49 protein-coding genes (2 of these 49 cut by a window edge) are annotated in these 57146 nt (G+C 62.8%); 20 read left to right on the forward strand and 29 right to left on the reverse strand.

Features of this window, described 5'->3' with window-relative positions; all coding sequences use genetic code 11:
* The 6 genes from JAB8_RS06350 to JAB8_RS06375 form a co-directional block, all read right to left on the reverse strand.
* Positions 1 to 376 carry the beginning of a branched-chain amino acid ABC transporter permease gene (locus JAB8_RS06350; RefSeq protein WP_070218920.1) on the reverse strand. 605 nt of this gene lie to the left of the window's left edge, so 376 of the gene's 981 nt are visible here — the first part of the coding sequence; the start codon lies at positions 374 to 376; the stop codon falls past the left edge of the window.
* Between the two features lie 31 nt (positions 377 to 407).
* Positions 408 to 1292, reverse strand: a complete 885-nt coding sequence (locus JAB8_RS06355; RefSeq protein WP_070288905.1) for a branched-chain amino acid ABC transporter permease — start codon at positions 1290 to 1292, stop codon at positions 408 to 410.
* A gap of 161 nt (positions 1293 to 1453) precedes the next feature.
* Positions 1454 to 2656 carry an ABC transporter substrate-binding protein gene (locus JAB8_RS06360; protein ID WP_070288906.1) on the reverse strand — a complete coding sequence of 401 codons (1203 nt, stop codon included), beginning with the start codon at positions 2654 to 2656 and terminating at the stop codon, positions 1454 to 1456.
* Positions 2657 to 2726: 70 nt separating this feature from the next.
* A complete protein-coding gene (locus tag JAB8_RS06365) occupies positions 2727 to 3455 on the reverse strand; it encodes an ABC transporter ATP-binding protein (RefSeq protein ID WP_070288907.1) in 729 nt (242 codons plus the stop codon).
* Positions 3455 to 4225 carry an ABC transporter ATP-binding protein gene (locus JAB8_RS06370; RefSeq protein ID WP_035823437.1) on the reverse strand — a complete coding sequence of 257 codons (771 nt, stop codon included), beginning with the start codon at positions 4223 to 4225 and terminating at the stop codon, positions 3455 to 3457. The genes JAB8_RS06365 and JAB8_RS06370 overlap by 1 nt, the downstream gene beginning before the upstream one ends.
* Positions 4226 to 4358: 133 nt before the next feature.
* Complete coding sequence (locus JAB8_RS06375; RefSeq protein WP_070288908.1) at positions 4359 to 5984, reverse strand: GMC family oxidoreductase N-terminal domain-containing protein; 1626 nt, start codon at positions 5982 to 5984, stop codon at positions 4359 to 4361.
* 1456 nt (positions 5985 to 7440) lie between these two features.
* On the opposite strand from JAB8_RS06375, the gene JAB8_RS06380 reads away from it, so the two are divergent.
* On the forward strand, positions 7441 to 8217 hold the full coding sequence (locus JAB8_RS06380) for a 5'-methylthioadenosine/adenosylhomocysteine nucleosidase (protein ID WP_070288909.1): 777 nt from the start codon (positions 7441 to 7443) through the stop codon (positions 8215 to 8217).
* Between the two features lie 75 nt (positions 8218 to 8292).
* Here the strand turns inward: JAB8_RS06380 and putA are convergent, their stop codons facing one another.
* Complete coding sequence (putA, locus tag JAB8_RS06385) at positions 8293 to 11946, reverse strand: trifunctional transcriptional regulator/proline dehydrogenase/L-glutamate gamma-semialdehyde dehydrogenase (RefSeq protein WP_070288910.1); 3654 nt, start codon at positions 11944 to 11946, stop codon at positions 8293 to 8295.
* Between the two features lie 207 nt (positions 11947 to 12153).
* Here putA and JAB8_RS06390 point away from each other — a divergent pair, with 207 nt between their 5' ends.
* Both JAB8_RS06390 and JAB8_RS06395 read left to right on the forward strand, forming a co-directional pair.
* Entirely contained in the window at positions 12154 to 12609 is a 456-nt protein-coding gene (locus JAB8_RS06390; RefSeq protein ID WP_010393827.1) for an Lrp/AsnC ligand binding domain-containing protein, read from the forward strand.
* A 205-nt stretch (positions 12610 to 12814) separates the two neighbouring features.
* On the forward strand, positions 12815 to 14374 hold the full coding sequence (locus tag JAB8_RS06395; protein WP_070288911.1) for a methyl-accepting chemotaxis protein: 1560 nt from the start codon (positions 12815 to 12817) through the stop codon (positions 14372 to 14374).
* A 46-nt stretch (positions 14375 to 14420) separates the two neighbouring features.
* Here the strand turns inward: JAB8_RS06395 and JAB8_RS06400 are convergent, their stop codons facing one another.
* On the reverse strand, positions 14421 to 15401 hold the full coding sequence (locus JAB8_RS06400; protein WP_034783859.1) for a LysR family transcriptional regulator: 981 nt from the start codon (positions 15399 to 15401) through the stop codon (positions 14421 to 14423).
* Between the two features lie 205 nt (positions 15402 to 15606).
* On the opposite strand from JAB8_RS06400, the gene JAB8_RS06405 reads away from it, so the two are divergent.
* The gene (locus JAB8_RS06405) at positions 15607 to 15912 is read left to right on the forward strand and encodes a hypothetical protein (protein ID WP_070218913.1); all 306 of its coding nucleotides are present in this window, start codon (positions 15607 to 15609) and stop codon (positions 15910 to 15912) included.
* 65 nt (positions 15913 to 15977) lie between these two features.
* On the opposite strand, the gene JAB8_RS06410 is transcribed toward JAB8_RS06405, so the two are convergent.
* From JAB8_RS06410 to JAB8_RS06430, 5 genes are all read right to left on the reverse strand, one after another.
* Positions 15978 to 16586 (reverse strand): chalcone isomerase family protein, encoded by a 609-nt coding sequence (locus JAB8_RS06410; protein WP_070288912.1) that lies wholly within the window; start codon positions 16584 to 16586, stop codon positions 15978 to 15980.
* A 108-nt stretch (positions 16587 to 16694) separates the two neighbouring features.
* Entirely contained in the window at positions 16695 to 16961 is a 267-nt protein-coding gene (locus JAB8_RS06415) for a YfhL family 4Fe-4S dicluster ferredoxin (protein ID WP_070218911.1), read from the reverse strand.
* Positions 16962 to 16975: 14 nt separating this feature from the next.
* A complete protein-coding gene (gene coaD / locus JAB8_RS06420) occupies positions 16976 to 17473 on the reverse strand; it encodes a pantetheine-phosphate adenylyltransferase (RefSeq protein ID WP_034752633.1) in 498 nt (165 codons plus the stop codon).
* A 112-nt stretch (positions 17474 to 17585) separates the two neighbouring features.
* Positions 17586 to 18245, reverse strand: a complete 660-nt coding sequence (gene rsmD, locus JAB8_RS06425) for a 16S rRNA (guanine(966)-N(2))-methyltransferase RsmD (protein WP_070288913.1) — start codon at positions 18243 to 18245, stop codon at positions 17586 to 17588.
* Positions 18246 to 18314: 69 nt separating this feature from the next.
* Positions 18315 to 19220 (reverse strand): DUF6279 family lipoprotein, encoded by a 906-nt coding sequence (locus tag JAB8_RS06430; RefSeq protein ID WP_175445161.1) that lies wholly within the window; start codon positions 19218 to 19220, stop codon positions 18315 to 18317.
* 26 nt (positions 19221 to 19246) lie between these two features.
* Here JAB8_RS06430 and glmU point away from each other — a divergent pair, with 26 nt between their 5' ends.
* Entirely contained in the window at positions 19247 to 20623 is a 1377-nt protein-coding gene (glmU, locus tag JAB8_RS06435) for a bifunctional UDP-N-acetylglucosamine diphosphorylase/glucosamine-1-phosphate N-acetyltransferase GlmU (RefSeq protein ID WP_070288914.1), read from the forward strand.
* A 652-nt stretch (positions 20624 to 21275) separates the two neighbouring features.
* On the opposite strand, the gene JAB8_RS06440 is transcribed toward glmU, so the two are convergent.
* Positions 21276 to 21749 carry an Lrp/AsnC family transcriptional regulator gene (locus JAB8_RS06440; protein ID WP_070217697.1) on the reverse strand — a complete coding sequence of 158 codons (474 nt, stop codon included), beginning with the start codon at positions 21747 to 21749 and terminating at the stop codon, positions 21276 to 21278.
* A 161-nt stretch (positions 21750 to 21910) separates the two neighbouring features.
* On the opposite strand from JAB8_RS06440, the gene glmS reads away from it, so the two are divergent.
* Both glmS and JAB8_RS06450 read left to right on the forward strand, forming a co-directional pair.
* A complete protein-coding gene (gene glmS, locus JAB8_RS06445) occupies positions 21911 to 23740 on the forward strand; it encodes a glutamine--fructose-6-phosphate transaminase (isomerizing) (RefSeq protein WP_070288915.1) in 1830 nt (609 codons plus the stop codon).
* 179 nt (positions 23741 to 23919) lie between these two features.
* Positions 23920 to 25038 (forward strand): serine hydrolase domain-containing protein, encoded by a 1119-nt coding sequence (locus tag JAB8_RS06450; protein ID WP_217494202.1) that lies wholly within the window; start codon positions 23920 to 23922, stop codon positions 25036 to 25038.
* A gap of 27 nt (positions 25039 to 25065) precedes the next feature.
* Here JAB8_RS06450 and JAB8_RS06455 read toward each other — a convergent pair whose 3' ends face one another.
* Complete coding sequence (locus JAB8_RS06455) at positions 25066 to 25965, reverse strand: LysR family transcriptional regulator (RefSeq protein WP_070288916.1); 900 nt, start codon at positions 25963 to 25965, stop codon at positions 25066 to 25068.
* Between the two features lie 127 nt (positions 25966 to 26092).
* Here JAB8_RS06455 and msuE point away from each other — a divergent pair, with 127 nt between their 5' ends.
* From msuE to JAB8_RS06470, 3 genes are all read left to right on the forward strand, one after another.
* The gene (gene msuE, locus JAB8_RS06460) at positions 26093 to 26674 is read left to right on the forward strand and encodes an FMN reductase (protein ID WP_070288917.1); all 582 of its coding nucleotides are present in this window, start codon (positions 26093 to 26095) and stop codon (positions 26672 to 26674) included.
* 70 nt (positions 26675 to 26744) lie between these two features.
* The gene (locus JAB8_RS06465) at positions 26745 to 27725 is read left to right on the forward strand and encodes a DUF1852 domain-containing protein (protein ID WP_070288918.1); all 981 of its coding nucleotides are present in this window, start codon (positions 26745 to 26747) and stop codon (positions 27723 to 27725) included.
* Positions 27726 to 27748: 23 nt separating this feature from the next.
* Positions 27749 to 28774: a methionine synthase gene (locus JAB8_RS06470; RefSeq protein WP_070288919.1), complete on the forward strand. Its 1026-nt coding sequence runs from the start codon at positions 27749 to 27751 to the stop codon at positions 28772 to 28774.
* A gap of 262 nt (positions 28775 to 29036) precedes the next feature.
* Here the strand turns inward: JAB8_RS06470 and JAB8_RS06475 are convergent, their stop codons facing one another.
* The 4 genes from JAB8_RS06475 to JAB8_RS06490 are packed head-to-tail and all read right to left on the reverse strand — an operon-like array spanning position 29037 to position 35080.
* Positions 29037 to 31745, reverse strand: coding sequence for a bpX6 domain-containing protein (locus JAB8_RS06475; protein ID WP_139142962.1), 2709 nt, complete (start codon positions 31743 to 31745; stop codon positions 29037 to 29039).
* Positions 31735 to 33546, reverse strand: coding sequence for a hypothetical protein (locus tag JAB8_RS06480; protein WP_070288921.1), 1812 nt, complete (start codon positions 33544 to 33546; stop codon positions 31735 to 31737). Before JAB8_RS06480 ends, JAB8_RS06475 begins: the two co-directional genes overlap by 11 nt.
* On the reverse strand, positions 33543 to 33959 hold the full coding sequence (locus JAB8_RS06485; protein ID WP_070288922.1) for a hypothetical protein: 417 nt from the start codon (positions 33957 to 33959) through the stop codon (positions 33543 to 33545). The genes JAB8_RS06480 and JAB8_RS06485 overlap by 4 nt, the downstream gene beginning before the upstream one ends.
* The gene (locus JAB8_RS06490; protein ID WP_070288923.1) at positions 33959 to 35080 is read right to left on the reverse strand and encodes an AAA family ATPase; all 1122 of its coding nucleotides are present in this window, start codon (positions 35078 to 35080) and stop codon (positions 33959 to 33961) included. The genes JAB8_RS06485 and JAB8_RS06490 overlap by 1 nt, the downstream gene beginning before the upstream one ends.
* A 371-nt stretch (positions 35081 to 35451) precedes the next feature.
* Between JAB8_RS06490 and JAB8_RS06495 the strand changes: the two genes are divergently transcribed.
* Entirely contained in the window at positions 35452 to 37917 is a 2466-nt protein-coding gene (locus JAB8_RS06495; protein ID WP_254679461.1) for a DUF3772 domain-containing protein, read from the forward strand.
* 9 nt (positions 37918 to 37926) lie between these two features.
* Here the strand turns inward: JAB8_RS06495 and JAB8_RS06500 are convergent, their stop codons facing one another.
* Entirely contained in the window at positions 37927 to 38415 is a 489-nt protein-coding gene (locus JAB8_RS06500) for a DUF2938 domain-containing protein (RefSeq protein WP_070288924.1), read from the reverse strand.
* A 63-nt stretch (positions 38416 to 38478) separates the two neighbouring features.
* On the opposite strand from JAB8_RS06500, the gene JAB8_RS06505 reads away from it, so the two are divergent.
* The 4 genes from JAB8_RS06505 (at position 38479) to JAB8_RS06520 (ending at position 42499) form a co-directional block, all read left to right on the forward strand.
* A complete protein-coding gene (locus JAB8_RS06505; RefSeq protein WP_070288925.1) occupies positions 38479 to 39123 on the forward strand; it encodes a metalloregulator ArsR/SmtB family transcription factor in 645 nt (214 codons plus the stop codon).
* Positions 39120 to 39635, forward strand: a complete 516-nt coding sequence (locus JAB8_RS06510) for a ClbS/DfsB family four-helix bundle protein (protein WP_275527878.1) — start codon at positions 39120 to 39122, stop codon at positions 39633 to 39635. The genes JAB8_RS06505 and JAB8_RS06510 overlap by 4 nt, the downstream gene beginning before the upstream one ends.
* Positions 39636 to 39731: 96 nt before the next feature.
* Complete coding sequence (locus JAB8_RS06515) at positions 39732 to 41447, forward strand: NAD+ synthase (RefSeq protein ID WP_070288926.1); 1716 nt, start codon at positions 39732 to 39734, stop codon at positions 41445 to 41447.
* Positions 41444 to 42499: a bifunctional nicotinamide-nucleotide adenylyltransferase/Nudix hydroxylase gene (locus JAB8_RS06520; protein ID WP_070288927.1), complete on the forward strand. Its 1056-nt coding sequence runs from the start codon at positions 41444 to 41446 to the stop codon at positions 42497 to 42499. Before JAB8_RS06515 ends, JAB8_RS06520 begins: the two co-directional genes overlap by 4 nt.
* Before the next feature lie 22 nt (positions 42500 to 42521).
* Here JAB8_RS06520 and JAB8_RS06525 read toward each other — a convergent pair whose 3' ends face one another.
* Positions 42522 to 43355, reverse strand: coding sequence for a hypothetical protein (locus tag JAB8_RS06525; protein ID WP_070288928.1), 834 nt, complete (start codon positions 43353 to 43355; stop codon positions 42522 to 42524).
* 115 nt (positions 43356 to 43470) lie between these two features.
* Positions 43471 to 44373 carry a LysR family transcriptional regulator gene (locus tag JAB8_RS06530; protein ID WP_070223312.1) on the reverse strand — a complete coding sequence of 301 codons (903 nt, stop codon included), beginning with the start codon at positions 44371 to 44373 and terminating at the stop codon, positions 43471 to 43473.
* A gap of 123 nt (positions 44374 to 44496) precedes the next feature.
* Between JAB8_RS06530 and JAB8_RS06535 the strand changes: the two genes are divergently transcribed.
* The 3 genes from JAB8_RS06535 (at position 44497) to JAB8_RS06545 (ending at position 46782) form a co-directional block, all read left to right on the forward strand.
* Positions 44497 to 45918: an MFS transporter gene (locus tag JAB8_RS06535; protein WP_070288929.1), complete on the forward strand. Its 1422-nt coding sequence runs from the start codon at positions 44497 to 44499 to the stop codon at positions 45916 to 45918.
* A complete protein-coding gene (locus tag JAB8_RS06540) occupies positions 45915 to 46325 on the forward strand; it encodes a DUF4440 domain-containing protein (protein ID WP_070288930.1) in 411 nt (136 codons plus the stop codon). Before JAB8_RS06535 ends, JAB8_RS06540 begins: the two co-directional genes overlap by 4 nt.
* Before the next feature lie 112 nt (positions 46326 to 46437).
* The gene (locus JAB8_RS06545) at positions 46438 to 46782 is read left to right on the forward strand and encodes a hypothetical protein (RefSeq protein WP_070288931.1); all 345 of its coding nucleotides are present in this window, start codon (positions 46438 to 46440) and stop codon (positions 46780 to 46782) included.
* Between the two features lie 25 nt (positions 46783 to 46807).
* Here the strand turns inward: JAB8_RS06545 and JAB8_RS06550 are convergent, their stop codons facing one another.
* The 5 genes from JAB8_RS06550 to JAB8_RS06570 form a co-directional block, all read right to left on the reverse strand.
* A complete protein-coding gene (locus JAB8_RS06550) occupies positions 46808 to 47383 on the reverse strand; it encodes a DUF1349 domain-containing protein (protein WP_070288932.1) in 576 nt (191 codons plus the stop codon).
* A 25-nt stretch (positions 47384 to 47408) separates the two neighbouring features.
* Positions 47409 to 48797 (reverse strand): TolC family protein, encoded by a 1389-nt coding sequence (locus JAB8_RS06555; protein WP_070288933.1) that lies wholly within the window; start codon positions 48795 to 48797, stop codon positions 47409 to 47411.
* On the reverse strand, positions 48794 to 51886 hold the full coding sequence (locus tag JAB8_RS06560) for a MexW/MexI family multidrug efflux RND transporter permease subunit (RefSeq protein ID WP_070223300.1): 3093 nt from the start codon (positions 51884 to 51886) through the stop codon (positions 48794 to 48796). Before JAB8_RS06560 ends, JAB8_RS06555 begins: the two co-directional genes overlap by 4 nt.
* A gap of 10 nt (positions 51887 to 51896) precedes the next feature.
* On the reverse strand, positions 51897 to 52997 hold the full coding sequence (locus JAB8_RS06565; RefSeq protein ID WP_070288934.1) for an efflux RND transporter periplasmic adaptor subunit: 1101 nt from the start codon (positions 52995 to 52997) through the stop codon (positions 51897 to 51899).
* 83 nt (positions 52998 to 53080) lie between these two features.
* Positions 53081 to 53563: a DUF2165 family protein gene (locus JAB8_RS06570; protein WP_070288935.1), complete on the reverse strand. Its 483-nt coding sequence runs from the start codon at positions 53561 to 53563 to the stop codon at positions 53081 to 53083.
* A 125-nt stretch (positions 53564 to 53688) separates the two neighbouring features.
* Between JAB8_RS06570 and JAB8_RS06575 the strand changes: the two genes are divergently transcribed.
* Positions 53689 to 54348, forward strand: a complete 660-nt coding sequence (locus tag JAB8_RS06575) for a MarR family transcriptional regulator (protein ID WP_070223362.1) — start codon at positions 53689 to 53691, stop codon at positions 54346 to 54348.
* On the opposite strand, the gene JAB8_RS06580 is transcribed toward JAB8_RS06575, so the two are convergent.
* The gene (locus tag JAB8_RS06580) at positions 54345 to 55610 is read right to left on the reverse strand and encodes an MFS transporter (protein ID WP_070288936.1); all 1266 of its coding nucleotides are present in this window, start codon (positions 55608 to 55610) and stop codon (positions 54345 to 54347) included. The genes JAB8_RS06575 and JAB8_RS06580 overlap by 4 nt on opposite strands.
* Before the next feature lie 112 nt (positions 55611 to 55722).
* Between JAB8_RS06580 and JAB8_RS06585 the strand changes: the two genes are divergently transcribed.
* The gene (locus JAB8_RS06585) at positions 55723 to 56622 is read left to right on the forward strand and encodes a LysR substrate-binding domain-containing protein (protein ID WP_070223293.1); all 900 of its coding nucleotides are present in this window, start codon (positions 55723 to 55725) and stop codon (positions 56620 to 56622) included.
* Here the strand turns inward: JAB8_RS06585 and JAB8_RS06590 are convergent.
* Positions 56619 to 57146 carry the 3' portion of an SDR family oxidoreductase gene (locus JAB8_RS06590; RefSeq protein ID WP_070288937.1) on the reverse strand. 225 nt of this gene lie beyond the right edge of the window, so 528 of the gene's 753 nt are visible here — the last part of the coding sequence; its start codon lies beyond the right edge, outside the window; the stop codon is at positions 56619 to 56621. The two genes, JAB8_RS06585 and JAB8_RS06590, sit on opposite strands and share 4 nt — an antisense overlap.

Below are 57146 nucleotides of genomic sequence, written 5' to 3' on the forward strand. Positions count from 1 at the left end.
TGAACGGCAGGCGCAAGGCCAGGAAGTACACCATCTGCGCCAGCGCCAGGGTGATCATCGTAAAGTAGATGCCCTGGCGGCGGATCGCCAGGCCGCCGATCACGAGGCCCAGCAAGGCGCCCGTGGCGACGCCGGCCAGCAAGCCCAGTTCCGTCGGCCAGCCCCAGGTGCGCAGCGCATAGCCGGTGACATAGCCGGCGCCGCCGAAGAAAGCCGCGTGGCCGAACGACAGCAAACCCGTGTAGCCGATCAACAAGTTGAAAGCGCAGGCAAACAGGGCAAAGCACAGCAACTTCATCAGGAAGACGGGATAGCCGTAAAACGGGGCCGCCAACGCCAGCAGCAGGGCAATGGCGTAGCCTACATTCTTATTCATCGTGGTAGCTCCAATACATGACTGATGAGGATTACTTTTCTTTGCCGAACAGGCCGGCGGGACGCAGCAGCAGCACGATGACCATCACCACGAACACCACGGTGGCCGAGCCTTCCGGGTAGAACACGCGGGTCAGGCCCTCGATCACGCCCAGGCCCAGGCCCGTCAGGATGGAACCCATGATGGAACCCATGCCGCCGATCACCACCACGGCAAATACGACGATGATCAGGTTCGAGCCCATCAGCGGCGAAACCTGGATGATCGGCGCCGCCAGCACGCCGGCGAAACCGGCCAGCGCCACGCCGAAGCCGAAGGTCAAGGTCACCATCAGCGGCACGTTGATGCCGAACGCCTCCACCAGTTTCGGGTTTTCCGTGCCGGCCCGCAGGTAGGCGCCGAGCTTGGTTTTCTCGATGACGAACCAGGTGGCCAGGCAGACGGAGAGCGAGGCGATCACCACCCAGGCGCGGTAGTTCGGCAAGATCATGAAGCCGAGGTCCGTCGCGCCGGCCAGCGCCTCGGGCACGGCATACGGCTGACCCGAGACGCCATAGAACGAGCGAAACACACCCTCCATGATCAGGGTGATGCCAAAGGTCAGCAGCAAGCCATACAGGTGGTCGAGTTTGTACAGCCAGCGCAGCATGGTTTTTTCGATCAGGATGCCGACCAGGCCGACGAGGATCGGGGCGATGACCAGCATGGCCCAGTAATTGATGTCGAAATAGCTGAGGCCCATCCAGGCCAGGAAGGCGCCCATCATGTACATGGCGCCGTGCGAGAAATTAATAACGTTGAGCAAGCCGAAGATGACGGCCAGACCGAGGGACAACATGGCATAGAACGAGCCGTTGACGAGACCCAGCAGCAGCTGGCTCATCATCGCTTGTAATGGAACGCCGAAAATTTCCATGGCATCACAGTATAAAAAGCACCGCCGGGTAGCGGTGTGGTATCAAGGGAAACGCGCCACCGCAAACGGGTGCGGCGGCGCAAGGCGAACCCTGCGAGCGAAGCGCATGCAGGACGGAGCGCCCGCGCGGCGGCGGGCAGTCCGTGGAGGTTGCTACTGCGTTACTTCCACAACGAACACTTCGATTCAGCCTTGGTCACATATGCTTGCGCACCGGGCACGGTGGCGACCACCTTGTAGTAATCCCATGGGTATTTCGACTCGGATGGCTTTTTGACTTCCATCAAATACATATCGTGCACCATGCGGCCATCGGGACGTACTTCGCCATTCTGGGTGAACATGTCGTTGATCTTGGTCTTTTTCAGGTAGGCCATGACCTTGTCCGTATCATCCGTGCCGACGGCCTTGACGGCTTTCAGGTAGTTCGCCGCGGCCGAATAGTCGGCCGCCTGCAGCATCGACGGCTCCTTCTTCATCTTGGCGAAATAGCGTTTCGACCAGGCGCGCGTTTCAGGATTCAAGTCCCAGTACCAGCCATCGGTCAGGTACATGCCCTGCGTCAGGTTCAGGCCCAGCGAATGGATGTCGTTGATGAAGATCAGCAAGCCGGCCAGTTTCATCGATTTCGTCAGGCCGAACTCGTTGGCCGCCTTGATGCTGTTGATGGCGTCGCCACCCGCATTGGCCAGACCGAGGATCTGCGGTTTGGCCGCTTGCGCCTGCAGCAGGAAGGACGAGAAATCCGAGGCGCCCAGCGGATGCTTGACGCTGCCCAGCACCTTGCCGCCGGCCGCCTTGACGACCTCGGCCGTGTCTTTTTCCAGCGAATGGCCAAACGCATAGTCGGCCGTCATGAAATACCAGTTCTTGCCGCCCTGCTTGACGATGGTGCCGCCCGTGCCGCGCGCCAGCGCCACTGTGTCGTAGGCGTAATGCACGGTGTACGGCGTGCACTCTTCATTCGTCAGGCGCGAGGAGCCGGCACCGATGGCAATGAAGATTTTTTTCTTTTCAGCCGCGACCTTGGCCATGGCCAGGCTGGCGCCGGAATTGGTGCCGCCGATCAGCATGTCGACGCCCTGCTGGTCGAACCATTCGCGTGCCTTCGAGGCGGCGATGTCGGCCTTGTTTTGATGGTCGGCGGAAATGAATTCCACCTTTTTGCCGGCCAGTACCACGCCGGCATCGGCGATCGCCATCTTGATGGCTTCCGCGCCACCGAGGCCGTCGACGTCGGAATACACGCCTGACATGTCGGAAATAAAACCGATCTTGATGGTATCGCCCGATACCTGGGCGTGCGCGGCGGCGGAAAAGCCCAGGGCGCAAAGAGTGGCAATGGCGATAGCGTTACGTTTCATAGTGTCTCCGTTGGGATTATTGTTTGCTATTTAAACGATTGCTCGACGACGATACGGAACTACATGGGCATTACACGCCAAGCAGCTCGGTCAATACCGGCATCTTGGCTTCCAGTTCGGATGCAGCAAAGGTCTCGACGATCTGACCGTGCTCCATCACATAAAACCGGTCCGCCAGCGGCGCGGCAAACCGGAAATTCTGTTCCACCATGACGATGGTGTAGCCCTTTTCCTTCAGGGTGGTAATCATGCGCGCCAGACCCTGCACGATGACGGGCGCCAGGCCCTCGGAAATTTCATCGAGCAGCAGCAAACGGGCGCCCGTGCGCAGGATGCGCGCCACGGCCAGCATCTGCTGCTCCCCGCCCGACAGGCGCGTGCCCTGGCTGTGGCGGCGCTCCTGCAAGTTCGGGAACATGGCGTAGATTTCCTCCACCGACATGCCCTTCTCGCCGCTGGCCAGGGTCGGCGGCAGCAGCAGGTTTTCCTCGGTCGACAGCGACGAGAAAATGCCGCGCTCTTCGGGACAATACCCGATGCCCAAGTGGGCGATTTTGTGCGTGGCCAAACCTATCGCTTCGCTGCCATTGACTTTGATAGAGCCCGTGCGTGCGCCCGTCAGCCCCATGATGGCGCGCAAGGTGGTCGTGCGGCCGGCGCCATTGCGGCCCAGCAAAGTCACCACTTCGCCCTGCTCCACTTTCAGATTGACGTCGTGCAGGATGTGCGATTCGCCATACCAGGTGTGCAGTTGCGAAATTTCCAGCGCGGGTGCGCCGCCATTTACTTGTGTCGCCATCAATGCGCCCCTTCCAGTTCGGCGTGGGTGGTGCCCATGTAGGCTTCCATCACTTGCGGATTGCGCGACACTTCCGCGTAACTGCCTTCGGCCAGCATGGCGCCGCGCTGCAGGACGGAAATCTTGTCGCAGATGCCAGAGACCACGCTCATATTGTGTTCCACCATCAAAATCGTGCGGCCAGCCGACACTTTTTTGATCAGCTCGGTGACGCGGTGCACGTCTTCATGGCCCATGCCTTGCGTCGGTTCATCGAGCAGCATCATTTCCGGCTCCATCGCCAGGGTGGTGGCGATTTCCAGCGCCCGCTTGCGTCCGTAGGGCATGTCGACCGTGATGGTGTCGGCAAACTCCGTCAGGTCGACTTCGGCCAGCAAGGCCATGGCACGGTCGTTGAGCTGGTTCAAGGCGCGTTCGCTTTGCCAGAAATGGAACGAGGTACCGAGCTGGCGCTGCAAGCCGATGCGCACATTCTGCAGCACGGACAGATGGGGGAAGACGGCGGAAATCTGGAAGGAACGGATCACGCCCATGCGCGCGATCTGGGCCGGTTTGGCGGCCGTGATATCTTTCCCATTGAACAGGATCTGTCCGGATGTGGGGACCAGGAATTTGGTGAGCAAGTTGAAACACGTGGTCTTGCCGGCGCCGTTAGGACCGATCAAGGCGTGGATATGGCCCCGCTCTACCTTCAGGTTCACCTCGCTCACAGCGGTGAAACCCTTGAATTCCTTGGTCAAATTTCTTGTTTCCAAGATTACGTTTGACATCGTGTCTCCTAGTTGTACTTTTTGTACTACTTAGTCATTTTTATAATACACAACTTAAATTTAACGCACAATACAGTATAACTACGGGGATTTTTCGCCAGCCCGAATGGCGCAAACTCGCACGCTTGCCCCGCTATTTCCAGGCCGCATGTATCATTTGCGCCGCTTTTTCCGCGATCATCACGGTGGGCGAGTTCGTGTTACCAGAAGTAATATACGGCATGATCGAGGCATCGACGACACGTAAACCATCTACGCCGATCACGCGCAAGGAGCTGTCGACCACGCTAGAGGCCTCGCTGGCCAGACCCATGCGGCAGGTGCCCACCGGGTGGAAGATGGTGGTGCCGATCTGGCTGGCCGCCTGCGCCAACTCCTCCTGGCTCTGGAATTGCACGCCCGGCTTGTATTCTTCGGGAGCGAATTTTTTCAGGGCCGGCGCGGCGGCGATGGCCCGCGTCAGGCGCAAGGCGTCGGCCGCCACGGCGCGGTCCTGCTCGGTACTCAGGTAATTGGGCACGATCTTCGGCGCCGCATAGCTGTCGGCGCTGGCGATGTGCACATGGCCGCGCGAAGTCGGGCGCAGATTACAGACGCTGGCCGTAAACGCGGGAAACGCGTGCAAGGGTTCGCCGAATTTGTCCAAGGACAAGGGTTGCACGTGGTATTGCAGGTTCGGCGTGGCTTGCCGCGGATCGGACTTGGCGAACGCGCCCAGCTGCGATGGCGCCATCGACATGGGCCCGCTCTGGAACAACGCATATTGCAAGCCGATCTGCATTTTTCCGACGATATTGCTGGCCATCACATTCAAGGTCTTGACGCCCTGCACCTTGTACACCATGCGCAGCTGCAGATGGTCTTGCAAATTGCCGCCCACGCCAGGCGAGTCCAACACGGGCGTGATGCCGTGTTCGCGCAGCAAGGCGGCCGGGCCGATGCCGGACAATTGCAGCAATTGGGGCGAACCGATGGCACCCGCCGTCAGCAAGGTTTCTCGTTTGGCCATCGCCTGCCACTGCGTGCCGCCGCCCGTAAACACGATGCCCGTGCAGCGCGGTCCCGACTCCGAAGCTTCAATCAATAGACGTTCCACGTGGCAGCCCGTCATGATGGTCAGGTTCGGGCGGCGCGCGGCCGGTTTCAAGAACGCTTTCGAGGTATTCCAGCGGATGCCGCGGCGTTGATTGACGTCGAAATATGCGCTGCCGCTATTGTCGCCGCCATTGAAATCGCTGGTTTTCGGGATGCCCACCTGCTGCGCCGCGTCGCGGAACGCATTCAAAATATCCCACGACAGGCGCTGTTTTTCCACGCGCCACTCGCCACCGACGCCATGGTTTTCCGATGCGCCGCCGTAATAATCCTCGCTTTGTTTAAACAGCGGCAAGACCTTGTCCCAGCGCCAGGAGGCGTCGTCCGTCAGGTCCGCCCAGTGATCGTAATCGCCGGCCTGGCCCCGCATGTAGATCATGCCGTTGATGGACGAGCTGCCGCCCAGCACTTTGCCGCGCGGATAGATCAGGCTGCGCCCGCCCAGGCCCGCGTCCGCCTGCGTGGAATACAGCCAGTCCGTGCGGGGATTGCCGATGCAATGCAGATAGCCGACGGGGATGTGGATCCACACGTAATCGTCCTTGCCGCCCGCTTCCACGAGCAAAACGTTGGCATCCTTGTCGCGCGTGAGCCGGTTGGCCAGCACGCAACCTGCCGTGCCGCCGCCCACGATGATGTAGTCGTATTCGCCTGCCGATTCCAATGAAGCTCCTTTCGGTATGCCATCAAGCTGTCGCGCGGCGTGTCTCCCCACCGCGTCCCTTTACCAGAGTCTGTCTTTCTTCATGCATGCATGGCTGCTGAGCCGCCTTGAGATTACCACCAGTGCCGGGCCAGGGCGACATTAATCGTGGCCAGCGATATGGGCGAGCGTCACGCTAAGCTCAAAAACAAGGCCGCCAAGCTGTGGATAACCGTATGGATATCCACAGGTACGATATGTGAGTAAACGAAAATTTTTTTGGACGCCTTTTTTTATCCCAAAACCATCCCCGGCAGATACAACCCTTACTCAGCGTTTATCCGTACGCCAAGCGATTGTTTACAAGGACAAATCAGGACTTATCCACAGAAGATGTCGCCGTTAACTACTATTACTATTCTTGTATACGATCTTGTTAAGGTAAACCGGACAACGCGCACTTTGTTTGCCCTTTCCTTCGGGAAGATTCACAAACCTGTCTTCAAAAAAAAAACGGCGAGCTGCTTTCACTGACAAAAAAAAATCGCGCCAACAACTGAGCAACGAAAACCGGCACGGCCGGCATCACGCGCACTGCACTGCCAAACCGTTTTGCAAAATGGAAACGTCAACCGTCCTGGCCAGGTATTCGGCCAAGAGACGGTGCGATGTCGAAAAGAGGGGGTATTTGAGACGATTGTGGATAAGTCACTTGATATCCACAGGATGACTTGTGAGTAAACACGAAGTTATGCGCAGGCCCGCATTTTATACAATTTTGCTCCTCGCGGGATACAGCGATTATGCACGCTTTATTTTGCGCGTAAACGGTTGATCCTGTTGAAAAAAAGTGACTTATCCACAGAAAAAAACGCGTTTACTATTACTATTATTTTTATATATAGCTCTATTGTAAAACGACAAAAAAAAGCGGAAGTCCGGGGATATTTCCAAAAAGCATGCAAAAACCGTCAAAAAAAAAGCCAACGGCAACAGTGCTACCCACTGCCAAACCGTCTTCCAGGAAGTACCTGGATGCCGATGTTCGTGAAAGAACAGCGTTCATGATCGCTCAGCTTCAATTGCCAGACAGGAGTCAGTACACACAAATCCCGTCAAACATGTCACTGCAGCAAGAAAAAACGCGATTTTTGCTTGCCGGTGTGGATAAGTGCCTGCATATCCACAGGATGAGATGTGGGAAAAGTCGATCTTTGTCCACAAGCCAATTTTTATCCCAAACAAGTCCTCGCTGGATACAATGCTTGTGCGCCTACTTTTTTGTGCGCTAAGTTGATGATTTTTCGATGGTATACCGACTTATCCACAAAAAAATGGCCGTTTACTATCACTACTATTTTTATGTATACATCTTTATTTAAAACACAGAGACAAACGCGTACGGTGGAAAAGTCACCGAAACGGCTGTTTTCACCCTGTAAACCGTTTTGCAATCTCAAAAACCTGTAAAAACAGCATGAATTCACACAAAAAAATGCGTTTAGGCATCATCAGTGCCTTGCACGAAGAACAGCAGGGGCTGGTAGAAGCCATGCAAGGCCCCCAGAGGCGTTCGCACGGCATGCGTGACTACACCCTGGGAACCCTGTGGAATATCGACGCTGTGTGCGTCCTGTCGCGTCTGGGCAAGGTTGCCGCTGCCATGACAGCTTCTATCCTTGTGGAAAAGTACGGAGTTACCCACATCGTCTTCACCGGCGTGGCCGGCAGTGGGGATAAACACGTGAAAGTGGGCGACATCGTGGTGGCCGAATCGCTGCTGCAGCATGATATGGACGCCCGACCTTTGTTTCCCCGCTTCGAAGTGCCGCTGACGGGACTGCAGCGCTTCGCCACGGATCTGGAACTGAGCACGCAACTGGCAGCTGCCGCGGAAGATTTCCTGCGTGACGATGTTTCCAGCGTGCTCAAGGCGGCCGATATCGCGGCATTTGGCTTGCAGCACGCCAAAGTACACCGCGGCCTGATCGCCAGCGGCGACCAGTTCATCGGCAGCGCCGCGCATATCAACCAGCTGAAAGCGGATATCCCTGACTTGCTGGCCGTCGAAATGGAAGGCGCCGCCGTGGCGCAAGTGTGTTTTGAACTCGGTGTGCCGTTTACGGTCATGCGCACCATTTCCGACAACGCCAACGAAGAGGCGGCCGTCGACTTCATGCGTTTCGTGCAATCCGTCGCTTCGCCGTATGCGTTTGCGGTGATTCAGCAGCTATGCCAGCGCCTGGCTGGCTGATGTTTCAGCTAGCGTGCATAAAAAAAGGGCAGAACCACTGGTTCTGCCCTTCCTTGTTAACTACCTGTTTAAAATTTAGACACTTAACATCATTAGACTCGCGTTACCACCGGCCGCCGTCGTATTCACGCACAGCGCCCGCTCAGCGACCAGGCGCCACAGGGGGATGGCACCGTCTTGCGTGGTGGCGATGGTGGCCACCAGGGCCCCTTCCCGTGCCGCCAGCAGCGGTTTGAGCTGGCCATCGAGGCTAGGCTCGATCATGGCGATCTGGAAATCCTGCTTGACCGACTCGAGGCTGCTGACGATCTGGATGCGGTCCTTCAGCGCGGCCGGCAAATCACCCGGGATCAGCTCCGGCGCTTGCGCCAGCACCAGGGCCTGGTTGCCGGTGGCCAGGACGGCCGCCAGCTGGTTCATCAAGGTGCCGGACGTGGCCGCCGCGCACAGAATAGTGCCCCGTGCGGCAAAACTCAGGGTATTGCGCTCGCCTGTCGGGCCTGGCAAGACGGTGGTGCTGCCCAGCAAGGTGGTGCGCGCATAGTCCTGCGCCAGCTGCTGTACCTTGTCGTGGCCATGCATCTTCGCCCACACGGTCAGCGCGTCGAGCGCGGGCGGCGCCTGGCGCTGGTGCTGCGCGCCGGCCGGCGCATTGCGCTGCAGGCGTTTCAGATACAGGGGGCCACCGGCTTTCGGTCCCGTGCCCGATTTGCCTTCGCCGCCGAACGGTTGCACGCCGACGACGGCGCCAACGATGTTACGGTTCACATAAATATTGCCCACGTGCGCGCGCTGGGTGATGAAAGCGATGGTTTCATCGATGCGCGTATGGATGCCCAGGGTCAAGCCGTAACCGCTGTCGTTGATCGATTGCACCAGTTGCGGCAGTTCGGCCCGCTTGTAGCGGATCACGTGCAGCACGGGGCCGAAGACTTCCTGCGTCAATTGCGCCAGCGACTTGATTTCCAGCACGGTCGGGGCAACGAACGTGCCTTTGACGGTCGGCAAATCGAGCGAATAATGGTCGATGGCCATGGTTTTCATCTTGTTGATGTGCGCCAGCAAGTTACCTTGCGCTTCCGCATCGATGACGGGACCGATATCGGTCGCCAGGCGGTCAGGATTGCCAACGCGCAATTCCTGCATGGCACCTTTCAGCATATGGATGGTCTTGTCGGCGATTTCCGTTTGCAGGAACAGCACGCGCAAGGCCGAGCAGCGCTGGCCGGCGCTGTCGAAAGCGGACGACATCACGTCCTGCACCACCTGTTCCGGCAAGGCCGACGAATCGACGATCAGCGCGTTCTGGCCGCCCGTTTCGGCGATCAGGGGAATGTCGATGCCTTCGGCCACGGCGCGCGCGGCCAAGTTGCGGTTGATCAATTGCGCCACTTCCGTCGAGCCCGTGAAAATCACGCCTTTCACGCGCGCGTCGTTGCACAGGCCGGCGCCAACCACTTCTCCGCTGCCGGGCAAGAATTGCAGTGCGCCGCGCGGCACGCCCGCCGCATGCAGCAATTGCACGGCGCGGTGGGCGATCAGCGGCGTTTGCTCGGCCGGCTTGGCCAGCACCACGTTGCCGGCGGCAAGCGCGGCCGCCAGCTGGCCCGTAAAGATGGCCAGCGGGAAGTTCCACGGGCTGATGCAGGTGACGGGACCGAGCGCCAGGGTGTTTGGCGCATGTTCCACCTGCGCCGCGTAATAGCGCAGGAAGTCGACGGCTTCGCGGATTTCCGCGATCGCGTTCGGCAGCGACTTGCCCGCTTCGCGCACGGCCAGGGCCATCAGCTCAATATGGTGTTCCTCGAACAGGTCGGCGGCGCGCAGCAACGCTTGCGCGCGGACCGACGGTTCCGTCATTTGCCAATCCATGGCATACGCGCTGGCGCTGGCCAGCGCCGTTTCCACGTCGGCCGGGCCGGCTTCCATGACCTTGCCCACGACATCGTCGTGCTGGGCCGGATTGTGGATGACTTGCATCGGCGTATTTAGGCTGACGGCGCCATCGATCAGCGGCGCCGCCTGCCATGTCTGCTGCTGCGCCAGGCCGGTGGCCAGGGTGCGCAAGGTGTCTTCATTCGACAGGTCCAGGCCGGCCGAGTTTCTGCGCTCGCTGCCAAACATGTCCAGCGGCAGCGGAATCGACGGGTGCGGCAAGCCGCCCTGCAGGCGTGCCTGTTCCAGCGGATCGCGGATCAGACTATCGATGGCCACGCTTTCGTCGACGATCTGGTTGACGAACGATGAGTTGGCGCCGTTTTCCAGCAGGCGGCGCACCAGGTAGGCCAGCAGGGTTTCATGCGAGCCGACGGGGGCGTAGATGCGGCACGGCTTGTCGAGATTGTCGGGGCCGACGACCTGGTCGTACAGGGTTTCGCCCATGCCGTGCAGGCACTGGAATTCATAATCGGTGATGCCGTCGCGTTTTGCCCAGGTATAGATGGTCGACAGGGTTTGCGCGTTGTGCGTGGCAAATTGCGGGTAGATCAGGCTGCTGGCAGCCAGCAGTTTTTGCGCACACACGAGGTAAGAGACATCCGTGTAGACCTTGCGCGTGTAGACGGGATAGCCTTCCTGGCCGTCAACCTGCGCGCGCTTGACTTCCGCATCCCAGTACGCGCCCTTGACCAGGCGCACCATGAACTTGCGGCCGCTGCGGTGCGCCAGGTCGATCAGGAAATCGATGGCGAACGGGCAGCGCTTTTGATACGCCTGCACCACGTAGCCGATGCCGTCGAAGCCGGCCAGGTCCGCATCGAACGCCAGTGCTTCCATCAGGTCCAGCGACAATTCCAGGCGATCCGTTTCTTCCGCATCGATATTGAAGCCGATGTTGTACTGTTTTGCCAGCAACAGCAGCGCTTTGACCTTCGGCAGCAATTCTTCCATGACGCGGGCGCGCTGGGCGCGGCTGTAGCGCGCGTGCAGGGCCGACAGTTTCACGGAAATGCCGGGGCCATTGCGGATGCCGCGCCCGTTCGACGCCTTGCCGATGGCGTGGATCGCCGTTTCGTACGAGGCGTAGTAGTTGGCCGCGTCGGCTTGCGTCAGGGCCGCCTCGCCCAGCATGTCGTACGAGTAGCGGTAGCCGCGCGTTTCATTCTCGCGGCTGTTTTTCAACGCTTCCTCGATGGTCTGGCCCGTGACGAACTGGTTGCCCAGCATGCGCATGGCCAGGTCGACGCCCTTGCGGATCAGCGGTTCGCCGCCTTTGGCGATGAGCTTGGTCATGGCCGAACCGAGGCCCGATTCGCTGCTGGTACTGACCAGTTTGCCCGTAATCAGCAAGCCCCAGGTGGCCGCGTTGACGAACAGCGACGGCGATTCGCCCAGGTGCTTCTTCCAGTCGCCCTTGCTGATTTTGTCGGCGATCAAACGGTCGGCCGTTTGACTGTCGGGTATACGCAACAGCGCTTCAGCCAGACACATCAATGCAACACCCTCTTCCGACGATAGCGAGAACTCGTGCATCAGTGCATCGACACCGGACGCGCGTGTGCGTTTTTGGCGCACGTTCGAGACCAGGCGGTGCGCCAGCGCTTGTCCTTCGGCGGTCGTTTCGGTGCTGCTGGGGCGCACTTGTTGCAACAGCCACTGCACGGCGGAAACCTCATCGCGCCTATAGGCGGCAGTGATGGCGGCGCGTTGGGGTGTCGCTTCGGGCAGGATTTCTGCCTGGAACGCAGCAAAAGGAATCGGGGTAAAAGCCGAGGGGCCTGCAGGGTGCATAAGTGCTCTTTACAAGGAAAAAAGGGACGAAAACTGACGTAATTCTTGCTCTTTTTTGGTGCAAAAAAATACAGAAAGTCGGACGTTAAGATGATTCGATTGTAAAGGGGATTCTTATGGATTAATTCTGGTAATACAGGGGACTAGCAATAGATAGTTTTTGATGCGACAATTTAACCAAATAATATTAATTTGGGGGTGATAGGAATGCTGGACAAGATCAGTAAGAAAATCTTGATGGAATTGCAGAGCGATGGACGCATCAGCAATGTGGAGCTGGCCGCGCGCGTGAACCTGTCGCCGGCCGCCTGCCTGGAGCGCGTGCGCAAGCTGCACGAATCCGGTTACATCATGGGCTATACGGCCCAGTTGAACCCGCAGCTGCTCGACGTGTCGCTGCTGGTGTTCATCGAAGTGGTGCTCGATCGCACGACGCCGGAAGTGTTCGACGCCTTCAAGCATAGCGTACAAATCATTCCAGAGGTACTGGAATGTCATATGGTGGCCGGCGGTTTCGATTACCTGGTCAAGGCGCGCGTCAAGGACATGGCCGCCTACCGCGAATTCCTGGGCAAGACGCTGTTGCAGAAAGGTGTGCGGGAAACCCACACTTATGCCGTCATGGAAGAGGTCAAAAACACCACCAAATTGCCAATTAAGTGACCTTGGTGTAGCCGCCCCACTTTTCTGATTGAGCTATCGGAACAAATGTTGTAGGGTAGAACCACAATTCTGCTATCCGGTAGCCGCCTGAAACGCCGCATAGACGTGACGTTCAGGGTGCAAGGCGGGCAATCGTGCCCACCCGCATACGGTTACAGCACGTCCCCTCAACGGGGGCGTGACGGGTTTGCGCAGCGGGGGACAAATGAAGCAGTTGCAGCATCAGCTGGTGCGTTTCTTTGTATTCACGATCCTGGCCATGGCCGTGGCCTGTTGCCTGGCCTATCTGCTGCTGCTCTCGGGCGGCGACCATCCGTATCTGATCGCCTGCGTGGCCGCCGCCATCGGCGCCGCGCTGCTGGCGTTCGCCGGCCGTCCGCGCGGCGAGCCGAGCTTGCACGAGTTCGCCGACACGGTGGGCAACGCCATCGACGCCATCATGATCGGCGCGGCGGAAACCTCGTATTTTGTCGATTCCGTCAAACAGAAGGTGGAACTCGACGTGCGCACGGCCAGCGACATCGCCGACAGTTCCGGACAGAACGCGGCGATGACGGAAAAGATCGCCGCGAATGCGGAACGGGCCGCCAAGGTGGCCGCCGGTGTGCGTGTGGAAAGCGTGGCGGCGCGCGCCGAAGTGGACCAGGGCTTGCGCCGCATCAATCATGCACGCGAGGAAGCGCAAGGGGCCTCCAGCAACATGCTGAGCTTGCAGGAAAAATCCAAACGCATCACCGGCTTTACGGAAGCCATTTCCGATATTTCCGCGCGCACCAACTTGCTGGCGCTGAACGCCGCCATCGAAGCGGCGCGCGCCGGCGAGCACGGGCGCGGTTTTGCCGTGGTGGCCGGCGAAGTGCGGCAACTGGCGCAGCGCACCAAGGAAGCGTCCGATGAAATCAGCGTGATGGTGCGTGAAATCAATGAACAGGCGGAAAAAGCCGCACGTGGCATGAGTTCGCTGGCGACCGGTGTCACAGAAGCGGCGCGCAATGTGGAAAGCGTGCATGCCTCGCTCAGCCATATCGAGGAATCGTCGGGCGAGTCCGAGGACGAGATCGGGCAAATCGCCCGCGCCTCGCGCGAACACGTCGACACGACGCAGCTGATCGCCGACGCCATCCTGCAAATCCGCGACAGCATGTTGTCGACGAATGCGGAATTGCCGCGCGCCACGCAGTCGGCCATGGCCCTGGCCGAGCGGGCCGAAGTGATCGCCGGCGCGCTGGGCGAATCGAGCGTGGCGACGCCGCACGACGAGATCCGCGAGGCGGCCCAGCGCGCCGCGCGCGAAGTGGGCAAACTGTTCGAGCAGGCGATCGCCTCGGGGCGCATCACGCGCGAAGCCCTGTTCGACCGCCACTACCGCCCCATCCCGAACACCAATCCGCCCAAGCACAACACCAAGTTCGATGCCTTTACGGACAAGGTGCTGCCCGACCTGCAGGAAGGCGTGCTGGCCGCATTACCCCATCTGGCGTATGCGGGCGCCGTCGACAACAATGGCTATTTTCCAACGCATAACAAGAAGTTTTCCCAGCCGCTGACGGGCGACTACGCCACCGATATCGTGAATAACCGCACCAAGCGCATCTTCAGCGACCGCACGGGCAAGCGCTGCGGCAGCAACACCAAGCCCTTCCTGTTGCAGACCTATAAACGCGACACGGGCGAAGTCATGCACGATTTATCCGTGCCGATTCACGTCGAGGGCAAGCACTGGGGCGGTTTCAGAATCGGTTATCGGTCCAGCAATCACGCATAAAAAAAACGCCTGAGACATCAGGCGTTTTTTTTGTTACGTACAGGTGTTATTCGACGTGCGGCTTGGGCGCCACGCCGCCGCCGGCCGCCGTGGCCGTGCGCAGGGTGGGCGTGTTCATGCTTTCCAGGTGATTGCGCAGCCATTTGTGGGCGGGGCTGCGGGCGTCGCGTTCGTGCCACAGCATGTCCAGGTGGACGGCCGGCAGGGTCAACGGCAAATCCTTGTACAGCAGAGACTCCGTCATGCCCGTCGAGGCGATCAGATGGCGCGGCAAGACCGTGATCAGGTCGGAATTGGCGACGACGCGCCCGGCCGTGAAGAACTGGTTGACCGTCAACAAAATGCGCCGTTCGCGGTGGATCTGCGACAGCGCCTCGTCGATCAAGCCATGCGCGCGGCCGGAAAAGCTCACCAGTAAATGGTTGGCCGCGCAATAGTTATCCAGGGTCAATTCCTTGTCGGCCAGCGGATGGCCGCGCCGCATCACGCATACATATTTGCCGGAATACAGGCGCTCGTGGCGAATGGGCGAACCCGTCTCGCTCGACAATTGCGCCGCCACGCCCGGAAAGAAGCCCACGGCCAGGTCGATATCGCCGCGCAGCAACATCGGGCGCGGTTCGCGCGTGGTCAGCGGCATCATGCGCACGTTGACACCAGGCGCTTCGCGTTCGATCGAGCGCATCAATGAAGGCAGCCAGAACGCGGCCGTCGCGTCGGCCATGGCCATGCGGAAGGTGGCGTGGGTCTTCGACACGTCGAAAGTTTCCGGCGTGACAGCCGCTTCCAGGCTGGCCAGGGCCGAGCGTACGGACGGCCACAGCGCTTCGGCGCGGGGCGTGGGTTTCACGCCATACGCCGTGCGGATCAGCAATTCGTCACCGAGGCTCTCGCGCAGGCGTTTGATGGCGTTCGATACCGCCGGCTGCGTCATCGCCAGGTGGCCCGCTGCGCGCGTCAGGTTTTGTTCCGTCATGACGGCGTCGAAAACACGCAGCAAGTTCAGATCCAGCGTCAGAAAACTCATGGAAAGCCCAAGATAAAAGTTGAATTGATTACTTAAAATTGATTACTTAGGAGTGTAAACCGCGCCGGGCACGAATATTTTCACTCGTTAAAAAATATTACAGTTTCCATTCACGATTCATATAATTGGTATCAAGAAATGGAATTAGATTTATATGTTGCACTGCACTATAGTACTGGCAAATTCTATAATGCACTGGAACAGTATGTCTACCTTCGCCTCCGCCCTGTACGCAGTATCCGCACCCGTGCTGGAGATTTCCCTGCTGAACGCCCTGCAACTCGTGCTGGTGATCGTTGCCGTGGGCGCCTTCGCCCTGCTGTTCAAGCCATTGCTGGTGGGCATTGCCCGCGCCATGGTGCTGGTGGTGCGTCCCAAGCTGAGCCGCGAAGAGCGTTTGGCGCGCCAGCAGATGCGCGAAGCGCAAGCCTTGCAGCGTACCTTGGGCAAGATGGATGGCGTGTCGCCAAGCAACGCCGCCGAATTGCGCGCCCTGTCGACGCGCGCCTGAGCGATCAACTGTTGCAAATGATAAGCCGGCCTGCGCCGGCTTTTTTTACGCCCGCCGCCAGCCGATTACGCCACGTCGCCCAGCAAATGCGCGCGTAACACCGTGTCGGCCGGATGGGCGCCGATCCAGATTTTCAGCAGCGCATTGTAAAAAGCCAGGTCCGGCACCATGTCGCCCACCTGTTTGCCGTTCAGCTTGCACAAGGTCCCCTCTTCCGGCAGCCAGTCCACGGTGAGGATGTCGCCCTTTTTCAGCCCGGGCACCGTTTCGAACATGGCGCCGAACTGCATCGTCTGGCTCAGCAGGCGCGTGCGGTCGGCCTGGTCGGAACTGCGCTTCAAGCCCTGCATGAACGCTTGTCCCAGCTCGTCGGAAGTGATGTCGCGCAGCATGACGATTTCCAGGCGGCGCGGCCCGGGCAGTGCCAGGATGTCGGACAGCTGGGTTTTCTTTTCCGGCAGGTACAGCGCAATCGTGTAGACCTTGAAGATGACCTTGTAGCGCACGCCGGCGCCGTTGAGTTTTAATTCGCGGCTGGCCAGCTGCACCGTGTCGTCCAGCTTGACGCCGCCCACCTCGACGGCCAGCGCAGGTTGCGCCAGGGCGGCGCACAGGCCCGCGCACAGGCAGGCGGCGGCCAGGGAGCGGCCCCAACGGGATGTGCGTATTTGCATCTTCTGCCTCCGTAGAGAAACATGTGCTGTGGATAAGTCCGCACAAGCACACAGTGTAGAACAGTTGGCAGAAGCTGGCGCCACGCAGAAGTGGCGAGGAAGAAATGCTTAGGGTTTGGCGGCAGGCAGTTCCGCCTGCAGGCGTTCGTACTTGGCCATCAATTGCTCCGGGCTTTCGCGCCAGGCGGGATTGAAGGGGATGCAGCTGACAGGGCACACTTGCTGGCATTGCGGCTCGTCAAAGTGCCCCACGCATTCAGTGCACTTGTTGGGATCGATTTCGTAGATTTCCGCGCCCATGTAGATCGCGTCATTCGGGCACTCGGGCTCGCAAATGTCGCAATTGATGCATTCGTCGGTGATCAGTAATGCCATGATTTCACTCTTACTTATTGCGATGAGGCAGCGTTGGCGGCAATCTTGTTTTGCAGCCAGCGGTTCACCGAGGGGAAGACAAACTTGGAGACGTCGCCGCCCAGCGCCGCGATTTCGCGCACGATGGTGCCCGAAATGAACTGGTACTGGTCGGATGGCGTCAGGAACATGGTTTCGACATCGGGCAGCAGGTAGCGGTTCATGCCCGCCATCTGGAATTCGTATTCGAAGTCGGAGACGGCGCGCAAGCCGCGCACGATGACCCGCGCTTCATGCTTGCGCACGAAATCCTTGAGCAGGCCGGAAAAGCTTTCCACTTGCACATTCGGATAGTGACCGAGCACTTCGTTGGCGATTTCCAGGCGTTCGTCGAGCGAGAAAAACGGCTGCTTGTTCTTGCTGTCGGCCACACCGACGATCAGCTTGTCAAACAGACCCGATGCGCGGCGCACCAAATCTTCATGACCGCGCGTGAGCGGATCGAATGTTCCTGGATAAACGGCTACAACCATTGCGGCTCCCTGATGATGCACCAATATAGACGCGCATTATGCCTGAAATTGGTGACTACCTTGGTGCTGCGCCTCGGGCCAGGGAGCTTTTTTGCCTCATTTATAGGCAGATTCAGGCAGTTGCCGACACTTTGTTGTAAGTTAGCAAATGATAATAAACGGTGCCCGCCTTGTCGGCGCGGATGACTTCCCACGGCGCCATCCACTCGGGCTTTTCCAGTGCGCTGGCTTCATCGAAGACCAGCGGCAAGCCCGATTCCGCGTACACAATGCCGCCTTCCTTGAGCAGGTTGGCGCACATCGGCAACACTTTCGCCAGGAAATCCTGCTGGTAAGGCGGATCGAGGAAGATCAGGTCGTAACGCTGGCCGCGCGCTGCCAGGCCTTGCGCCGTCAGCAGGGCGTCGCCGCGCAGCAATTGCACATTGTCGGCGCGCAATTTCGTCTTGTTTTCTTCCAGCTGGCGGATCACGGGCGTATGCGTATCGACCATGGTGACGGATGCCGCGCCGCGGCTGGCCGCTTCGAAGCCCAGTGCGCCGCTGCCGGCGAACAGGTCCAGCACCTGGGCGTTGGCCCAGTCGCCGTCGCGCAAGTGGTTGATCCAGTTGAACACGGTTTCGCGCACGCGGTCCGGTGTCGGGCGCAAGCCCAGTGCCTGCAAAACAGGCAGCACGGAGCGCTTCCACTGGCCGCCGATGATGCGCACCTGGTTCGGTGGCGGCGCGTGGTGGACGGGGACTTTGGCGGGTTTCTTGATCTTTTTTTGCATGTGGATTTCTTCAATTCGATGGCGGCCACTATAGCATATGGCCCCATCCCCCCTGCTGGCGCTGGCTGTCTATTTGGCTTGCGTGGCCAGGGAATTGAAATCGTCGATCCAGCCCTGCATGCGCTTGACGGCATGGGCTTTTTGCGCCGGTGTGGCGATCTTGATCACCGTCATGACCATCTGCGCCGTGCTGCTTTCGTAGGCGTCAAAAAAGGCCTTGCGCTCCGAGTGTTCCAGGCGCTCGAAACTGTCCTTGATCAGGGTCGTGATCAAGGCTGCGGCCGCTTCCTTGCCGAGTTTTTCTTGGTGGACTTTCTTGACCAGGGTCAACACATTCTGCTGGCGCCGCATGCGTTCGTCGAGCCAGATCTCATTGTTCAGCGGACGCGCGTCGGACGCCTTGCGGATGATGGCTTCCTGCTCGCTGCTGAAGCTGCCGAACCACAGTTCGAATTGCTCCATGGCTTTCTTGTAGCGCAGTTTTTGGCGCTTGTCCTGGTCGCCGCTCAGGTATTTCTTGCGGTAATCGTCATTGTTCGACTTGAACTTCTTTTCCATCTGCGCGATCTGCTCGGGCTTGAGCGAGCGCGCCAGGTCGGCCAGCTCGGGCGCCGCCTTCAGCAGCAGCGCCTGGGTGCGCTGCTTGATCTCGCTATAGTCGGCCATCAGGTCTGCCTGCGTGATATTGCCTTGCAGCTGTTTCTGGCCCGTGCGCAGGATTTCCACGTAATCCTTCAATTGCGTCTTGCGGTGCCAGTCGAACAGCTTGTCGATGTCTTCGCGCACCCAGCCCTTCTGGTCGCGGTCGAGGTCGACATACGCGTTCAGCCACCAGTACAGCACGGTATCGCCGTTGTTGTAGGCCAGGCGCAAGCCGCTGCAGCCGGCCATGACGACGAGCATGATGGCCAGCACGGCATAAGTAAACCGCTGGAAGGACGTGGAAGACGGGGCCTGCGTGTTAAACTTTTTCATATTCTTAACTTATAAAATTACGGTCTATGAACGTTGTCATTCTCGCTGCCGGTATGGGCAAACGCATGCAGTCGGCACTGCCCAAGGTATTGCACCCGTTGGCGGGCAAGCCGCTGTTGTCGCACGTCATCGACACGGCGCGCGTCCTGGCGCCGTCCCGATTATGCGTGATTTACGGCCATGGGGGCGCAGCGGTGCTGAAGTTGCTGGACGGCTACAAGACCAAGCAAGACCTGGCGATCGACGCGGCGGAACAAACGCAGCAGCTGGGCACCGGTCATGCCGTTCAGCAAGCGGTGGCGTTGCTGGATGACAGCGTGCCCACCCTGATCCTGTACGGCGACGTGCCGCTGACCAGCGCCGCTTCCCTGCAGCAACTGGTGCAGGCGGCCGGCAAGGACAAGCTGGCCATTTTGACCGTGGAACAGGACGATCCCTTCGGCCTGGGCCGCATCGTGCGCGAGCACGGCGCCATCGTGCGCATCGTCGAGGAAAAAGATGCCACGCCAGACGAGCGCGCCATCCGCGAGATCAACAGCGGCATCATGGTCGCGCCCACCGTGCAGCTGAAGCAATGGCTGTCGGCCTTGTCGAATGACAATGCCCAAGGGGAATACTATCTGACCGATATCGTTGCCCAGGCCGTCGCCGACGGCGTGGCAGTCACCTCGGCCCACCCGGCGGCCGTGTGGGAAGTGGCGGGCGTCAACAGCAAGGTGCAGCTGGCCCAGCTGGAGCGCATCCACCAGAACAATATCGCGCAAGCCTTGCTCGAGCGCGGCGTGACCTTGCTGGACCCGGCCCGCATCGACGTGCGCGGCGAACTCATTTGCGGCCGCGATGTCACCATCGACGTCGGCTGCGTATTTGAAGGCCGCGTGGAACTGGGCGACGGCGTGCGCGTGGGCGCCAACAACGTCATCATCAATGCCACCGTGGCCGCCGGCGCGCACATCAAGCCCTTCTGTCATCTCGAGGATGCCGTCGTCGGCGCCGCTTCCATCATCGGCCCTTACGCGCGCCTGCGCCCGGGCACGGTTCTGGCGGAAGACGTGCACATCGGCAACTTCGTCGAAGTGAAAAACAGCCAGGTCGCCGCGCACAGCAAGGCCAACCACCTGGCCTACATCGGCGACGCCACCATCGGTTCGAAGGTCAACATCGGCGCCGGCACGATCACCTGCAACTATGATGGCGTGAACAAGTTCCGCACGGTGATTGAAGACGACGCCTTCATTGGCAGCGACAGCCAGCTGATCGCGCCCGTCACCGTCGGCAAGGGCGCCACCCTGGGCGCCGGCACGACCTTGTCGAAAGATGCGCCGGCCGGCAAGCTGACGGTCTCGCGCGCGCGGCAGGTGACCATCGACGGCTGGACGCGTCCCGTGAAAATCCCCAAGTAAGCGATATCGCCCTCACCCGGCATGACGCCGCCAGCCTGTCCGGGTTGGCGGCGTTTTTTTTCGCCTGTGGATAATCCTGTGGAAAGCTGGCTGGTAACCCGGGATAAGTCGCAGCTTTATTTCCATCAAGTATTTCTGCTGTATTTTGGTGTGTGGATAAACATGTGAACAAGCAGGCGGACAAGTGATGGATAAGCCCGGTATAAGCTGCGTATAAATGGTGAAAAACCTGTGGGAAAGATGGGATAAGTTATCTGGCGAAGTTTGGTGCCCCAGCAGACACGCTCGTCTCGCAGACGACGAAAGTAGCCTCAGATTTTTGCCTGCCCGGATTGTGGATAAGCTTGTGCGTAATTGGCGAATAAGTCATGAATAACTTATAAGTCATTGTATTGCAAGGATATTTAAGACAAATTTGTAAAGCCTTGCTGTGGGTAAAGCTGTGCAAAAGCCTGTGATTAAAGCGTGGGCAAACGCTGGATAAGCCGGGATAAGTTTTATCCGGGAACTGATGTCTATTTATTGAAAGGCCTCATGCGCGGCTGGATGGCGGCGGCCGTGGAAATCCGTGATGTTCATACTGTGGATAAACTTGTGCATAAGTGGGCAGAAAGGCTGGGATAAGCGGGGATAACTTCTCTGCCCGCCGGCTTCACACAGCGATGCGCGTCTCGAACTTGCTGCGAAACGTGGAAAAATAGCTTTTCACGTTGCGCACATTCGCGTGCGCGGCAAACAGGCGGTGCGCCAGCGCGTGGTAGGCGGGCATGTCGGCCACCTGCACCATCAGCACGAAGTCGGGCCCGGGCGAGACGCGGTAGCATTGCAGCACGGCGGGCTCGTCCGCCACGAGTTGCTCGAATTCGGCCATGCGTTCCGCTGCCTGCACGTCGAGCGTGATTTCCACGATGGCCGTCAGGCGCGCGCCCACCAGCTGCGGCGCGACGATGGCCACTTGCCGCTCGATGACGCCGCTTTCCCGCAAATGCTTGACCCGCCGCAAACATGTGGGCGCCGAGACGTGTACGGCTTGCGCCAGCTCGCTGTTGGTTTGCGACGCATCAATTTGCAAGGCATTCAGGATGCGACGATCGATTTCATCGAGGGTAATATTGTGCTCGCTCATGATTTTGATGAATTGGAAAATATATCGAGTATAAATGAAATAATATTTCACAGTGAAATAGTCATGAAATATTCGGTCAAAAATATACGGATTTAGAAAGCATATTTCACGCACTCTGCATTAGCATGCGTGCATTGATTAAATTTTAGACAGAGGTTTCCATGTGCGGCATCGTCGGCGCGGTAGCGCAACGTAATATCACTCCCATTCTGGTCGAAGGCTTGAAGCGCCTGGAATACCGTGGCTACGATTCCTGCGGCATCGCCCTGCATGCGGATGGCCGGCTGCAGCGTTCGCGTTCCACCGCGCGTGTGGCCGAGCTGGAAAAGCAGATCGCCGAAGAAGGCTTGAGCGGTTTTACGGGCATCGCCCACACGCGCTGGGCCACGCATGGCGCCCCGGTCTCCTTCAATGCCCACCCGCACTTTTCCCCAACGGAAGAGAACGCCCGCGTGGCGCTGGTGCATAACGGCATCATCGAAAACCATGACGAACTGCGCGCCGAACTGACGGCCCTCGGTTACGTCTTCCAGAGCCAGACGGACACGGAAGTGATCGCCCACCTGGTCGAGCACATGTATAACGGCGACCTGTTCGAGACCGTGCAGCAGGCTGTCAAACGCCTCGACGGCGCGTACGCGATCGCCGTGTTCTGCCGCGACGAACCGCACCGCGTGGTCGCCGCGCGCCAGGGCTCGCCCCTGATCGTCGGCCTGGGCAACGGTGAAAACTTCGTCGCGTCGGACGCCATGGCGCTGGCCGGCACGACGGACCAGATCATCTACCTGGAAGAAGGCGACGTGGTCGACCTGCAATTGTCGCGCTGCTGGATCGTCGACGTCGACGGCAAGCCCGTCGAGCGCGAAGTGAAAACCGTGCACGCCCACACGGGCGCGGCCGAGCTGGGCCCGTACCGCCACTACATGCAGAAGGAAATCTTCGAGCAGCCGCGCGCCATCGGCGACACGCTCGAAGGCGTGACGGGCATCATGCCGGAACTGTTCGGCGATGACGCGTATAAAATCTTCAAGCAGATCGACCGCGTGCTGATCCTCGCCTGCGGCACCAGCTCGTATGCGGGCATGACGGCCAAGTACTGGATCGAGTCGATCGCCAAGGTGCCCGTCAGCGTGGAAGTGGCCAGCGAATACCGCTACCGCGACAGCGTGCCGCATCCGAACACCCTGGTCGTGACCATTTCGCAAAGCGGCGAAACGGCCGACACCCTGGCCGCCCTGAAACATGCGCGCAGCCTGGGCATGCAGCACACCCTGACCATCTGCAACGTGGCCACCAGCGCCATGGTGCGCGAATGCGCGCTGGCCTACATCACGCGCGCCGGCGTGGAAGTGGGCGTGGCGTCGACCAAGGCGTTTACGACGCAGCTGGCCGGCCTGTTCCTGCTGACCCTGTGCCTGGCGCAAGTCAACGGTCACCTGTCCGAAGAGCAGGAAGCGGCGCACCTGAAAGCCATGCGCCACCTGCCCGTCGCCATCGCGTCCGTGCTGGCGCTCGAGCCGCAGATCATCGCCTGGTCCGAAGAATTCGCCCGCAAGGAAAACGCCCTCTTCCTGGGCCGCGGCATGCACTACCCGATCGCCCTGGAAGGCGCGTTAAAGCTGAAGGAAATCTCGTACATCCACGCCGAAGCGTATCCGGCAGGTGAACTGAAGCACGGCCCGCTGGCCCTGGTGACGAATGAAATGCCCGTCGTTACCATCGCGCCCAACGACGCCCTGATCGAAAAGCTCAAATCGAACATGCAGGAAGTACGCGCCCGCGGCGGCCAGCTGTACGTCTTCGCCGACGTGGACTCGCGCATCAGCTCCGGCGAAGGCCTGCACGTCATCCGCCTGCCCGAGCACTACGGCGATCTGTCGCCGATCCTGCACGTGGTCGCGCTGCAATTGCTGGCCTACCACACGGCGCTGGCGCGGGGCACGGATGTGGACAAGCCAAGGAATCTGGCAAAGTCGGTGACGGTGGAGTAAGCCTGGCGGGGGCCGCCCCGGGCCACCAGGAATAGAAAGAAAACGCCGCCTCCGGGTGGCGTTTTCTTTTAGTCTGGAAAAGCCATGCGCGTGACTTTTTTCTGCCGCCGCTGAATCCATTGTGCGAGAATGCCCATCCCCCTTCGATGGTGCGCATGATGACCAAACTCGCCGCAATCATGACTGGAATGACACTCGTGCTGGCAGCTTGCAAGCCCGCAGCCACGGCACCTGCGCACGACATTCCTGCGGCCATGCGCCAGACCGCGACCGCCCTGCTGCAGTCGCCATTGCTGCACGCGACCTCGATTGCTGTCGTGTATCGCGGCAAGGAATTCATGCTGCATCAAGGCGAGCTGGAGACTGGCAAAGCCAATCCGCCGAACGATACGACGCTGTATGAAATCGGCTCGGTCAGCAAGACTTTTGCCGGCCTGCTGCTGGCGAATGCCGTGCTCGACGGAAAGGCGGCGCTCGACGATCCCATACAAACGTACCTGCCGGCCGCCTACCCGAACCTGCAGTCGCAGGGGCAGCCCATACGCTTGCGCCATTTGGTCACGCACACGAGCAATATGCCGGGCATGCTGCCCTTGCAGGTGAACACGGTCCTGAAGGATTTCACGGCACATGCTACGCCGGCAAAGCTCAATGCCGCCTATGCCAACTACGGACAACGGCAATTCTGGCAGGACTTGCACACCGTCAGCATCAAGGGGCCGCTCGGCAAGGACTACGCCTATTCCAGCGCCGGTACCGAACTCGTGGCGCACACGCTCGAAACAATCTATGGCATGCCCTATGACGTCCTGCTCACGCAATGGCTCGCGCGCGAAGCGGGCATGCAGGATACCAGGCTGAGCATCACCGCCGCGGATGCCGGCCGGCTGGCGCCGGGCTACCACAGCGACAATCCCGTCATCACCACGCCGATGCCGCAACTGCCCTGGGGGGCGGCAGGCAACCTGAAGTCGACGATGCCGGACATGGCGAAATACCTGCGCCTGCAATTGAGCGCCCATCCTGCCGTCGTTGAATCGCACAAGCCTTTGGCGCGCTTTCAGGACGACTTCAGCATCGGCTATTTCTGGAACATCGGCAGCAATCGCCAGCTGGGCACGCATTATGTCCACCATGGCGGTGTGCCCCGTGCGCAAAGCTACGCCTACGTCGTTCCCAAATATCAGCTTGGCGTCTTCATCATCACCAATCAGAGCGGCGACGCTACGGCCGGCGCCATGGAAAGCGCGCTGGCGCATATGTTCGACACCGTGGAAGCCATGGAAGGCGCGCGGTAGCCGGCCCCAGTGAACACGCGCGCGTGCTTAGCTTCCCGGCGCAACGACAGGCTGGCGCGCCAGTGCGATGAAGGCGCGCACGTAGTCGATGGCGGTGTCCGTCTCGCGTGCGCCCAGGAAGATCTGCTTGGCGATGCCGCGCGCGCCCAGGCGCACGGGCACCACGTCCATCTTGGCCGCGTATTCCTCGACCAGCCAGCGCGGCAGGGCGGCTACGCCGCGGCCGCTGGCCACCATCTGCAGCATGATGTCGGTCGTTTCGATGGCTTTGTGGCGCTTGGGCGTGACACCGGCCGGCAAGAGGAATTGATTGTAAATATCCAGGCGCTCGATGTCGACGGGGTAGCTGATGAGCACTTCCTGCGTCAGTTGCCGGGGCTGCACATATGCCGCTGAAGCGAGTGCATGGCCCTTGGCCACGACGAGCACCTGCTCGTAGTCGAACACGGGTTCGAAGGCCAGCCCCGGCTTGTACAGCGGGTCGGGCGTGACCAGCAGGTCGATTTCGTAGCCGAACAGCGCGCCGATGCCGCCGAACTGGAACTTCTGCTTGACGTCCACATCCACGTCGGGCCAGGCGGTCAGATACGGCGACACCACTTTGAGCAGCCACTGGTAGCAAGGGTGGCATTCCATGCCGATGCGCAGCGCGCCGCGCTCGCCCTGCGCGAACTGGCCCAGGCGCTCTTCGGCCAGGTCCAGTTGCGGCAGTACCCGGTTCGCCACCGCCAGCAGATACTGGCCGGCCTGCGTCAGGCGCAAATTTCTCCCTTCGCGCAGCCAGACGTCGGTGCCCAGTTGCTGTTCCAGCTTCTTCATGCTGTGGCTCAGGGCCGACTGGGTCAGGTGCAGCACGCCTGCGGCGGCCGTCAACGAGCCCTGTTTTTCGACCTGCTGGACGATGCTGAGGTGGATGCGTTCAAGCATTGGAATGAGCCATATTCATGGATGTATGAAATATGACCATTATACTTCATCGATTTCCCCCGCTATCATCCACTTCCCTGTTGCCGGCGTTCTTCGCCTTCGCGCATCCATCCCTATGAAAGCAACCATGACACGTCCATTGCGTATAGTCGCCGTTTCCGGCGGGCTGCAACGCCCTTCCAAGGCGGCAGCCCTGGCCGAGCACCTGATGGACCTGATCGCCGACGAAGTGCTGTGCGAACAACGGCTGGTCGAACTGGGTCAGCTGGCACCGCAGCTGGCCGGCGCCGTCTGGCGCTCGCAGCTGCCCGAGACGGTGGAGCGGGAACTTGCGGCGGTCGAGCAAGCGGACATCGTGGTGGTGGCAACCCCGGTCTATCGCGGCGCCTACACGGGACTGTTCAAGCACTTCTTCGACTTCATTCACCAGGATGCCTTGATCGACAAGCCCGTTTTGCTGGCGGCCACCGGCGGCAGCGAGCGCCATGCCCTGATGATCGACCACCAGTTGCGGCCGCTGTTCAGTTTTTTCCAGGCACGCACCTTGCCGCTGGGCATCTATGCGACCGACAAGGATTTCCTCGACTACCGTCTGCAGGACGAGGCGCTGCTCCAGCGGGCCGCACTGGCGGTGCAACGGGCCTTGCCCGTGATCGCATTGACGCGCCATGCGAGACCTGCCACGACGCAAGAGCTGGCCGCAGCCTGAGACGCATCACCGCGGGTACCAAGCAAGCAACACATTCATCTTTTCGCAGAATTCAGGACAGCAGATCACCATGAGCAACGACTTTGTATTCAGCATTAAAAGCATTGTTTTCGATGAAAACTATCACCCATCGGACACTACGCGCCTGACGACCAACTTTGCCAATCTGGCCAGGGGAAAGAGCCGCCAGGAGAACTTGCGCAACACCCTGAAAATGATCGACAGCCGCTTCAACAGCCTGGCGCACTGGGACAACCCGAACGCTGACCGCTACTCGGTCGAGCTCGAAATCATTTCCGTCGAGCTGAATATCGATGTCAAAGGCGGCAATATCCCGTTGATCGAGATATTGAAGCCGAATATCCTGGATAAAAAAACCGGACAACGCATCGACGGCATTGCGGGGAATAACTTCTCCTCTTACGTGCGCGATTACGACTTCAGCGTGGTGCTGCCAGAGCACAACAATAATCAATCCGCATTCAGTGCACCCGATGATTTCGGCGATTTTCATGGCAAGCTGTTCAAGCACTTTGTCAGATCCGATGCTTATCAAGAGCGTTTCAGCAAGCCGCCGGTCATTTGCCTCAGCGCTTCGAGCAGCAAGACCTATCAGCGCACGGAAAACCAGCACCCCATCCTGGGCGTCGAGTATCAGCAAAACGAGTTCTCCTCGACGGATGCCTATTTCGAAAAAATGGGCATGCAGGTGCGCTATTTCATGCCGCCAAACAGCGCCGCGCCACTGGCTTTCTATTTTATCGGCGACCTGCTGGCCGACTACAGCAATCTTGAACTGATCGCCACCATCAGCACGATGGAAACCTTTCAAAAGATTTACCGGCCCGAAATTTACAACGCCAATGCCGCGGCGGGGAAATGCTATCAGCCCAGCCTGAAGAATCAGGATTATTCGTTGACGCAAATTGTCTATGACCGGGAAGAGCGCAGCCAGCTGGCTGTCAAGCAGGGCAAATATACGGAAGAGCACTTCATCAAGCCGTACAAGCATGTTCTTGAACAATGGGCTGCCGCCACGCTCGCTGATTAATCCCAATACACGAAATCACCATCATGAAAAAATTATTGCCTACTTCCACTGCCGGCAGCTTGCCCAAACCTTCCTGGCTGGCGCAGCCTGAAAAGCTGTGGTCGCCGTGGAAATTACAGGACGAGGAATTGATTGAGGGAAAACAGGATGCCTTGCGTTTGTCGCTGCAGGAACAGCAGCAGGCAGGCATCGATATCGTCAGTGATGGCGAGCAGACCCGCCAGCATTTTGTCACCACGTTTATCGAGCATCTGAGCGGCGTCGATTTCGACAAACGCGAGACCGTCCGCATTCGTGACCGCTACGATGCGAGCGTGCCGACCGTCGTGGGCGCCGTGAGCCGCACCAAGCCGGTGTTTGTGGACGACGCCAGATTTTTACGCCAGCAAACCACGCAGCCGATCAAATGGGCGCTTCCAGGTCCGATGACGATGATCGATACGCTGTATGACAGCCACTATAAAAGCCGCGAAAAACTGGCCTGGGAATTCGCCAAGATCCTCAATCAGGAAGCGCGGGAACTGGAGGCGGCCGGCGTCGACATCATCCAGTTTGACGAACCCGCCTTCAATGTGTTCTTCGATGAAGTGAACGATTGGGGCATCGCCACCCTGGAGCGGGCGATCGAAGGGCTCAAATGCGAAACGGCCGTGCATATTTGCTATGGTTACGGCATCAAGGCCAATACGGACTGGAAAAATACGCTGGGGTCCGAGTGGCGTCAATATGAGGAATCGTTCCCCAAGCTGCAGCAGTCGAATATCGACATCATCTCGCTGGAATGCCATAACTCGCGCGTGCCCATCGACCTGATTGAACTCATACGCGGCAAAAAAGTGATGGTCGGCGCCATCGACGTGGCCAGCAATACTATTGAAACGCCGGAAGAAGTGGCCAACACCCTGCGCAAGGCGCTGCGCTTTGTCGATGCTGACAAGCTCTACCCGAGCACCAACTGCGGCATGGCGCCCCTGGCGCGTGGCGTGGCAAGAGGCAAACTCAATGCGCTCAGCGCCGGTGCGGCAATCATCCGCGGAGAACTCGCCTAAGTAACCCCCAATAAATTATTGTGATTTCTGACTTCCATAACCGGCGCTCTGCGGCGTTGCCCGCTGCTAGCAGTGCTCGCACTGCGTCGCAGCGGGCGCCTTGCATAGCATCCGGTTCTGTTCGTCATAAATTCGCAATAATTTCCTGAGGATTACGTAGCAGGAGGTGAAATACGGTCCCGGTGCGTCTTCCGGGGCGACGCACCGATTCCTTTCCCGACATCCCCAATATGTTCGGGTATCCGATTGACCCGGCACGCGTCTACGCCAGCGTCAAGGTGTGCACCTGGCTGTTTTCGCAGTCGATATCGATCAGCCGGCCCGCGTCGTCGCACAGCAGGATGTGGCCGTCATTGACATGCACACGTGCCGCATCGCATTCGTCCAGCCGCAATTGGGCCAGGACGGTTCCCGTTCCGCCATCGGCCACCAGGCATTCCATGGGGCTGTCGTCGTCGAGGTGGCTGCGCACCATCAGCAAGCCTGCCGCCTGGGTCACCTCGGGAACCGAGGCAATCGCCTGCAACGGTAGCGTCAAGGGCGCAGTGGCGCCGCCGTGATGCACTTGCAGGTAGCGAGGCCCGTCATCCCCCATGATGCAGACCAGGGTGGGCGCATCGCGCGCGCTATGCGGCAGCAGCGCCAGCACTGGATCGCGTGGATGCGGGAAGCTGTCGCGCTGCAGCAGGCGGCGCGCGGGCAATTGATAGCGCCATTGCTGGATGCCTTCTGCCGTCGCCAGCAGCAAGGTCTGTACGCCAGGCTCTTCCTGGAAGGCGACCACCCGCCCTGGCAAGTCGGCCACTTGCCAGCTCACCGCCAACTGATCCTTGCTGCTGTCGATGGCGACGAGGCGGTTGTCGATCACCGCGTTCCAGATCAGGCCGTCATAGTTGTCGGCCCAGAAGCGCAGTGGCTGGATGATCCAGTCCGACACTTTGCGCGCGATCAAGTCGATGCGGCTGACGCGCCACATGCTGTCGCGCTGCACCAGCGCCAGCGCACGCTGGCCGCCGGCCGCCATCACCAGCCGCGTCGCCGGCACTGGGAACTGCGCCAGTTGCCGGCCATGCCGGTCGATGCGCACCACGCCGCCCTCGCCCAGCGCCAGCAGGTAATGGCCGTCCGGCAGGCGCCGGGCATCATGGATCGTCAACAGGCCGCGTTCGGCCAGATGCACCCGCAGCGGCTTGCGGCGCTTGCGCAGCTCCTGGGGCGGCACCATGGCAGGCAGGGTCAATGCCGACAGATCGGCCCGCAGGACGGCGCCGTCGGACAGTGACAGCAGCTTGGTCATTGCCTTCTTGTCGAATGCGATACGTTCGCCCATGCGGTCGGCCAGCAAGGGGTGCATGAGTTCCGCCGCCACGCGTCGGGTGGCGGGCGAATGCAGCGACAGCGCCAGCAATTCGGTGCCCAGGCACATGCGCTGCTGCGCGCCTTCGTCGCTGTCGTCGTCGAGCAGCTGCAGCACGGCCGCTTCGCTGTCGGCCAGGCTGGCTGGCAGCAAGGCCAGCTTTTTGAGGAGGGCACGCATGCCCAGCACGCCCCCCGTGCGCTCGCCTTCCAGCAGCCATGCCAGCGCCTTGTCCTGCTGCTCCGGCAATGGCCAGATGGCTTCCGCCGCTTCGCTCAGCTGGCCGCGCATGGCCAGATCCTCGGCCCATAGCAAGCGCATCTCCGGTGCCTGCGGACTCTTGCGCCGTTCCAGCAACTGGACCGCCGCGGCAAACGCTTGGCCGAGCCGGGCCAGCTTCACCGCCCGTTCGACGTCGCCTGCCATGCACCACAGGCGCACGGCGACTTCCGGCGCCAGCTCCATGGTTTCCGCCAGCTGCGCGGCTTGCTTGATGCGGCCCTTTTTCTCCAGATAGTCGACTGCCTCGCTACCGCACTTGAGCAGTTCCGCCAGCACGTAGGTGGCTTCGTCGATCTTGCCTTCACGATCGAGCCGCTCAAAGGTGGCGCGGTAGGTCGCGCGCAAGTATTGCTCCAGCTCGCCGCCGAGGCTGATCGAGCTGCTCGCCTGGCCGGGGCCGGAAATTTCCAGGCTGGTGCGCGGGCGCGGCGTGCCGAAGGCGGGACGGCGCGCTGGCGACAGGGTGTCGAGCGGGATCGCATGGCGCAGGGCTTCTTTCATGTCGCCCTGTTCCAGCAGCTGCATCATCTTGCGCAGATAAGCGGCCTGGCGCCAGCCGATCACCGTGGAGGCGCGCGTCATGATCGCCAGCCGGGTCGCCAGCGCGGCCAGGCGCTGCTGCAGCGCCGATGGCGGTCGCTGTTGCCGGCCGCTGTCCGCCTGCGCGGATGCGGCCTGCTTGCCGCCGCCGAACAGCTTGATCAAGCCCAGCGGTATGGCGCCCAGCAGGACGGCCGCCACGCCCGTCACCGCCAGCGCGATGCCGGCGCCGCGCCGCATGGCCTTGGCGCCGTGCTGCGCCTTGTCCATCTGGCGTAGAAACGCTTCGCGTTTGTCGCTGGGCGGTGCCAGCGCGCCTGCGAAGATGTCGCGCACGGGCAGCGTTTCCAGCAAGGCCGCAGTTGCCGCAGCCGCAGCGGCTGGCGGCGGGCGCAATGGCGCATGCAGGGGAATCGCGCGCAGATCGAGCCAGGCGGCCGGGTCGATACGCGGCGCCGCCGCAAGGCTGATCAGCTGCGCCTGCGCCGCGCGCACCAGCCAGATGCCGGACGGAGGCGTGACCGCCCGTTCGTCCGCCGCCAGTGGCGCGCTGCTGAGGATGCCCGCCTGTTCGCACAGCGGCAAGCCGTCCAGCGCGGCGCACTGGCCGTAGCGCGGCGTCGCCAGCAACAACAGGAAACCATCGTGCACCCGGTGCAGTCGCGCGCCCGGCGCCCAGTGCCGCAGCACGCGGCGGCGCACCTCGGCCTCGCCCAGCAGGGCCAGGTCGAACCACAGCGCATGCACCAGCTGCATGCCGTCATACAGGGGGCGGCGTATCTTATGACTCATCAATGTCTCGATCGCAGGAAATTTGCAACAGCGGCTGCTCGTCATCGATATGGCGCACGACGAGGGTGCTGCTCTTGGCCGTGATCCAGGCGATGCGCGCGCTGGCAGGATCCATGCTGGCTTGCTGTATCGCTTCGGGTGACGTGGCCAGCGTGTAGCGCAGATGGCCGACCCGCAATTCGATGCGGTAGCGGCCCGGATGCAGCACCACCAGGCCGGGCTTGGGGTGTTTTTCGCTGATGGCCACGCCCAGCACGGCGGCGTTGTCGTCGATGTCCATCGCTTCGCCCATGGCGTGGCTGCCGACCCACCAGCGGCTCGGGCCGGTTTTGAGCGCCAGCAGGTTGCCGCTGTGCCCGGCGTGCTCGCCTTTCAAGGCGCCATGCAGCAGCCTGCTGCCTTGTTGCGCGATCCGTTGCATCTTGTACGGGGTCGCATTCTGGCGATGCCAGTGATACAGCTGCACGCCGTCGCCATCGGCGCAGCCGATATACAGCGAGTCGCCCAGCTGGTCAGCGCCGATCACATTGTCGAGCACAGCCCGGAAGGAAACCGTGGACGCCACCTTGTGCGATGCCGCCGGAGCCGCCTGCCAGCAAACCAGCCGTCTTTTGGTATCGAGTACAACGACATGTTCGTAGCAATTGACGTTGTGGTTGGCCAGCAGATAGAACGTCTGCAACCATCGTCCCATGCCGGGCGGCGCATGGAATTGTTCCAGCGGCGGCCGGTCGCACATGATCGGTTTGCTGGAAAACAGGGGACCGGGAAAGTTGTGAAAACCCAGCGTGCCGCCGGCCGAGGTAATACAGGACAGCGCCGGCTTGAACACGCCGGCTGCCAGGATGGCGCCATGCTTCGGCGCGGAGATGATGCGCGGCTTGCCGGGTTTGACGGACGCCGACTGGGGCACGTGATAGACGATGGCGCCGCCATTGAGTTGCGGCGCGCACACGAGATTGCCGCCGCTGGCGAAGCGCGGCGCCTGTGCGCGTGACGGTTGGTGGCCGTGGTGATGGATCACGCCCGCTGGCGCGCGCGGCGCAAACGGTTTTCGCAGCAGGCGCACGCCTGTCGGCGCGTCGGGCAATTCCAGTTGCACCGTGCGGTAGTCATGCCGCTGCCGCAGGCTGACATTCAGATGGTTGCCGCAGAGGGCGCGGCGAATCGCCACCCGCTCACGCGCCTGCCTGGGCGCCTCGTCGGCAACGCCGATCAGCCAGCAGTCGGCCAGGTCGCCGCCAAGCCTGGTTTGCCACTGCTCGCGCGCGTTGGTGGGCGCTGCGTGCAGGGTGCGCGACTGGATCAGCTTGCGCAAGCCTTCTTTTTTCGTGTCTTCGGACAGGATACCGGGCAGCTGCCAGATGCCCCAGCTGAACCGGGCGCCAGCCTGCTGCGCGCGGCGCGCCAGCAGGATGAACAGCGCCAAATGTGCGAGACGCGGCTCGCCCAGCTGGGATGGCCCCGCGTCGAACAGCACCACGCTGTGCAGCGAGCGCTGGTGTACCGCCGGCTCGGGGCCGTTGAACAGCAGCTCGCCACTGGCGGCGCGGCGCAGGAATTCATCCGGCTCGGCATCGGCATACACCCATTGCGTCATCAGCAGGCGCTCGTACTGGCCGCGACGCACGATGTTGCCGATACCGGCCGGATCGGCACCGCGCTCCAGGGTGGCGGTACTGAGTTTGCCGACCAGCGGATGCAGGCGCAGCAGCAGTGCGCCGACGGCGGGCGCCAGGTCGGGCGGAAACAGCGTGAGCCATGGTGCCCACGGCTCGAGTGCGGTTGGCAGCGAGGTCATGCCAACTCCTGGGCCAGCCAGTCCAGCAAGGATGGTGTCAGTGTCTGGGCCGCAGCCAGCGGGAGCAGCAGCTCCGGCGCGGGCCACAGCAGTACCGGGCTGCTGCCGGCCCGTTCGATCAGATTGGTTTGCACCAGGTCTGCCGGCAGCGCCGGCTCCAGATGCGTGGGCGTCCACAGATTCGGGGCTTGCGGATGCGGGGCGCAGTAGCGCGCGCCGTCCACCCATGGCAATGCATCGTTCGCGCCCAGCAGCACCATCAGGTCACGCGTCGCCACCACCGACAAGGCCAGCAACTGGCTGGCAGTGCAGGTGCGCAGGCGCGCCAGCAGCACGGGGGCCAGCGTCGCTGGCGCCACCATGCCGGCCGGCGCCAGCGCGGTGACGCGCGTTTGCCATGCCATCACCGGCATCAGACTGTGCTCGCCGCGGCGATCAACTGCTGGCGGCGCTGCGCCAGTTGCTCGGGTAGTTGCGCGGCATCAAAGTTGGCGTCGATTTCGCGCAGCAGCGCTTCGATGCGCGGGCGGGTATCACCAGCGCCGCTGTTCGCCAATAGCAGGTCGGCGCTTTCGGCCAGGCGCGCCAGCCGCGCCATCGGCTGCTGGGCGGCCTGCTCGACCACCGCGTGCAGCAGTGGATGGCTGGCTTCCGCCAGCAGTTCGCGCAGGATTTCGCGCGCGCTGAGCTGGCCTGCCGCCGTCGGTATCACGTACAGCAGCGGCCACAGGTCGGCGCGGGTGGCCGCCTTGCGGCCGGCCAGCACGGCCGCCGCCGCGATCAGCTGCTGGGCCTTGACGATGCGGCGGTCCGACAGTTGTACCTGGGCCTGGCGCAGCAGGCGGATCGCCTGTGCCAGCGCCAGCCGCACGCCCTCCATGTCGACCTGCGGCACGGCCTGGTTCAGCACGTCGAGGCTGGACAGGTCGAGCATAGCCGTCACCTGGTGCTGGCCGGCAGCCCAACCGCCTGCCAGCAGATCCTCCAGACGGTTGTCGGGCACCGGCTCGACAAACACGTGTAGCAGGAAGCGGTCGGCGAACGCTGCCAGGCCCTCATCCTCGGGTAGCGCGTTGGCGGCGCCGACACAGACCCGCAGCGGGCACTCAATGCGCGTATGGCCGCGCCGGAACTGGCGTTCGTTCAGCAGTCCCAGCAAGGTATTGAGGATGGCGGTCGAGCCAAGGAAAACTTCGTCGAGGAAGGCGATTTCCGCTTCAGGCAGCATGCCGGCGATATCGGTTTCCACCTGGCCCACGCGCAGTTTGCTCAGGTTGACGGGGCCGAACAGCTCGGATGGCTCCGTGAAACGGCCCAGCAGATATTCGAAATACTGTCCGCCAAGGCTCTGCGCCACGCGCCGTACCACAGCGCTCTTCGCCGTGCCGGGGGGACCAATCACCAGCAAATGTTCCCTTGCCACGGCCGCCAGGATCATCAGTTCGGCCAGTTGTTCGCGATCGACCAGGCCTGCGGTGGCCTCACGAATGGCGGCTCGTAAATGCTGCGCGGCTTGATTCAAAGGCAATGTCATGGGTGCTCGCGTTGATATAGAGAATAATTTAATATTTTAACAAGAAGCTGATATGTTGTCTTGTGGAAATTTTTTGTAAACATCAAGACCATTGCGGTCCCCTGGCCGCCGCTTTTGCGGGCCGCCGGACGGGCATGATACGGGATGGAAATGGCGCCCTGCGGCCGCTGGCTGGCACGGGCTTGCTCTTGCCGCACGAAAATATCCGTCAGCGATCGCAGGAGTGCGCTAGTCTGTCGATGTTTGCCGTACAGTTCAGCAACTCCCGTACTACCCGTCGTTTCCGGCCCCCTGCAGAGGCATTTCACAGCCGCGCACGCCGGTGCGATGCCGTCTTGATACCACTTGTCTCACCTGGCCCATAGGACCGCATGATTTCATTCCGTACCCCCCACTGTTTGTCCGCGCGCCCGCGCTGGCGCGGCTGGCTGCTGCCGCTGCTATTGAGCCTGCTCCTGGCTTGTTCCTTATCCACACCTGCCGCCTGGGCGCAACCCGTCGATGACGCCGCCACGGCCGACCAGCGCCTCGACGGCTTGCGCAAGCAGATTACAACCATCCAGAAGGCGCTCGATGGCGAGGCGGAACTCGATGACGCGACCCTGTCGCAGATGCGCGCCGATGCGCTGGCGGCCAGCGCCGAGGCCGACAAGGTGGCCGATGCGCTCGTGCCTACGCTGTCGAGCGTGCAGGCGCGGCTGGCCGAGCTGGGCAAGCCGGCGGCGGGCACGAAAGACGCCCCCGACGTGGCGGCCCAGCGCAGCCAGCTGGACCGCACCAGCAGCGCGCTCGATGCGCAGGTGAAATTGGCGCGCTTGCTGGCCGTGGAAGCGACGCAGGCGTCGGAGCAAGTGTCGACGGTGCGCCGCGCGCAGTTGCAGGCGCGCCTGGGTGAACGCACGGCGTCGATACTGGCCGGCTCGTTCTGGAAGCAACTGCATGCGGAATTGCCGCAGAATCTGCAGCGCCTGCGGGCGCTGGAGGGGGAATTGACGAACGCGGCAAGCGCCACGCCGTGGTCGGCCTGGGGTGGCTTGCTGGCCGGCATCGTGGCCGTGTTCGGCGCCAGCGTCTGGGCTTCGCGCTATCTGTTGGTGATCACGGCCACGCGCGTGCCGCATGGCCGTTTGCGCCGTTCGCTGCATGCGCTGGCCGTGCTGGTGCTGGCGGCGGCCACGCCGGGCCTGGTGGCCGAATTGCTGGCCATGGGGCTGCGCTGGGATGGCGGTCTGTCCGAAAAAACCTCGACTTTCCTCAGCAGCTTGATCGGCATCATCTGTTTTGCCGGCTTTACGGCAGGGCTCGGCCACGCGCTGCTGTCGCCGCGCCGTGTATCGTGGCGCTTGCTGCCCCTGCCCGATGCGCTGGCGCACCGCATGCGCAATTTTCCATCGATGTTTTCCTTCATCGTCGTGCTCGTGTGGGCCACGGAACGGGTCACCATCGTCATCAATGCGGGTCTGTCGACGGCCGTGGCCGTCAACTGCATCGTCGCCCTGGTGATGAGCACGACCATCGCCTACGGCCTGATGCGCGCCGAGCGCTGCTGGCGCCAGTTGCGCGAGGCCGATCCCGCCACCCTGGTCACGCCGCTGTGGCTGCGCTGCGTCACGGTGCTGCTGTGGCTGGCGCTGGCATCGAGCGTCATCAGCTTGCTGGTCGGCTATGTGGCGTTCGGCAGTTTTATTGCCAAGCAAATCGCCTGGGTCATCGTGGTGCTGTGCAGCACCTATCTGCTGACGGTGCTGGTCGACGATATCTGCATGCTGCTGGCCTCGACCCCGCCGCCGCCGGACGCCGCCCATCCTGTGCTGGCCACGCCCAAGGCGCGCGACCAGGCGGCCGTGCTGCTGTCGGGCATCGGCCGCGCCATCGTCGTGCTGCTGGCCCTGATGCTGCTGCTGGCACCGTTTGGCGAAGGTCCGGGCGAGCTGTTCCAGCGCGTGGGCAAGCTGCAGGATGGCCTGGCCATCGGCGAGGTGGCGATCCGCCCGGCCGCCATGATCCAGGCGCTGCTGGTGCTGGTCGTCGGCTTTATCGCGCTGGGCCTGTTCAAGCGCTGGCTGCAAAACAGTTATTTGCCGACCACCAATCTCGATACGGGCATGCAAGTGTCGTTCATCACCCTGTTCGGCTACATCGGCGGCGTGCTGGCCGTGGCGCTGGCCCTGTCGGCGGCCGGCATCGGCCTGGAACGCATCGCCTGGGTGGCGTCGGCCTTGTCGGTGGGTATCGGTTTCGGCTTGCAGGCGGTGGTGCAGAACTTCGTTTCCGGCTTGATCCTGCTGGCCGAGCGCCCTGTGAAAGTGGGCGACTGGGTCTCGCTCGGCGGCGTGGAGGGCGATATCCGCCGCATCAATGTGCGCGCCACGGAAATTCAGCTGAGCGACCGTTCGACAGTGATCGTGCCGAACTCGGAATTCATTACCAAGACGGTGCGCAATGTCACGCTGGCCAATCCGCTGGGCCTGGTGCAAGTCAAGCTGCCGCTGCCGCTGGGCACGGATGCGCAGGAGGCGCGCGCGCTGATCCTGTCCGTCTTTGTCGACAATCCCGACGTGCTCGATACGCCGGCGCCCAGCGTGCAGCTCGATGGCATCGACAATGGCCTGTTGTTGTTCAACGCCACCGGCTTTGCCTCGTCGCCGCGCCTGACGTCGGGCATCCGCAGCGCGCTGCTGTTCGAACTGCTCAAGCGCCTGGACGATGCGCACATCGCGATCGCTAAGCCCAGCACGATGGTGCTGAGCACCTTGCCGGCGCAGCCCGAGGCGCCGGCCATGTCAGCGGTGGCCGCCGCACCGGCACCGGCGCCCGTGCCGCCGCTGACGAGCTAGCCGGACAAGTCAGCGCACGGTCGACCACAGCAGGGCCGCCAGGTACAGGCCGATGCCGAACGCCGTGTGGGCTATCAGGCTGCGCAGGCGGGCGGCCGCCGGATGCGGCGTCTTGCTGGCGGCCAGGCCGGCGCCCATGCCCGGCTGCAAGATGCAAAACGGCGCGGCCACGCTCACCAGGCCCGCCAGCAAGGCCGGCGCGAACGTCGGCCCTTGCACCCACTCCCGTCCCACCAGCGCCAGCAGCACGGCCGCAAACAGCACGCCGATGGCGTAATGGGCCGTCCAGCCCAGGATGGCTTCATCGCGCACGGGCGCCGCCTGGGCGATGTTGACGTGGGTGAAGGTACCGCGCGGAATATGGCCGAGCCAGCGTCCCACCATCGCCAAGTTCAGTGAGGGTATGCACCAGAAGCGCTTTAATGCCACCGCCCACACATCCATCACTGCCGTCGCGCCCACGCCGATCGCCAGGGCATCGAGCCAGAGTATTTGCATCGTGTCTCCCTTATAACATTCAATTGATTGCTTGAATGTTATAAGGGTGCTAGCATTGTGTCAATGAAAAATGCCGATATTGAATTGCTTGCCGGTTCTGCCGGGTTTGCCCATATTTTAGGCAGCGCGCCGCGCTTGCGCCTGCTCGAGCAGATCGCGCACGGCGAGTATGCGGTGGAGCAGCTGGTGGAGTTGACGGGTTTGTCCATGGCGAATACCTCGCAGCATTTGCAACAGTTGCGGCGCGCCGGTTTCGTGCAGGCGCGGCGCGACGGCAAGCGCGTGTTGTACCGGCTCGGCAACGGCCCTGTCATGCAGTTGCTCGCTGCGCTGGACGTGTATGCGCAGCACCAGCGCAGCGAGTTGCAGGCGCTGGGCCGGGGCGACCATGTGGAAGCGATCACGGGCGACGAACTGCGGGAACGCATGCAGGAAGCCAGCATCACCGTGCTCGACGTGCGGCCCGCGCAGGAATTTGCCGCCGGCCACTTGCCCGGCGCGATCAATATTCCGTTTGACGACTTGCAGCGCCGCCTGGGCGAATTGCCCGCGAACGCGGAGATCGCCGCCTACTGCCGCGGCCCGTACTGCGTGCTGTCCGTGCAAGCCGTGGCGGCCCTGCGCCAGCACGGCTTGCAGGCGCGCCGTTTGGGCAGCGGCTACGACGCCTGGCAGGCGGCCGGCTTGCCTGTCGTGAAGGCGGCATGATGGCGATTCCGAACAGCAAGCAGGAACTGGTCGACGCCATCAACAGCACGTACGCCAAGCTGATGCAGGAGCTGGCACGCGTGCCGCCGGCCTTGGCACGCGATCCCGTGCTGGAGGGGCAAGTGAAAGGCACGCGCATGAGCGTGTGCGATCTGCTTGCCTATCTGGTGGGCTGGAACGAGCTGGTCTTGCACTGGCACGCCCAGCTGCGCGACGGCAAACGCATCGAGGATATCGCCTTTCCCGCCGAAGGTTTCACGTGGAACGCTCTGGGGAAACTGGCGCAGCGCTTTTATGCCGACTATGCTGAACTGGGCATGGACGACTTGCTGCAGCGCCTGGAGCAGGCGAAAAACCAGCTGCTGGCGCTGGTCGACGCGCACGACGACGCGCAATTGTATGGCCAGCCCTGGTACACGCATTACACGATGGGGCGCATGATTCAGTTCAATACGGCGTCGCCGTATGCGAACGCGTGCACGCGCTTGCGGGCCTGGCGCAAGACCTTGTAGCGCAGCGACCGGCAGGCTTGCACGATTGCATCAGTACGCTCAGAAAACTTTTCAGGCAGGATAGTGGTTTCAAGCGGAACCAATTGAAGGATCACCATGCTGACCATCGCCCTCGCCCAGATGAATCCCACCGTGGGCGACTTCGACGCCAATGTCGCCGCCATCACCGCGCGCATGGCCCGCGCCAGCAGCGATGGCGCCGACTTGCTCGTGTGCCCCGAACTGTCGCTGTGCGCGTACTACCCGGGCGACCTGTTCGAAGATGCCGCCTTCCTGCGCGGCCTGCAGCAGGCGCTGAACAAGCTGCTGGAAGCGTCCACGCGCTGGCCGGCGCTGGTCACCGTCATCGGCACGGCGCGGCCCAACCCCGGCGTCGGCAAGCCCCTCTACAACGCCTTGCTGGCCATCCGCGACGGGCGCATCGTCGCCGAATACTACAAGCAGCTGCTGCCAACCTACGGCATCTTCGACGAGGGCCGCCATTTCGAGCCGGGCCCGCCAGGCGCCTGCACCCTCGATATCGCCGGCTGCAAGGTCGGTTTCATGATTTGCGAGGATGGCTGGAACGACGACGGCCGCGCCTACGCCGTCAACCCGTTTGAAACCTTGCATGCGGCGCGGCCCGATCTCATCGTCAGTATCAACGCCAGCCCGTCCGATATCGGCAAGCGCGCGCAGCGCCACGCCGTGTTTGGCGCCGCCTGCCAGCGCGTCAACCTGCCCCTGCTGTTCGTCAACCAGGTGGGCGGCCAGGATCAGCTCGTGTTCGATGGCGCCTCGTTCGCCATCTCGCCGGGCGTCGGCGTGCAATTCGAGGCGGCCCGCTTCGTCGAGGATTTTCAATTGCTGCGTTTTGCCGATGGGCGTTTCGCGCAGAAGGACGGCGCAGCGTTTCCCGTGCCGGACCAGGACGGCATCCCCGCCGTGGAGTTTGCGCGCTGCCAGATCGTGCTCGGCTTGCGCGACTACGCGCGCCGCTGCCGCTTTACGCAAGTCGTCGTCGGCTGCTCGGGCGGCATCGATTCGGCGCTGACCCTGGCCCTGGCCGTCGAGGCGCTCGGTGCCGACAATGTGGTGGCGATCACCATGCCGTCCGTGTTTTCCAGCGCCGGCTCCCTCACCGATTCCATCGCCCTGTGCGCCAACCTCGGCATCGCCCTGTCCACGCACCCGATCCGCGACATCGTGGCGCAATACGAAGCCGGCTACGCGGCGGCCTTCGACGGCAAGCTGCAGGGACTGCCGCTGGAAAACCTGCAGGCCAGGGTGCGCGGCACGATATTGATGGAATACTCGAACGCGTTCGGCGCCCTGCTGCTCACCACCGGCAACAAGAGCGAAATCTCGGTCGGCTACTGCACCCTGTACGGCGACACGAATGGGGGACTGGGCTTGATCGGCGACCTGTATAAAACGGAGGTCTTCGCCCTGTCACGCCACATCAATGCCAGCGCCGGGCGCGAACTGATTCCTGTGGCCGTGCTGGAGAAACCGCCGTCGGCGGAACTGGCGCCGGGCCAGCGCGACACCGACAGCTTGCCGCCGTATCCCGTGCTCGATGAAATCCTCAAATGGCATATCGAAGGGCGTCGCCTGCCGGCGCAAGAAAGCGCGCAGGCGCTGACCCTGGTCGACCAGCTGCGCGAGACGGACGAGGGGCGCGCGCTCGTGAGGCGCATCCTCGGCATGGTCGCCCGCAACGAGTACAAACGGCGCCAGGCGGCGCCCATCATCCGCGTGCGTTCGCGCGCCTTTGGCAGCGGCCGTCAATTGCCGATCGCCGCCCACTACCCGACCGGAGACGACGCATGACCTTATCCTATGGCGCCGACGCGGCCATCCTGATCGGCCGTTTCCAGCCTTTTCATAACGGCCATGCCGGCCTGCTGCAGAAGGCGCTGACGACGGCCGCGCAAGTGGTGGTGGTGCTCGGTTCCGCCTTCCATGCGCGCAGCCCGAAGAACCCGTTTACGTGGCAAGAGCGGGCCGCTATGATCGCTGCCACCCTGCCCGAGGCGCAGCGCGCGCGCGTGCATTACGTGGCCGTGCGCGATTACTACGACGATGGCCTGTGGGCCGACGCCGTGCGGCGCGCCGTGGCGGGCGCCGTGGCCACGGCGCAGCGCATCGCCCTGGTGGCCTGCTTCAAGGACGCCACCAGTTATTACCTGCACCACTTTCCCCACTGGCAGCTGCTCAATCTGGAGATCGATCCTGGCGCACCGATAGGCGCGACGGCGATCCGCAACGTGCTGTTCGAGGCGGAAGACGTCGACGTGTCGCTGAGCGCCGTGGCGCAGCTGCTGCCGGCGGCCATCGGCCAGTATCTGAAAGCGTGGACCTTGCTGCCGTGGTACGCGCCGCTGGTGCAGGAATACCGTGCCATCGAAGCGTACAAGGCGCGCTGGAAAGTGGCGCCGTATGCGCCCATCTTCACGACCGTCGATGCGCTGGTGCAGACGGGCGGCCACGTGCTGCTCGTGCGCCGCGGCGGCTATCCGGGCAAGGGCCTGTGGGCCTTGCCGGGCGGCTTTCTGGAGCCGCGCGAACGGCTGTTGCAGGGGGCACTGCGCGAGCTGGCGGAAGAAACCCAGCTGGGCGTGCTGGCGCCCACCCTCGTCGAGGCGCTGGTGGGCGTGGCCGTGTTCGACCACCCGGACCGCAGCCAGCGCGGGCGTACCATCACGCACGCGCATTATTTCGACCTGAAGACGCGCCAGTTGCCGGCCGTGACGGCGGCCGACGACGCGGCGCTGGCGCAGTGGGTGCCCGTGGCGTCGCTGCCGGCCATGGAAGAGCAATTCTTCGAAGACCACTTCCACATCCTGAACCACTTCCTCAAGCTCACGCAAGAGGGGCGCTGAGGGGCGCAAACCCCTCAGCGCGTCAGGACGTCATGCGTTCCCAGCCATGCTTGATGGCCGCCTTGAAGTTGTCCCACGCCGACTGGGGATACGTGTGCTCCCACGTGGAACGCAGGTCCGCTTCCACCTCGTTCCATGGACGGCCCCGGTAGCTGTCGCTGTTGGCCATGGAATGGCCATAGCGGTAGGCGGGATCGTAGTCCTCGAAGCGCGCGCCGGTGGCGACATAGGTGGCGCTCCAGTGGCTGCGGTAGTACTGCTCGTCGTCGTAGCTGGTGCCGGGCAGGTTATCGGCGCCGGGATAGCGGCGCACGTTGGCGCCCGCGCCGGACGACGGCGGCGGCGACGCCATGTCGCTGGCAAACTGCTGCGACCCTGGCGCCTCGTTCATATTGCCGGCGGACGTGCCTTGCTGCGATGGCGCGCCGGACTGCATGCTGGCGCCCTGGCGCCTCGCGCTGTCGTCTTGCGGCGCGCCTTGCCAGCCGCCGGCGCGCCAGTGCTCGGCGTGCGCATCGATGTCGAGCGGCGCGTAGCGCTCGACGAGGTCGGTGGCGCGCTGGATATCGGCGTCGCTTGCTCCTTCCAGGGTCAGCACGACATGCCCGCGCCGCACGGCTTCCGCATAGATGTGGCGGTCGGCGTGGCTGCCGAACAGGTCCGTGAAGAAATGCTTGATGTTGTCGAGCAGGCTGTCGCTGTCGTCGCGGCGGATATTTTCCGTGGCGGAAAATTCGTCGCTGCCCGCATCGTGCAGGCGGATGTTGGCGCTGGGAAATCCCGCCGTGATCAGGTCGTGCCGGGCGCGCTCGGCCATGTCGCGCACGGCGAAAACTGCTGCCAATGTATGTGCCATGATGGTCTCCATTCGATGAACAACGTCCCTTCAGTGTAGGCCGTACACACCGAAAGGGGCGCCCGTTTGCCCCTTGGAAATCGTTGACCTCATCAAATATTGACGAATTGAAATCTCAGTCGGGCGCGCCCACGAACGCGCGCAAAAAGTCGATAAAGGCGCGCACCTTTTCCGCAATATGCTGGGTGTTCGGATACACGGCATACACGCCCTGTTCCGGGAAGACGACGTCGGGCAGCAGACGGCGCAGGCGTCCCGCGCGCACCTCCCCTTCCACCAGCCACTGCGGCAGCAGGGCCACGCCGCAGCCGCCCAGGGCAAAGCCCAGCAGCGCCGAGGCGGAGTCGGAATGGATGGCGGCGTCGTCCTGCACGGCGAAGGCGGCGGGGCCGTCGGGTGTCTGCACGTCCCAGCGCAGCGGCGAGGCCAGGCGGCTGTGCGCCAGCCAGCGCGCGCGCTGCAAGTCGTCCAAGGTGGCGATCTTCGTGCCGGGCCGGCTGGCCAGGTAGGCGGGCGAGGCGACGGGCCAGATCGCGTACGGCTCGATCAGCGCGGCGCGGTAACTCGAATCGTTGAGGGAACCCATGCGGATGGCCAGGTCATAGCGGCCCGAGATCAGATCTTCGTGCGACGACGACGACGAATGCTGGATCTGCAACTGCGGATGGGCGGCGGCAAAGGCGATCAGCGCGGGGATCACCGTGCGGCTGCCATATTCGACGGTGGTGGTCAGGCGCAAGGTGCCGCGCAAGCCTTGCTGGCCCTGGCGCGCCGTCTCGATGGCGCCATGCGCTTCGCTCAGCACGCGCTGGCAATCCTCGTAAAAGCGTCGTCCCACGTCCGTCAGCGCCAGGCTGCGCGTGCTGCGCGTGAGCAGCGACACGCCCAGTTCCGCCTCCAGCTGTTTCAAATTAAAACTGACGACGGCCTTGCTCTGGCCCAGCACGGCGGCGGCAGCCGTCAGGGAGCCGGCGTCGACGATGGCAATGAAAATACCCAGGCGGTCAAGACTGATCATAGATAAAAAGAAAGATGCGGCTTGCAGGGCTTTGTCAAAATAGGTTTGACAGTGTAATCGGCGCTGGCCCGTTACGCAAATGACGATGGGCGTTTAAGCTGGCCGTTTGCCATTTGGAGCACCATGGACTATCGCAAAAAAGTGGCGGCCATCTATCTGCTGGGGTTTTTCGTCGACCTGATCAACATGTTCATCACCAGCGTCGCCTACCCCGACATCGGCCATGCCCTGCACGCCTCGGTGGCGCAGCTGGCCTGGATCAGCACCGCCTACATCCTCGGCCTGACCATCGTCATTCCCGCCAGTGCCTGGCTGGCTGGCTGTTATGGCAGCAAAACCGTGTTCATGGCATCGTTGCTAACTTTTTTATGCGCGAGCATCGGCGCCGGCCTGGCGCCCTCGATTGAGGCGCTGATCGCCTGGCGCTGCGTGCAGGGCCTCGGCGGCGGCTTGCTCATTCCGCTGGGGCAAAGCATGACCTACCAGCTGTATCAACCTGCGGAGCGCCCCGGCCTGTCCTCCGTCATCATGCTGGTGGGCTTGCTGGCGCCCGCCCTGTCGCCCGCATTGGGTGGCGTGATCGTTGACAGCCTGTCGTGGCGGGCGATTTTCTATTTGAACGTGCCGTTCGCGGCGCTGGCGCTGCTGCTGGCCGCCTGCTGGCTGCGTCCCGATCCGCCGCGCGCGGCCGTGCCCCGTCTCGACGTGGGCGGCCTGCTGGCGGGCAGCACGGCGATATTGCTGCTGCTGCTGGGCTTGACCATGCTCGGTACGCCGGGCGAGTTGCTGACCGGCGCCGGCGTGCTGGCGCTGGGCGCCGCCTGCGCGTGGGCCTACGTGCGCGGCGCGCTGCGCAAGTCGACGCCGCTGCTCAACCTGCGCCTGGCCGCCGAGCCGCTGCTGCGCATTGCCATGCTGATGTACCTGCTGGTGCCGGGCGTGTTCATGGGCGTGAGCCTGCTGGCCATGCTGTATCTGCAGGGCGTGCTGGGCATGCCGGCATCGACGGCGGGCGCCTTGATGCTGCCGTGGGCGCTGGCCTCGTTTGCGGCCATTTCGCTCACCGGTAAAAGCTACCGCCGCGTGGGGCCGCGGCCGCTGTTCATCGCGGGCGCCCTGCTGCAGGCGGCGGGCATGCTGATGCTGCTGCGGGTGGACTCGGCGGGCCAGTTATTCTGGCTGGCCGGCGCCTATGCCGTGATGGGTTTTGGCGGCGGCTTGTGCAGCAGCACGGCGCAAAGCACGGCGTTTTTGCGCACGCCGGACGCTCAGCTGAGCCAGGCCAGCGCCGTGTGGAATATCAACCGCCAGCTGGGCTTTTGCCTGGGCGTGGCGCTGCTCAGCGTACTGCTCAATGGCTTGCTGGCCGCGCACGGTATCGCATCGCTGGACGACCCTGCCCTGCATGCGCGCGCGGCGCAGGTGTTTCACTGGTGCTTTGCCTTGGCCGCCAGCGCGTGCGTGCTGCCTTTGGCGCTGTGCCTGCGCATCGACAACCGCGCCGTTCTCGACCTGTTACATCACCATGGAGCAAGCAAAAAATGAATGCTACAAATCTTTATTTTGACGACGTTTTATCCACGCATGTGCTGATCCGCGAATGGCTTTCCGGCGCAGCCACGGCGCCCGAACATTGCGCTGATTTGCTCGCGCGTTTCTCGCCTGATTTCACGATGGTGGCGCCCGGTGGCAAGCAGCTCGATGGCGCGGGCCTGGCGGCGTTTTTCCGCGCCGCCGGCGCCAGCCGTCCTGGCTTGCAGATGCGCATTTCGGATCTCGTTCTGATACAGGAAACTGCGGCCGGCGCCACCGTGTCCTACCGCGAATTCCAGTCGCTGCCCGGCGCGGAAAACACCGAGCGCTGGTCCACCGTCGTGTATGAAAAAACGGCCAGCGGCGCCCTGCTGTGGCGCCATTTGCACGAGACGTGGGTGGCGCCGGCGGCCGCGTAAAGCAGCACCGCGCGCGGCATTTTCCTACAGGAAGACTAGCCGCGCGCTGGCTGCGCAGTAGGAATTATCGGTTCAAGATGGGATTTTATCGACTATTGGCAGGAGAAGCGCAATGAACGATACCCCCTCGAAGCCCGCAGACCAGGCCCGCAATAGCGGCATGGACAAGACCGCTGCCGCGCAAGCGGATGGCGACGCCTATGCCAACCAGGGCGGCGGCAAGCCTGCCAGCGGCAATGTCGCCAGCGGCCACTGGGCGAACAATGTGATCACGCCGCAGGGCGCGCCCGATGCCGTGGAACAGGAAAACCTGCCCACCCTGGGCCAGCCGGAGCACCGCGAGCACGTCAAGGGCGTGTCCCAGCAGCCGCACAGCGCAGCGGGCAAACTGGCCGACGACAGGCCGGGCCGCAACGAGTCGAAAGACGTCCACCGTTCGCTCAACCAGCACGAATGAACAGCGGCGATTTTATGCTGGAAAATCAGCTCAAATCATGCAGCGCTTTGTGCCGCGCGGGGGCGGTGGAAAACTGCGAAAAAACCACCTCGAGTCCGCCGCGTTCCGGCGTGCAGCACATGGGCCCCACGCGGTAGTGGCTGGCCTCGGGAAACGGCGCCAGGCGCAGCAGCGGCCACAGCTTGCCATCGGTCGAATACTGCACCCGGATGACGCCCTTTTCCACCGTCACGCGCAGCCAGAAACCGTCCGGCATGGCGGGCGCGATGCTGACGGCCCAATCCGATTTATCCACCGTCAGCACGGTGCTCAACAGCAGCTGGCCGTCGGAAAATTCGACGCCGCATTTGATCCAGTGTTGCTCGTCGATGCGCACCATCATGCCGGCCTGGTCGTACAGCGCCGCGTACTGCGCGGCCACGTGCAGCTGCGCCGTGAAATCGCCATCGACTTCCGTGCCGAAAAAGTGGCCGCTGTCGCGGATAAAACCATACGAGGTCTTGCGCCAGAAATCCGTGTTCGCATCCGTCGTCACGCGCAGCTGCGCGGCGTCGGCGGACCAGTTTTCCGGTGGATTGAGCCAGCTGCCTTGCGTGAACATCGGATTTCCTCCTGATCGAAAAATGCTACATAGTTTGCCCCCATCCCAGCGCCTTGTACAGGGCAATCGCATCGATGTAGGACGCCGTCTCCGCCAGCAGCGCTTCGCGCCGGATATCGTACAAGGCGCGCTGGTTTTCCAGCACGGCCTGATAGCTGCCACCGCCGCCCGCATAGCGCGTGCTGGCGATGCCGAGGGCCGCGTTGCCGTGGCGCGCCGATTCCAGCAGGGAGGCCAATCGCGTCTGGTTTTCCGCCAGCTGCGTGACGGCGTTTTCCACGTCTTCCTGCGCCAATAACATCGTGTGTTCATAGCGCGCCAGGGCGCCCTGCGCCTCGGCCTGCGTGCCGCGCAAGCGCGCCCTGACGCTGCCCAGGCGGAAGGCCGGATAGCTGACGGAGGGCGCCACCTCAAAGGCGCGCGCGCCGCCATCGAACACGCCGCTGCCGCGCAGGGCAAAGAAGCCCAGGAAACCGCCGAGGCTCAGACGCGGATACAGGTCGGCCGTGGCGGCACCCACGTCTTCGCTGGAGGCGGCCAGCAGGCGCTCGGCGCGCACCACGTCGGGCCGCTGCTTGATCAGCTGATTCACGTCGCCGAGCGGCAGCTGGCCCGCCAGCGGCGCCTGCTGGCGCGGTGTGGTCGCCAGCGCGATGGCGCCAGGCGCTTGCCCGCTCAGCACATCGAGCCGGTACTGCGCCTGGCGCAAGCCCGCCTGCAACGGTGGCAATGCCGCCTCGCTGCGCGCCAGGTTGGCCAGTGCGTTGTGGCGTTCTTCCGGCAAGCCGCTGCCGGCACGGATGCGCGCGTCGATCAATGCCACCGTGTCGCGCCAGCTTTGCACCTGCGCCTGCGTCAGCGCCAGGTTTTGCTGGTAGCCCAGCGCCTCGTAGTAATTGCGCGCCACCTCGGCGGCGATCGTCAGCCGCACTTGCCGCAAGTCCGCCTGCGCCGCATCGGCGCGCGCCTGCGCCGAACGGCTCATGTGCGCGAGGCGGCCGAACAGGTCGATCTCCCATTGCGCGTCGAATCCCACGCGCGTGCTGGCGCTGGCGGTGCGGCTATCGGGTGTGTCCTGCTGCACCGTGCGCTGCCAGCCCGCCTGCCCCGTGACAGCGGGCAGTTCATCGAGCCGGCGCTCGTCGAAGACGGCGCGCGCGGCCAGCAGGTTGGCCTGCGCCTGCGCGATATCGAGGTTGTGTGCGAGCGCGCTGGCGATCAGCTGCGACAGCCGTGCATCATCGAAAAACGTCCACCACGCGGCCTCGCTGACGGCGCCCGTGCCAGCTGCGAATTGCGCTTGCTGCGGGCTGGCCAGGGTGATGGCGGGCGTGCCCGGCGTGACGTAGGCGGGGCTGACGGCGCAGCCGGCCAGCACGGGGAAAAGGGCAATAAGATAGCGGTAATTTTTCATACGGATTCCTTCAGCGCCTGCGACAGGTCGCGGGCGCGCGGCGTGGCATGGTCGGCCGTGTGGCGGCGGGCCAGAAAGGTGTACACGGTGGGCAGCACGAACAGGGTGAAGAAGGTGCCGATCAACATGCCCGAGACGATCACGACACCGAGACCGAAGCGGCTGTTGGCGCCCGCGCCGGAAGCGAACAGCAGCGGCACCAGGCCCACCACCATGGCGGCCGTCGTCATCAAGATCGGGCGCAGGCGGATCTGCGCCGCCTTGCGGATGGCCGTGATGCGGTCGAGCTGTTCATGCACCTGCAATTCGTTGGCAAATTCCACCATCAGGATGCCGTGCTTGCTGATCAAGCCGATCAGGGTCACCAGGCCGATCTGCGTGTAGATGTTGACGGTGGCGTAGCCGAGCGCCAGCGGAATCAGGGCGCCGCAAATCGACAGCGGTACCGTGATCAGGATGATCAGCGGGTCCGTCAGGCTTTCGTACTGGGCCGCCAGCACCAGGTAGATGACGACGACGGCCGCCAGGAAGGCCAGCAGCAGGGCATTGCCTTCCGTGGCGAACTGGCGCGCATCGGACTGCCAGTCGTAGCTGAAGCCGGGCGGCAGGGTTTTCGCCACGCCATCGAGGAAGGCGACGGCGTCGCCCAGGGTCACGCCGGGCGCCGGCACGCCCTGGAAGGTGGCCGCGTTTTGCTGGTTGAACTGCGTCAGCATGTTCGGCTCGATCTGTTCGCTCACCGAGACGACGGCGGACAGGGGCAGCAGGCTGCCGTCGTCGGCGCGCACGTACTGCTGCGTCAGGGCTTGCGCCGTGAGTCGCTGTTCGCGCGGGCTTTGCGCGATGACGTCATAGGCGCGGCCATCCATGCCGAAGCGGTTCAAATAATTTTCGCCCACCAGCACGGCCAGCGATTCGCCGATGTCCTGCATGCGGATGCCCAGGCTGTTGGCTTTTGAGCGGTCCACGCGCACTTTCACCACGGGGTTGTTGTAATCGAGGTCGCTGTCGACGACGGCAAACAGGCCGCTGTCGCGCGCGCGCTGCTTGACGTCTTCCATGGTGCGGAACAGGGTGGCGTAATCCTGCGCGCTGCGCAAGACCATCTGCACGGGCAAGCCGCCGCTCGATCCCGGCAAGGGCGCCAGCTGGAAGGCGAAGATGCTCGTGCCTTCCACGTCGCCCACGGCGTGCTGGAGTTCGGCCTGGATGACGGCCGCGTTGCGCGCGCGTTCGGCCCACGGCGTCAGGTTGATGCCGCCGATGCTCGATGCCGGACCTTCGCCGCCGTTGATGATCCAGCGCGAGTGCGTTTCGGGGATATGCTTGTAGATGGCATCGAGCTTGTAGGAAAAGCGTTCGACGTAATCGAGGTTGGCATGCTGCGGCGCCTTGATCGCCGTCAGCACGCTGGCCTGGTCTTCCGCCGGCGCCAGTTCGCGCTGCGGCAGCAGGTACAAAAAGGGCAGGCTCACCATCACCAGCGCGGCGAAACCGGCACTGAGCCAGCGGTGGTGCAGCGAGCGGTCCAGCAGGCGCGCATAGCGGCTGGTCAAACCTTCGAAGAAATGCTCGGCGGCGCGGGCCATGCGCCCTTCCGATTGTTTCGGCTGCAGCAGCAAGGAGCTCATCACGGGCGACAAGGTCAATGCCACCACACCCGACACCACCACGGCGCCGGCCAGGGTCAGCGCGAATTCCTTGAACAGCGCTCCCGTGAGGCCCCCCATCATGCCGATCGGCGCATACACGGCCGCCAGCGTGATCGTCATGGCGATCACGGGGCCGGCCACTTCGCGCGCACCGACCAGCGCGGCGGCCACGGGCGTCTTGCCCTCCTCGATATGCCGGTGCACGTTTTCCACCACGACGATGGCGTCGTCGACCACCAGGCCCACGGCCAGCACCATCGCCAGCAGGGTGAGCAGATTGATGCTGAAGCCGAAGGCCAGCATCAGCGCCGCCGCGCCCAGCATCGACAGCGGAATCGTCACGACGGGAATCAGCACGGAGCGCAGGGAACCCATGCACAGGTAGATGACGATGACGACGATCAGCAGCGCTTCGAGCAGGGTGTGCGCCACCTCGTCGATGGATGACTGGATGAAGCGCGCCGTCTCGAACGCCAGCTCCACTTTCACACCGGGTGGCAGGGTTTTCTGGATCTCGGGCAGCAGCTTCTTGATGCCGTCGACGATCACCAGCGGGTTGCCGCCGGGCGTGGGCGACAGGCCCAGGTACACGGCCGGCACGCCATCCATGATGCCGCTCGTTTCCGTGGCGGCCGCGCCCAGTTCCACCGTGCCCACGTCCTTCAGGCGCACGAGCGACGCGCTGTCATCGCCGCCCTTGCGGATGACCATGTCGCGGAACTCGGCCACGCTGGTCAGATCCGTGTTGACGCTGATGTTGGAGACGACGAATTGTCCCTTCACCTTGCCCGGTGCCGCCTGGTAGTTATTGCGCCGCACGGCGTCGGCCACGTCGGCCGCCGTCAAGCCGCGCGCCGCTAATTTTGCCGGGTCGATCCACAAACGCATGGCCAGCTGCTGGCCGCCATACACGTCGACCTTGGCCACGCCGTCGATGGTGGCGAACATCGGCTGCACCACGCGCGCCAGGTAGTCCGTCAGCGCGGGCGCCGAGACGCTCTCGCTGGCAAAGCCCACGTAGGCCACGGCCGAGGAATCGCCGGCCGAGCGCTCGATGACGGGGTCAAAAGCACCTTCGGGCAGCTTGTAGCGCACCTGGTTGACCTTGGCCATCACTTCCGTCAACGCCTGCGTGGAATCGCGGTTCAGTTCCATGCGCACGGTGACGGTGCTGCTGCCCTGCACCGACGACGAGGTCAGGTAATCGATGCCTTCCACGGACGACACGGCTTGCGCGATCGGCTGCGTGACAAAACCCTGCATCAGTTCCGCCGAGGCGCCCGGATACGTGGTTTTCACCGTGATGGTCGATGATTCGAGCATCGGATACTGGCGTATCGGCAGTTGCAGGATGGCGATCACGCCCAGCATCAAAATCAGGGTGCTGATCACCAGCGCCAGCACGGGGCGGCGCACAAACAAGTCGGTAAATTTCATTGTGCGCTCCTTAGGAACCGGCCTTGGGCGCGGCGCGCTTGGCCTCGTCCAGGGTGTTGGCCACGGCTTGCACGGCCATGCCGTCGGCCAGTTTCAGCTGGCCCGAAGCGACCACGCGCTGCCCTTCGCGCAAGCCGTCGATAATGGCGACACGGCCCCCTGCCCGCTCGCCCAGTTTGACGCCCACGCGCTTGACGGTGAGCGGCTGTTTGCCCTCCTGCTGCGCGACAAAGACCGTGTCGCCGTAGGCGCTGTAGGTCACGGCCGTTTCCGGCACCGTCAGCTGCTGGCCCGCCTCGCGCGCCACGCGCACATTCGCGTACATGCCGGCTTTCAGGGCGCCGCGCGGATTGCTGAGCGCCGCCTGTACCTGCACCATGCGCGAGCGGGCGATCAGCGGGTCGATGGCGTTGATCTTCGCTGTAAAAACGTCGCCCGGATAGGCGTCCACCAGCACTTGCACGGCCTGGCCCGGCGCCAGCTTGGCGCTGCTCTGCTCATCGAGGGCGAAGTTCACCAGCAGCGACTTCGTGTCGATCAGGCTGGCCACCGTGTCGGCCGCGTTCAGGTACTGGCCCGCGTGCACCTTGCGGATGCCCAGCTGCCCCGCGAACGGGGCGCGGATGGTCTTTTGCGCGATCAGCGCTTCCGTCTGGCGCACGTCGCCCAGGGCCGCATCGCGCGCGGCCAGCGCAGTGTCGAGCTGCTCCTGCGTGGCCGCCTTTTCCCTGACCATCTGCGCCGTGCGCGCATGGCTGCTTTCCGCGTTTTTCAGCTGCGCGCGCTGGCGCAGCAGCATTGCCTGTTCCTGGGCGTCATTGAGCTGTACCAGCACGGCGCCGGCCGCCACCTGCTGGCCCGATTCGAAGCGGATTTGCGTGATCCGGCCGCCCGTTTCGGCCGCCACTTGTACTTGCCGCGCCGCTTCCAGTTCGCCCACGCCGGCGAAGTAGCGTTCCTGCGTGCCCAGCACGACGGGCACCAGCGCCACCTTGGTAGCCGGGTAAGCGGCGGCATCGGCCGCATGCGAGTCTGCGCGGGGGTACAGCGCGGCGCCCGCGACGGCCAGGGCGATGGCCAGCGCGGAGGCGCCGACGATTTTCGTATTCATGATGAAGTCCTTTACAGCAGTACAAAGGGAAAAGTACAAAGAGGGAAAAGTACAAAGGGAAGAAGAGGCGCAGCGGAGGCTGATCAGGTCCGCTGCGCGTTGAAGAGTACAAACAGGGCTATGGTCCACAGCAGCAGCACCAGGTGCGTCGTCTGCAAGCCTTCCTGCGCGATCCAGTAGCCGAACCACAGGCCGCCCAGGTGCATCAGCAGCAAAAAGGTGGCCATGGCGCACAAGGCCAGGTTCAGCCAGGGCAAGCCAGCAGCCAGGCCGCCGCCGAACAACAGCGCCACGCCCGTCCAGGCGGCGATGGCGGCCAGCAGTTGCAGCGCCAGCACCACGCCCAGCGAGAGCCGGTGCAAGGTCAACGAGGTGAGCGCGCGGCGCAGCAGCGGCGTCTGGATGGTCGGGTCCTGGCGCAGCGGGTCCATGCGCATGGTGTTGCCGATGGCCCAGACGGAGCCGTGGAAGGCGTGCAGGTTGTTGATGGCGGCCAGGGTGAGCCAGGAGGCCAGGCCGGTAGCGAGGATGGCGTGAAACAGCCAGATCGAGTGAGACAGTTGCATGGGAGAATCCTGTCAAAAGAGTACCTTGCCGGCATGCAGGCGTGGAAACTCCTCGACAGCGGGGAGCTACCGGCCTATTATGCAAGCAATTAGTTGGTTAACTGGCCCCATGATAGTTGAGCGAAATGAATTACACAAGTAAACGTTTGGATAATAGCGAAGCGCCGCAAACGACGGAGCGCATCCTGTATTTCATCAAGACCAAGGGACCCGTCTCCACGGCGACCCTGGCCAAGACCCTGGACATGACGGGCGAGGCGGCGCGCCAGCAAGTGCAAAAGCTGGTGGCGGCAGGCCTGATCGAAGGACGCCAGGAAGCGCAGGCGGGCGCGGGACGGCCGCGCCAGAACTGGGTCTTGACGGAAGCGGGCAATGCGCGCTTTCCCGACACGCATGCGCAACTGACGATCAAGCTGATCGGTTCCGTGCGCCAGCTGTTCGGCGAGGCGGGGCTGGATAAACTGATCACGCAGCGCGAAGAGGAAAGCCGCAGCGCGTACGCCTTGGCGTGTTCGGCGCCGGACTTGCCCACGCGGCTGCAGCAATTGGCCGCCGTGCGCGATGAAGAGGGGTATATGGCGCGCGTGGAAGCGGACGGCGACGACTGGCTGCTGATCGAAGACCACTGCCCCATCTGCGCCGCGGCGCGCACCTGCCAGGGCTTTTGCCGCTCCGAACTGCAGCTGTTCCAGGAAGTGGTGGGGCCAAGCGCCAGCATCGTGCGCGAGCAGCACGTGCTGGCGAACGCGATGCGCTGCGTTTACCGGATTTCGCCGCTTTCTTAAGGCTTCGGAAACAGCGGCCAGGTCAGCAGCGCCACCAGTCCCGCCAGCCACCATACGACGGACCAGTTGCTGGCCGCCAGCAGGTGCGGGATGGCCATCGGCGTGAGGAACAGCCCCACGTAGACGGCCGTGTTCGCCATGCCCAGGGCCGTGCCCGCATTGGCGCCGCCCGCTTCCGTGGCCAGCTCCGTGTAGGCCACGCCATGCCAGGCGGACACGGCGATGCCGGCGAGCACCACGGCGGCCATCAGCAGCCAGCCCGGCGCCTCCAGCCAGGCGATGCATCCCAGCAAAATGAATGACGCCAGCGCCACCAGGGCCGAGCCGCGCAGGTAGGCGGGCCGGTTCGCGTGGCGGTCCGTATGGCGTCCGCTCCAGATGCGCATCACCATGGCGCCCGCCTGCAGGGCCACCATCACGGCCGTGATGGCCGCCAGGCCCAGGCCGCCATGGTCGTGCAGGAAGACGGTGGCGTAGCTGAGCACGGCAAACTGCGGCACGCACAGCAAGCCGATGGCGGCTACCATGCGCCAGACCTTTCGATTGCGTAACGGTGGCAGTGGCTTGATCCCGGACAGGCTTTTGGACGCATTGTGCGGCCCCTTGGCGGCCTCGGCAGAGAAATCGGGCTCCTGCATCCAGCGCCACGTAAAAAACGCCGACAGGCCGCATACGAGGGCCAGGGCGCCAAACACGGGCATGAAGCCGTAGCGCGATGCCAGGCTGGGCAGGATGAGGGCGCCGAGGCCGCCGCCCAGCGGCACGGCCGTCTGGCGGATGCTCATGGCGAAACCCCGTTCGCCCGGACCGAACCAGCGCATCACGGCGCGGCCGCTGGCGCCGTTCACGCTGCCGCCCAGCACGCCGACCAGCGCCAGCCCCGCCGCCAGCGCCCATAAGGGCGGCACGGACCCGCCAGCGGGCGTAATCCACAGCAGCAAGGCCAGCAGCGCCAGCATGGTGCCCAGCAAGCCGGTCAGCAGCACGGGACGGTCGCCCCAGCGGTCGGTGGCGATGCCCCATGGCAATTCGGTCAAGGCCACGCCCAGGCCCATGGCGCCCAGCGCCACCCCCAGTTCTGTATTGCTCAGGTGATAGCCGCTGCGCAGCCAGATGGCCGTGGTGGGCATGCCGTTGGCGGCGGCGGAAAAGCTGGCATTGGCCGCCACGCCGACGGCCAGTACTTTCCAGCGGTGGGCGTCGCCCAGCACGGGCGCGGTGACGGGGACAGGAACAGGAATGGCTTGGCAACGGGTGTTCATGGCAGGGAGAGAAAAGTGGTTGACCCTGACAGTGTGGCGCGCTACGATCATTCTGAATATCAGATAATTTGTGCTACACCATCCCATAAAACCGGACGATCACCGCCACGCCATGAGCCTGCTTAATTTCGACATCGCCTTTCTGCGCAGCTATGTGGCTGGCATCGAGCTGGGCAGCTTTGCCCGCGCGGCCGACAAGGTGGGCCGTTCCACCTCGGCCGTCAGCGCGCAGCTGAAAAAACTCGAGGAGCAGGCGGGCATGCCCCTGTTCCGCAAGGATGGCAGGGGCCTGGCGCTGACGCCGGCCGGCGACGTGCTGCTCGGCTATGCGCGCCGCCTGCTGGAACTCAACGACGAGGCGGCCGTCGCCTTGCGCGGGGCGGAACTGGAAGGGTGGATCCGGCTGGGCTTGCAGGAAGATTTTGGCGAAGCCTTGCTGCCTGACGTGCTGGGGCGTTTTGCCCGCGCCCATCCGAAAGTGCGCATCGAGGCGCACGTGGCGCGCAACACGGCCCTGATGGAAGGGCTGGCCATGGGCCAGCTGGACCTGGCCCTGCTGTGGGGCGGCGCCTGTATCGCCGACGTGGCCGAATATCCGCAGCAGCAGCGCCAGCATATTGCCGAACCGTCCATGCGCTGGATCGCCTCGTCCAGCCTGGCCTGGCGCCCCGAGTCGGGCGAGCCTTTGCCGCTCATTACGTTCGATCGCGAATGCCTGTTCCAGCGCTGCGCCACGCAGGCGCTCGATGGGGCCGGCATCGCCTGGCGCACGGCGTTTACCAGTCCCAGCCTGGCGGGACTGTGGGCGGCGGCAGCAGCCGGGCTGGGCGTGACGGTGCGCACGGGCCTAGGCTTGCCCTCGACCGTGCGCGCGCTCGATCACGTGGAAGCGGGCTTGCCCGCCCTGCCTCCGCTGTCGCTGGAATTGCTGCGCGCCTCAAGCGTGTCCAGGCCGCCCGTCGAGCGCCTGGCCGGCTTGATCATCGAATCGCTGCAACAGGATGCCGCTTAAAACGCCTGCGCCGTCGGGCGCAGCACGATCTCATTGATAGCCACGTCGGCCGGCTGCTCGATCGCATACGCGATGGCGCGCGCCACGGCATCGGCGGGAATGGCGATCTGGTAGAACTCCTTGACGGCCTTGGCGCTCTCGGCGTGGCTGCTGCCCTGGCTCAACTCCGTGTCCACGGCGCCCGGCGCAATGACGGTGGTGCGGATGGTGCCGCCGCTGGCCGCCAGCTCGTGACGCAAACCTTCTGAAATGGCGCTGACGGCAAACTTGGTGCCGCTGTAGACGGTGCCGCCCGGGCTGAAGACTTTTTGTCCCGCCACCGACGAGATATTGATGAAGTGGCCGCTGTTTTGCGCCTGGAAATGCGGCAGGACGGCGGCGATGCCGTTCAACACGCCTTTGATGTTGATATCGATCATGTTGTTCCACTCGTCGACTTGCAAGGCGCTCATCGGCGCGATGGCCATCAGCCCCGCATTGTTGATCATCACATCGACTTTGCCGAACACGGCCAGGGCCGTGTC

The organism is Janthinobacterium sp. HH106 (assembly GCF_001758725.1).
Classification (GTDB): domain Bacteria; phylum Pseudomonadota; class Gammaproteobacteria; order Burkholderiales; family Burkholderiaceae_D; genus Janthinobacterium.

Coding starts and splice junctions, on each gene's coding strand:
- JAB8_RS06355 (WP_070288905.1), bottom strand. CDS start 1,292: ATGGAAATTTTCGGCGTTCCATTACAAGCGATGATGAGCCAGCTGCTG.
- JAB8_RS06360 (WP_070288906.1), bottom strand. CDS start 2,656: ATGAAACGTAACGCTATCGCCATTGCCACTCTTTGCGCCCTGGGCTTT.
- JAB8_RS06365 (WP_070288907.1), bottom strand. CDS start 3,455: ATGGCGACACAAGTAAATGGCGGCGCACCCGCGCTGGAAATTTCGCAA.
- JAB8_RS06370 (WP_035823437.1), bottom strand. CDS start 4,225: ATGTCAAACGTAATCTTGGAAACAAGAAATTTGACCAAGGAATTCAAG.
- JAB8_RS06380 (WP_070288909.1), top strand. CDS start 7,441: ATGAATTCACACAAAAAAATGCGTTTAGGCATCATCAGTGCCTTGCAC.
- putA (WP_070288910.1), bottom strand. CDS start 11,946: ATGCACCCTGCAGGCCCCTCGGCTTTTACCCCGATTCCTTTTGCTGCG.
- JAB8_RS06390 (WP_010393827.1), top strand. CDS start 12,154: ATGCTGGACAAGATCAGTAAGAAAATCTTGATGGAATTGCAGAGCGAT.
- JAB8_RS06395 (WP_070288911.1), top strand. CDS start 12,815: ATGAAGCAGTTGCAGCATCAGCTGGTGCGTTTCTTTGTATTCACGATC.
- JAB8_RS06400 (WP_034783859.1), bottom strand. CDS start 15,401: ATGAGTTTTCTGACGCTGGATCTGAACTTGCTGCGTGTTTTCGACGCC.
- JAB8_RS06405 (WP_070218913.1), top strand. CDS start 15,607: ATGTCTACCTTCGCCTCCGCCCTGTACGCAGTATCCGCACCCGTGCTG.
- JAB8_RS06410 (WP_070288912.1), bottom strand. CDS start 16,586: ATGCAAATACGCACATCCCGTTGGGGCCGCTCCCTGGCCGCCGCCTGC.
- JAB8_RS06415 (WP_070218911.1), bottom strand. CDS start 16,961: ATGGCATTACTGATCACCGACGAATGCATCAATTGCGACATTTGCGAG.
- coaD (WP_034752633.1), bottom strand. CDS start 17,473: ATGGTTGTAGCCGTTTATCCAGGAACATTCGATCCGCTCACGCGCGGT.
- rsmD (WP_070288913.1), bottom strand. CDS start 18,245: ATGCAAAAAAAGATCAAGAAACCCGCCAAAGTCCCCGTCCACCACGCG.
- JAB8_RS06430 (WP_175445161.1), bottom strand. CDS start 19,220: ATGAAAAAGTTTAACACGCAGGCCCCGTCTTCCACGTCCTTCCAGCGG.
- glmU (WP_070288914.1), top strand. CDS start 19,247: ATGAACGTTGTCATTCTCGCTGCCGGTATGGGCAAACGCATGCAGTCG.
- JAB8_RS06440 (WP_070217697.1), bottom strand. CDS start 21,749: ATGAGCGAGCACAATATTACCCTCGATGAAATCGATCGTCGCATCCTG.
- glmS (WP_070288915.1), top strand. CDS start 21,911: ATGTGCGGCATCGTCGGCGCGGTAGCGCAACGTAATATCACTCCCATT.
- JAB8_RS06450 (WP_217494202.1), top strand. CDS start 23,920: ATGACTGGAATGACACTCGTGCTGGCAGCTTGCAAGCCCGCAGCCACG.
- JAB8_RS06455 (WP_070288916.1), bottom strand. CDS start 25,965: ATGCTTGAACGCATCCACCTCAGCATCGTCCAGCAGGTCGAAAAACAG.
- msuE (WP_070288917.1), top strand. CDS start 26,093: ATGACACGTCCATTGCGTATAGTCGCCGTTTCCGGCGGGCTGCAACGC.
- JAB8_RS06465 (WP_070288918.1), top strand. CDS start 26,745: ATGAGCAACGACTTTGTATTCAGCATTAAAAGCATTGTTTTCGATGAA.
- JAB8_RS06470 (WP_070288919.1), top strand. CDS start 27,749: ATGAAAAAATTATTGCCTACTTCCACTGCCGGCAGCTTGCCCAAACCT.
- JAB8_RS06475 (WP_139142962.1), bottom strand. CDS start 31,745: ATGAGTCATAAGATACGCCGCCCCCTGTATGACGGCATGCAGCTGGTG.
- JAB8_RS06480 (WP_070288921.1), bottom strand. CDS start 33,546: ATGACCTCGCTGCCAACCGCACTCGAGCCGTGGGCACCATGGCTCACG.
- JAB8_RS06485 (WP_070288922.1), bottom strand. CDS start 33,959: ATGCCGGTGATGGCATGGCAAACGCGCGTCACCGCGCTGGCGCCGGCC.
- JAB8_RS06490 (WP_070288923.1), bottom strand. CDS start 35,080: ATGACATTGCCTTTGAATCAAGCCGCGCAGCATTTACGAGCCGCCATT.
- JAB8_RS06495 (WP_254679461.1), top strand. CDS start 35,452: ATGATTTCATTCCGTACCCCCCACTGTTTGTCCGCGCGCCCGCGCTGG.
- JAB8_RS06500 (WP_070288924.1), bottom strand. CDS start 38,415: ATGCAAATACTCTGGCTCGATGCCCTGGCGATCGGCGTGGGCGCGACG.
- JAB8_RS06505 (WP_070288925.1), top strand. CDS start 38,479: ATGAAAAATGCCGATATTGAATTGCTTGCCGGTTCTGCCGGGTTTGCC.
- JAB8_RS06510 (WP_275527878.1), top strand. CDS start 39,120: ATGATGGCGATTCCGAACAGCAAGCAGGAACTGGTCGACGCCATCAAC.
- JAB8_RS06515 (WP_070288926.1), top strand. CDS start 39,732: ATGCTGACCATCGCCCTCGCCCAGATGAATCCCACCGTGGGCGACTTC.
- JAB8_RS06520 (WP_070288927.1), top strand. CDS start 41,444: ATGACCTTATCCTATGGCGCCGACGCGGCCATCCTGATCGGCCGTTTC.
- JAB8_RS06525 (WP_070288928.1), bottom strand. CDS start 43,355: ATGGCACATACATTGGCAGCAGTTTTCGCCGTGCGCGACATGGCCGAG.
- JAB8_RS06530 (WP_070223312.1), bottom strand. CDS start 44,373: ATGATCAGTCTTGACCGCCTGGGTATTTTCATTGCCATCGTCGACGCC.
- JAB8_RS06535 (WP_070288929.1), top strand. CDS start 44,497: ATGGACTATCGCAAAAAAGTGGCGGCCATCTATCTGCTGGGGTTTTTC.
- JAB8_RS06540 (WP_070288930.1), top strand. CDS start 45,915: ATGAATGCTACAAATCTTTATTTTGACGACGTTTTATCCACGCATGTG.
- JAB8_RS06545 (WP_070288931.1), top strand. CDS start 46,438: ATGAACGATACCCCCTCGAAGCCCGCAGACCAGGCCCGCAATAGCGGC.
- JAB8_RS06550 (WP_070288932.1), bottom strand. CDS start 47,383: ATGTTCACGCAAGGCAGCTGGCTCAATCCACCGGAAAACTGGTCCGCC.
- JAB8_RS06555 (WP_070288933.1), bottom strand. CDS start 48,797: ATGAAAAATTACCGCTATCTTATTGCCCTTTTCCCCGTGCTGGCCGGC.
- JAB8_RS06560 (WP_070223300.1), bottom strand. CDS start 51,886: ATGAAATTTACCGACTTGTTTGTGCGCCGCCCCGTGCTGGCGCTGGTG.
- JAB8_RS06565 (WP_070288934.1), bottom strand. CDS start 52,997: ATGAATACGAAAATCGTCGGCGCCTCCGCGCTGGCCATCGCCCTGGCC.
- JAB8_RS06570 (WP_070288935.1), bottom strand. CDS start 53,563: ATGCAACTGTCTCACTCGATCTGGCTGTTTCACGCCATCCTCGCTACC.
- JAB8_RS06575 (WP_070223362.1), top strand. CDS start 53,689: ATGAATTACACAAGTAAACGTTTGGATAATAGCGAAGCGCCGCAAACG.
- JAB8_RS06580 (WP_070288936.1), bottom strand. CDS start 55,610: ATGAACACCCGTTGCCAAGCCATTCCTGTTCCTGTCCCCGTCACCGCG.
- JAB8_RS06585 (WP_070223293.1), top strand. CDS start 55,723: ATGAGCCTGCTTAATTTCGACATCGCCTTTCTGCGCAGCTATGTGGCT.